This window comes from Paenibacillus sp. UNC217MF (assembly GCF_000686865.1).
Lineage (GTDB): Bacteria > Bacillota > Bacilli > Paenibacillales > Paenibacillaceae > Paenibacillus_B > Paenibacillus_B suaedae.
In genome coordinates this window covers 173,015-230,685 of the sequence record NZ_JMLT01000009.1, presented here as the reverse complement: position 1 = coordinate 230,685, position 57,671 = coordinate 173,015, and the positions used below count along the sequence as shown (strand labels likewise).

55 protein-coding genes, 1 pseudogene and 1 riboswitch (2 of these 57 running past the window's edge) are annotated in these 57,671 nt (G+C 48.5%); of the genes and pseudogenes, 9 read left to right on the top strand and 47 right to left on the bottom strand.

The window, feature by feature from the left end:
* From BP95_RS0106705 to cobD, 18 genes are all read right to left on the bottom strand, one after another.
* Positions 1–938, bottom strand: partial view of a hypothetical protein gene (locus BP95_RS0106705; protein ID WP_028531719.1) — the 5' portion only. 532 nt of this gene lie to the left of the window's left edge; the window shows 938 of its 1,470 coding nt (coding positions 1–938); it begins with the start codon at positions 936–938; its stop codon lies beyond the left edge, outside the window.
* Between the two features lie 128 nt (positions 939–1,066).
* Positions 1,067–1,627 carry an RNA polymerase sigma factor gene (locus BP95_RS0106700; protein WP_028531718.1) on the bottom strand — a complete coding sequence of 187 codons (561 nt, stop codon included), beginning with the start codon at positions 1,625–1,627 and terminating at the stop codon, positions 1,067–1,069.
* Positions 1,628–1,928: 301 nt separating this feature from the next.
* Entirely contained in the window at positions 1,929–2,624 is a 696-nt protein-coding gene (locus BP95_RS0106695) for an ABC transporter permease (RefSeq protein ID WP_028531717.1), read from the bottom strand.
* A gap of 13 nt (positions 2,625–2,637) precedes the next feature.
* A complete protein-coding gene (locus BP95_RS0106690; protein WP_021256338.1) occupies positions 2,638–3,543 on the bottom strand; it encodes a glycine betaine ABC transporter substrate-binding protein in 906 nt (301 codons plus the stop codon).
* 209 nt (positions 3,544–3,752) lie between these two features.
* The gene (locus tag BP95_RS0106685) at positions 3,753–4,412 is read right to left on the bottom strand and encodes an ABC transporter permease (protein ID WP_028531715.1); all 660 of its coding nucleotides are present in this window, start codon (positions 4,410–4,412) and stop codon (positions 3,753–3,755) included.
* Between the two features lie 6 nt (positions 4,413–4,418).
* Positions 4,419–5,582, bottom strand: a complete 1,164-nt coding sequence (locus BP95_RS0106680; RefSeq protein WP_021256340.1) for an ABC transporter ATP-binding protein — start codon at positions 5,580–5,582, stop codon at positions 4,419–4,421.
* Positions 5,583–5,907: 325 nt separating this feature from the next.
* Complete coding sequence (locus BP95_RS0106675) at positions 5,908–6,423, bottom strand: DUF2179 domain-containing protein (RefSeq protein WP_021256341.1); 516 nt, start codon at positions 6,421–6,423, stop codon at positions 5,908–5,910.
* A gap of 395 nt (positions 6,424–6,818) precedes the next feature.
* Positions 6,819–8,357 (bottom strand): cobyric acid synthase, encoded by a 1,539-nt coding sequence (locus BP95_RS0106670; protein ID WP_231515069.1) that lies wholly within the window; start codon positions 8,355–8,357, stop codon positions 6,819–6,821.
* A 160-nt stretch (positions 8,358–8,517) separates the two neighbouring features.
* Positions 8,518–9,351 (bottom strand): adenosylcobinamide-GDP ribazoletransferase, encoded by an 834-nt coding sequence (gene cobS / locus BP95_RS0106665; protein WP_021256343.1) that lies wholly within the window; start codon positions 9,349–9,351, stop codon positions 8,518–8,520.
* Positions 9,348–9,917: a bifunctional adenosylcobinamide kinase/adenosylcobinamide-phosphate guanylyltransferase gene (cobU, locus tag BP95_RS0106660; protein ID WP_028531713.1), complete on the bottom strand. Its 570-nt coding sequence runs from the start codon at positions 9,915–9,917 to the stop codon at positions 9,348–9,350. Before cobU ends, cobS begins: the two co-directional genes overlap by 4 nt.
* Positions 9,918–10,079: 162 nt before the next feature.
* A complete protein-coding gene (gene cobT, locus BP95_RS0106655) occupies positions 10,080–11,135 on the bottom strand; it encodes a nicotinate-nucleotide--dimethylbenzimidazole phosphoribosyltransferase (RefSeq protein WP_028531712.1) in 1,056 nt (351 codons plus the stop codon).
* A gap of 290 nt (positions 11,136–11,425) precedes the next feature.
* Positions 11,426–12,295 carry an ABC transporter ATP-binding protein gene (locus BP95_RS0106650; RefSeq protein ID WP_174808929.1) on the bottom strand — a complete coding sequence of 290 codons (870 nt, stop codon included), beginning with the start codon at positions 12,293–12,295 and terminating at the stop codon, positions 11,426–11,428.
* Positions 12,292–13,335: a FecCD family ABC transporter permease gene (locus tag BP95_RS0106645; RefSeq protein ID WP_028531710.1), complete on the bottom strand. Its 1,044-nt coding sequence runs from the start codon at positions 13,333–13,335 to the stop codon at positions 12,292–12,294. The genes BP95_RS0106650 and BP95_RS0106645 overlap by 4 nt, the downstream gene beginning before the upstream one ends.
* Before the next feature lie 17 nt (positions 13,336–13,352).
* A complete protein-coding gene (locus BP95_RS0106640) occupies positions 13,353–14,354 on the bottom strand; it encodes an ABC transporter substrate-binding protein (RefSeq protein ID WP_021256348.1) in 1,002 nt (333 codons plus the stop codon).
* 449 nt (positions 14,355–14,803) lie between these two features.
* Positions 14,804–15,015, bottom strand: a riboswitch (cobalamin riboswitch).
* Positions 15,016–15,211: 196 nt separating this feature from the next.
* Positions 15,212–16,003, bottom strand: coding sequence for a histidine phosphatase family protein (locus BP95_RS0106630; protein WP_021256349.1), 792 nt, complete (start codon positions 16,001–16,003; stop codon positions 15,212–15,214).
* 120 nt (positions 16,004–16,123) lie between these two features.
* Positions 16,124–17,089, bottom strand: coding sequence for an adenosylcobinamide-phosphate synthase CbiB (gene cbiB / locus BP95_RS0106625; RefSeq protein WP_021256350.1), 966 nt, complete (start codon positions 17,087–17,089; stop codon positions 16,124–16,126).
* A gap of 40 nt (positions 17,090–17,129) precedes the next feature.
* Positions 17,130–17,849: an adenosylcobinamide amidohydrolase gene (locus tag BP95_RS0106620; protein ID WP_028531708.1), complete on the bottom strand. Its 720-nt coding sequence runs from the start codon at positions 17,847–17,849 to the stop codon at positions 17,130–17,132.
* A 27-nt stretch (positions 17,850–17,876) separates the two neighbouring features.
* On the bottom strand, positions 17,877–18,971 hold the full coding sequence (cobD, locus tag BP95_RS0106615; RefSeq protein WP_021256352.1) for a threonine-phosphate decarboxylase CobD: 1,095 nt from the start codon (positions 18,969–18,971) through the stop codon (positions 17,877–17,879).
* 358 nt (positions 18,972–19,329) lie between these two features.
* Between cobD and BP95_RS0106610 the strand changes: the two genes are divergently transcribed.
* Positions 19,330–19,788, top strand: a complete 459-nt coding sequence (locus tag BP95_RS0106610; protein ID WP_021256353.1) for a hypothetical protein — start codon at positions 19,330–19,332, stop codon at positions 19,786–19,788.
* A gap of 126 nt (positions 19,789–19,914) precedes the next feature.
* Here the strand turns inward: BP95_RS0106610 and BP95_RS0106605 are convergent, their stop codons facing one another.
* A complete protein-coding gene (locus BP95_RS0106605) occupies positions 19,915–20,475 on the bottom strand; it encodes a nitroreductase family protein (RefSeq protein WP_021256354.1) in 561 nt (186 codons plus the stop codon).
* Positions 20,476–20,643: 168 nt separating this feature from the next.
* Here BP95_RS0106605 and BP95_RS0106600 point away from each other — a divergent pair, with 168 nt between their 5' ends.
* Positions 20,644–21,648: a lipoate--protein ligase gene (locus tag BP95_RS0106600; RefSeq protein WP_021256355.1), complete on the top strand. Its 1,005-nt coding sequence runs from the start codon at positions 20,644–20,646 to the stop codon at positions 21,646–21,648.
* A gap of 141 nt (positions 21,649–21,789) precedes the next feature.
* Here BP95_RS0106600 and BP95_RS0106595 read toward each other — a convergent pair whose 3' ends face one another.
* From BP95_RS0106595 to BP95_RS29795, 3 genes are all read right to left on the bottom strand, one after another.
* A complete protein-coding gene (locus BP95_RS0106595) occupies positions 21,790–22,647 on the bottom strand; it encodes a MurR/RpiR family transcriptional regulator (RefSeq protein ID WP_021256356.1) in 858 nt (285 codons plus the stop codon).
* A gap of 518 nt (positions 22,648–23,165) precedes the next feature.
* Positions 23,166–24,185: an ROK family protein gene (locus BP95_RS29800; RefSeq protein WP_021256357.1), complete on the bottom strand. Its 1,020-nt coding sequence runs from the start codon at positions 24,183–24,185 to the stop codon at positions 23,166–23,168.
* On the bottom strand, positions 24,182–24,991 hold the full coding sequence (locus tag BP95_RS29795) for an N-acetylmannosamine-6-phosphate 2-epimerase (protein WP_036666825.1): 810 nt from the start codon (positions 24,989–24,991) through the stop codon (positions 24,182–24,184). Before BP95_RS29795 ends, BP95_RS29800 begins: the two co-directional genes overlap by 4 nt.
* Positions 24,992–25,185: 194 nt before the next feature.
* Here BP95_RS29795 and BP95_RS0106580 point away from each other — a divergent pair, with 194 nt between their 5' ends.
* A complete protein-coding gene (locus tag BP95_RS0106580; protein WP_036666797.1) occupies positions 25,186–26,088 on the top strand; it encodes a DMT family transporter in 903 nt (300 codons plus the stop codon).
* Positions 26,089–26,189: 101 nt separating this feature from the next.
* A complete protein-coding gene (locus BP95_RS0106575) occupies positions 26,190–26,999 on the top strand; it encodes a Cof-type HAD-IIB family hydrolase (protein ID WP_028531705.1) in 810 nt (269 codons plus the stop codon).
* A 79-nt stretch (positions 27,000–27,078) separates the two neighbouring features.
* Here BP95_RS0106575 and BP95_RS0106570 read toward each other — a convergent pair whose 3' ends face one another.
* Positions 27,079–27,474, bottom strand: coding sequence for a MerR family transcriptional regulator (locus tag BP95_RS0106570; RefSeq protein WP_331281218.1), 396 nt, complete (start codon positions 27,472–27,474; stop codon positions 27,079–27,081).
* Between the two features lie 116 nt (positions 27,475–27,590).
* Between BP95_RS0106570 and BP95_RS32245 the strand changes: the two are divergent.
* Positions 27,591–27,770: pseudogene (locus BP95_RS32245) on the top strand (carboxymuconolactone decarboxylase family protein); the annotation flags it as partial.
* Between the two features lie 19 nt (positions 27,771–27,789).
* Here the strand turns inward: BP95_RS32245 and BP95_RS0106565 are convergent.
* Positions 27,790–28,668, bottom strand: a complete 879-nt coding sequence (locus BP95_RS0106565; RefSeq protein WP_021256362.1) for an MBL fold metallo-hydrolase — start codon at positions 28,666–28,668, stop codon at positions 27,790–27,792.
* A 204-nt stretch (positions 28,669–28,872) separates the two neighbouring features.
* Here BP95_RS0106565 and BP95_RS0106560 point away from each other — a divergent pair, with 204 nt between their 5' ends.
* Positions 28,873–29,598 carry a glycerophosphodiester phosphodiesterase gene (locus tag BP95_RS0106560; RefSeq protein ID WP_028531703.1) on the top strand — a complete coding sequence of 242 codons (726 nt, stop codon included), beginning with the start codon at positions 28,873–28,875 and terminating at the stop codon, positions 29,596–29,598.
* 136 nt (positions 29,599–29,734) lie between these two features.
* On the opposite strand, the gene BP95_RS0106555 is transcribed toward BP95_RS0106560, so the two are convergent.
* From BP95_RS0106555 to BP95_RS0106510, 9 genes are all read right to left on the bottom strand, one after another.
* The gene (locus tag BP95_RS0106555) at positions 29,735–30,802 is read right to left on the bottom strand and encodes a sulfate ABC transporter substrate-binding protein (RefSeq protein WP_051614018.1); all 1,068 of its coding nucleotides are present in this window, start codon (positions 30,800–30,802) and stop codon (positions 29,735–29,737) included.
* 68 nt (positions 30,803–30,870) lie between these two features.
* Positions 30,871–32,022 (bottom strand): sulfate/molybdate ABC transporter ATP-binding protein, encoded by a 1,152-nt coding sequence (locus BP95_RS0106550; RefSeq protein ID WP_021256365.1) that lies wholly within the window; start codon positions 32,020–32,022, stop codon positions 30,871–30,873.
* A gap of 2 nt (positions 32,023–32,024) precedes the next feature.
* The gene (locus BP95_RS0106545; protein WP_028531701.1) at positions 32,025–32,831 is read right to left on the bottom strand and encodes a sulfate ABC transporter permease subunit; all 807 of its coding nucleotides are present in this window, start codon (positions 32,829–32,831) and stop codon (positions 32,025–32,027) included.
* A 110-nt stretch (positions 32,832–32,941) separates the two neighbouring features.
* The gene (gene cysT / locus BP95_RS0106540; RefSeq protein WP_021256367.1) at positions 32,942–33,757 is read right to left on the bottom strand and encodes a sulfate ABC transporter permease subunit CysT; all 816 of its coding nucleotides are present in this window, start codon (positions 33,755–33,757) and stop codon (positions 32,942–32,944) included.
* 288 nt (positions 33,758–34,045) lie between these two features.
* A complete protein-coding gene (locus BP95_RS0106535; RefSeq protein WP_021256368.1) occupies positions 34,046–34,672 on the bottom strand; it encodes a hypothetical protein in 627 nt (208 codons plus the stop codon).
* A gap of 200 nt (positions 34,673–34,872) precedes the next feature.
* A complete protein-coding gene (locus BP95_RS29790) occupies positions 34,873–35,193 on the bottom strand; it encodes a LysM peptidoglycan-binding domain-containing protein (protein ID WP_021256369.1) in 321 nt (106 codons plus the stop codon).
* Between the two features lie 253 nt (positions 35,194–35,446).
* The gene (locus tag BP95_RS0106520) at positions 35,447–36,049 is read right to left on the bottom strand and encodes a TetR/AcrR family transcriptional regulator (RefSeq protein WP_021256370.1); all 603 of its coding nucleotides are present in this window, start codon (positions 36,047–36,049) and stop codon (positions 35,447–35,449) included.
* 14 nt (positions 36,050–36,063) lie between these two features.
* Positions 36,064–36,696: a YigZ family protein gene (locus BP95_RS0106515; protein WP_028531700.1), complete on the bottom strand. Its 633-nt coding sequence runs from the start codon at positions 36,694–36,696 to the stop codon at positions 36,064–36,066.
* A gap of 101 nt (positions 36,697–36,797) precedes the next feature.
* Positions 36,798–38,153 carry a glucose-6-phosphate isomerase gene (locus BP95_RS0106510; protein WP_021256372.1) on the bottom strand — a complete coding sequence of 452 codons (1,356 nt, stop codon included), beginning with the start codon at positions 38,151–38,153 and terminating at the stop codon, positions 36,798–36,800.
* Positions 38,154–38,443: 290 nt separating this feature from the next.
* Between BP95_RS0106510 and BP95_RS0106505 the strand changes: the two genes are divergently transcribed.
* The gene (locus BP95_RS0106505) at positions 38,444–39,343 is read left to right on the top strand and encodes an NAD(P)-dependent oxidoreductase (protein ID WP_028531699.1); all 900 of its coding nucleotides are present in this window, start codon (positions 38,444–38,446) and stop codon (positions 39,341–39,343) included.
* A 250-nt stretch (positions 39,344–39,593) separates the two neighbouring features.
* Here the strand turns inward: BP95_RS0106505 and rarD are convergent, their stop codons facing one another.
* From rarD to BP95_RS0106485, 4 genes are all read right to left on the bottom strand, one after another.
* The gene (gene rarD, locus BP95_RS0106500; protein WP_028531698.1) at positions 39,594–40,547 is read right to left on the bottom strand and encodes an EamA family transporter RarD; all 954 of its coding nucleotides are present in this window, start codon (positions 40,545–40,547) and stop codon (positions 39,594–39,596) included.
* Between the two features lie 281 nt (positions 40,548–40,828).
* Positions 40,829–42,847: a transketolase gene (gene tkt / locus BP95_RS0106495; RefSeq protein WP_028531697.1), complete on the bottom strand. Its 2,019-nt coding sequence runs from the start codon at positions 42,845–42,847 to the stop codon at positions 40,829–40,831.
* A 304-nt stretch (positions 42,848–43,151) separates the two neighbouring features.
* Positions 43,152–44,057, bottom strand: coding sequence for a formyltetrahydrofolate deformylase (gene purU / locus BP95_RS0106490; RefSeq protein WP_021256376.1), 906 nt, complete (start codon positions 44,055–44,057; stop codon positions 43,152–43,154).
* Positions 44,058–44,240: 183 nt separating this feature from the next.
* Entirely contained in the window at positions 44,241–45,362 is a 1,122-nt protein-coding gene (locus BP95_RS0106485; RefSeq protein WP_028531696.1) for a deoxyribonuclease IV, read from the bottom strand.
* Between the two features lie 126 nt (positions 45,363–45,488).
* On the opposite strand from BP95_RS0106485, the gene BP95_RS0106480 reads away from it, so the two are divergent.
* Positions 45,489–45,959 carry a DUF2621 domain-containing protein gene (locus tag BP95_RS0106480; protein WP_021256378.1) on the top strand — a complete coding sequence of 157 codons (471 nt, stop codon included), beginning with the start codon at positions 45,489–45,491 and terminating at the stop codon, positions 45,957–45,959.
* 112 nt (positions 45,960–46,071) lie between these two features.
* A complete protein-coding gene (locus BP95_RS0106475) occupies positions 46,072–46,998 on the top strand; it encodes a TIGR01777 family oxidoreductase (protein WP_028531695.1) in 927 nt (308 codons plus the stop codon).
* Positions 46,999–47,183: 185 nt separating this feature from the next.
* On the opposite strand, the gene BP95_RS0106470 is transcribed toward BP95_RS0106475, so the two are convergent.
* The 10 genes from BP95_RS0106470 to BP95_RS0106425 all read right to left on the bottom strand — a co-directional run.
* Positions 47,184–49,031: a DUF6382 domain-containing protein gene (locus tag BP95_RS0106470; protein WP_197035279.1), complete on the bottom strand. Its 1,848-nt coding sequence runs from the start codon at positions 49,029–49,031 to the stop codon at positions 47,184–47,186.
* A 61-nt stretch (positions 49,032–49,092) separates the two neighbouring features.
* A complete protein-coding gene (locus BP95_RS0106465; RefSeq protein ID WP_028531693.1) occupies positions 49,093–49,602 on the bottom strand; it encodes an A24 family peptidase in 510 nt (169 codons plus the stop codon).
* Positions 49,603–49,639: 37 nt separating this feature from the next.
* Positions 49,640–50,506 carry a peptidase associated/transthyretin-like domain-containing protein gene (locus BP95_RS0106460; RefSeq protein WP_231515060.1) on the bottom strand — a complete coding sequence of 289 codons (867 nt, stop codon included), beginning with the start codon at positions 50,504–50,506 and terminating at the stop codon, positions 49,640–49,642.
* 132 nt (positions 50,507–50,638) lie between these two features.
* The gene (locus tag BP95_RS0106455; protein ID WP_231515059.1) at positions 50,639–52,894 is read right to left on the bottom strand and encodes an acyl-CoA cholesterol acyltransferase; all 2,256 of its coding nucleotides are present in this window, start codon (positions 52,892–52,894) and stop codon (positions 50,639–50,641) included.
* Between the two features lie 47 nt (positions 52,895–52,941).
* Positions 52,942–53,646 (bottom strand): TadE/TadG family type IV pilus assembly protein, encoded by a 705-nt coding sequence (locus BP95_RS0106450; protein WP_231515058.1) that lies wholly within the window; start codon positions 53,644–53,646, stop codon positions 52,942–52,944.
* 16 nt (positions 53,647–53,662) lie between these two features.
* Positions 53,663–53,839 (bottom strand): Flp1 family type IVb pilin, encoded by a 177-nt coding sequence (locus BP95_RS0106445; RefSeq protein WP_021256385.1) that lies wholly within the window; start codon positions 53,837–53,839, stop codon positions 53,663–53,665.
* 51 nt (positions 53,840–53,890) lie between these two features.
* Complete coding sequence (locus tag BP95_RS0106440; protein WP_051614015.1) at positions 53,891–54,772, bottom strand: type II secretion system F family protein; 882 nt, start codon at positions 54,770–54,772, stop codon at positions 53,891–53,893.
* Positions 54,773–54,812: 40 nt separating this feature from the next.
* On the bottom strand, positions 54,813–55,586 hold the full coding sequence (locus BP95_RS0106435; RefSeq protein ID WP_028531687.1) for a type II secretion system F family protein: 774 nt from the start codon (positions 55,584–55,586) through the stop codon (positions 54,813–54,815).
* Complete coding sequence (locus tag BP95_RS29785) at positions 55,561–56,826, bottom strand: TadA family conjugal transfer-associated ATPase (protein ID WP_051614017.1); 1,266 nt, start codon at positions 56,824–56,826, stop codon at positions 55,561–55,563. The genes BP95_RS0106435 and BP95_RS29785 overlap by 26 nt, the downstream gene beginning before the upstream one ends.
* A gap of 68 nt (positions 56,827–56,894) precedes the next feature.
* On the bottom strand, positions 56,895–57,671 hold the 3' portion of the coding sequence (locus BP95_RS0106425) for a nucleotide-binding protein (protein WP_231515057.1). 396 nt of this gene lie beyond the right edge of the window; 777 of the gene's 1,173 nt are visible here — the last part of the coding sequence; its start codon lies beyond the right edge, outside the window; the stop codon is at positions 56,895–56,897.

The following is a 57,671-nucleotide window of genomic DNA, read 5'->3' as shown; positions in this document are numbered from 1 at the left end:
TCTGCCGGAGATGACAGCAGCCTCATTTGATTGCCTTCATAAGCCCCGTATACTTCAACCTTATATCCTTTGCTCATGGAGACGTTATCCAATGTTAAGTTCAATGCGTCATAATTGCGATTTTCCGGTACGTTTATTGCAAACCAATCATTATCGATCGAGGAACTGATTGAACGCGTGTTCAACGATGAACCAGATGTGTTTACCGTAAATCCGTAGGCGTGAAATGCATTTTCATCCGTCTCATAGGCGTCGTATTCTGAGCTGATGGCAAGTGTGACGTTAAACGGATCATTAATGCTTCCACCCTGCTTGGCATGAACCTCGATGAGATACGCTTTATCTCCAGACGTCGTGTTTTTGGTGCCGACGTTTTCTGATAACGTGCGCGTTCCGTTGGCGTAATTATTCATATATGTTCCGTAAATCGAGTGATCGATTGGTGTCGTATTGAGATTGCCTGTCGCCATATCGAATTCGTACAAATACAAATCGTAGTTCAACTGAGGAGACAATGGTGGATCCAGCTGTACCTGAAGTACGTCGCCAGGCTTCACGTATATCGGATATAAATGAACCGCTTCTCCTTCTTTCGGGATAACCCCGCTATATGTGGCGGTCGTTACCGTGTTGGATGGCTCCGCTAATGTGCGCAGGGCGCTTGTTTGAGGCAGTATTGCCTCGGCGTCATTCAAATTTATGGGAGCTGTAATCGTATGCTCCAAAGTTCCGTCCAAGCCTTCGGCAGGCGCGGCTTTCACCAGTTGTGTAACAGGCTCCGCATGATCCATTGTGGCTTGCAGAGATAATTCATTCTCTTGCATGGTTGCCGGCAGCGTCTCTGCGAATTTGTCTTCGGCTGCAGACACTACACTCATTTGAAAGACAAGCAGCAGGACGAGGCTTAGCACCATTACGATTGAAAACTTTTTCTTCATCGTGGACTTACCCCTTTCTCGTCATTGTATGAGACCTTGTAATTGGGAGGAACGGAAGGTCTTATTACTAAAGACGCATCCACGATGATTTTTCTAACGAAAAATATCATGACATCCCGAATGCAACCTTACGGCCATTTCTTTGAAAATTGCTGTCGCAGCTTATTCCGCGCTCTGGCCAGACGTTGGCTGATCACTTGCTCGGATAAGTGCAACTCCTTGGACATCTCCTTATACGATTTATTTTCAAAATAGTGCATATGAAGCAGGCCTCGGTAGTGGGACTTCAATTCCCATATCGCCTGATGCAGCAAGGAATCTCGCATTTTATTCTCTACTTCAATCGATATATCTGATTCCGTAGAAAGTGAGGTTGGGTTCGCCATGTGAATCATGGACTCAGTTGGTTGGATATAGTGGCTTTTATTTTTTCGAAGAACATCTAACGCAGCATGGCGCGCGACTTGTTTGACCCATGATCGTATAGCGGCAGGATGCTGCACACGATGGACATTAGCCAGCACCTTCATCGAGGCTTCTTGAATGACATCCTCCGTTAAAGAATGATCTTGAACGATGGAATAAATGTCCGCATATACAAGCTTGCGAAATTGATAATAAACATCTTCCTGCATCTCTAAATTCGCATTCTGTACATTGGAGTACAATTGAAGCAATGCTTGTCCCATTTTTGCTTTCCCCCGATCAAGTCATTGATATGGGGCGTTCTTGCTCCCGGTTGATCTGACTCGCTGCTGCTTACAAGCTCGCCCGTAAAAGCAACCCAGTTCATTTTGAGTATAACGCAAATATTCCAAAATGTAACAGTAATATAAAGATATTCATGTTATGTTCACATCCTAGTCTTCGTCATTACATTCGTCCTGTCAGTTGACCAATCCATAAAAAAGAAGCACCGATTCCCGGTGCTTCCTTCTCGATTATGCCTCGCAGCATGTAGCGTATAAATTTACTTTTCGTGCGTGTGCCTTACTTCGAAGACGCGGCACCTTGCTTGGATCCTGAATTCGAAGTCCGATGAGCGAAATTAAGCTTGCGCTGCAGCACACCGAATACAATATCAGCAACAATAGCGAGCAACGCCGCGGGGATCGCACCTGCGTACAGTCGGAGCGGGTTCTGTCCGTTCAAGCCGGAATAGATCTCTCTTCCTAGTCCGTCGCCACCAACAAGTGGAGCAATGGTGGCAACCCCGATTGCAATGACAGCCGCGATGCGAAGCCCAGAAATAACATAGGGCAGCGCAAGTGGAAATCTTACCTTGAACAGCAGCTGCAAAGAGCTCATCCCGAGCCCTCGTCCCGCTTCCACGTAGCTGCCGTTCACCTGCTTCAAGCCGACATACGTATTGCGTACGATCGGGTTCAAGGAATATAATAACAAGCCAACGACCACGGTCGTCGTTCCAAGTCCAAATACGAGCATTAACAGCACAAGCAGCGCCAGACTCGGTACGACCTGCAGCATGCTTGTCACGGCCAGAATGAACTTGGCCAGCTTCTCATTCTTGGAGCAGAGCACACCGAGAGGGATACCAATCGCGAGCGCCAGAACAATGCCGCCTATCACCATCATCACGTGCGTCACAAAATACTCCCACAGCATGCCGCTGTTCCTTCCCATGTAAGACAGTAAATCTGCAATTGACCATTCGTAGTTACTCATCCATATCCCCCTCTCATTCGCCTTGCAATAGGCCGACTTGTTTCAAATAATCAACCGCAACTTCCCGTTCGCTCTTCTTCTCAATATCCACCTGATAATTGAGGTCAATCATCGTCTTCTCATCGAGCGTTCCCAGAAGCAGTCCGATCACGCCATTCAGCTCCGGATGCTTCTCCAGCACATCCTTGCGAATCACTGGCGATGCATCATAAGGCGGGAAGAACTGTTTGTCATCCTGAATCGTGGTTAGATTGTATGCTTTCAAACGCGAATCTGTCGAATACGCAAGCACGATATCCACCTGATTGTTCGCCACCGCCTCATACACAAGGCTCATTTCCATCGGGAACTCCTTGCCGAAGGCGAAGCCGTAGGTTCGTTGAAATCCCTTGTATCCATCCGCATCGCGTTCCAGCCATGTCGTATCGACACCAAGCCGCAGCTTGTCAGCATCCTTCGCTACATCCGAAATTGCCTTATACCCCTTCTCATCCGCGAGCTTCTTCTGAATCGTGAAGGCATACGTATTTTCAAAGCCAAGCGGTTCATACCACTTGAAGTCAAAATATTTATCGAAGCCCTCTTGGGCCTGCTTCAACACTTCCCCGCGATCTTTCGTTTCCTTTACAGGGAAGTGGTTGTTGAAAATCTCTCCCGAATACAAGGTCGCCATCTGCACCTCGTTCTTCTTCATCGCATTAATGACAACGGGACTCGCCGCCAGATCCGGCAGCACTTTAACTTTAATATTTGTACGATCCTCAATAAGCGCCTTATACATTTCTGCAATAATCTTTGTTTCTGAAAATGTCTGGGTGCCGATAACTATCCGGTTATCGGCTCCGCACGCGGACAACAATAATGTCATCACCAGCATAAGTGCAGTACCGCCAGCAGCCCATTTGTGTCGCATTTTCATATGCGTGTCCTCCCTTATTCAGACGTTAGCACAGCTGTCCATGAAAATTTGACAACCATCTCCCGGAAGGTCGTCAGTCTACCATTTACAGCTAACTCTAAACTATCGGTAACTCTCATCTGTCTGACCGCGATTAGCAGCAGACAAACAATTAAACCAATTTCCCTAGTACATTTATCCGACTGTCCACCCCGTTCACGTACGGCAATTTATGCGGCCATGCTGCTCGTCCGTCCGAAACGGCGTGTCAGTGCTCGTTCAAGCCATCCCAGCAATGCGTCAATGACGAATGCCAGTACAATGGCCCCAACAGCTCCTGCAACGATCAATTCCGGCTTATTCACGCCAAGACCGGATACGATAAGCTGTCCAAGACCACCTGCACCGATCAGTGCTGCAAGCGTGGCCCAACTGATAATATATACGGTCGTAATTCGTATCCCCGACATGATATAAGGAAGTGCCAGAGGGAGCTGTATGCGAAGAATGCGCTGCATTGTGTCGTACCCCATACCTCGAGCAGATTCCAGCACACCGCGGTCGACCGACTCGAAGCCATCGTACGTATTGCGCAGAATCGGCATAATGGAGTACAAGAACAAGGCGATAATCGCAGGCTTCATCCCAATCCCCATCAGAGGGATCAGAATAGCAAGCAAGGCCAAGCTCGGAATCGTCTGCAACAAGTTCGCGCCGAAGAACACGATGCTGTTCACCCACTTCACGCGATTGTAGACGAGCAGGATTCCTAATGGAATTGCAACCAAGCAGCCAAGCAGCACGGAGGCTGCTGTAATCGTCAAATGTTCACGGAGTGCCGTAACGATGTCGGCACCGCGCTCCTGAAAGAATGCCCACCATTCATTCATCATCCGTTACGCCTCCTCCGCATATGCTTTGGCCAGCTTATCGACGACAGCTGGATATACCTCGGACAAGTGCTTGACGACGCTCCCCCGCGTAATGAGTCCTACAAGGGTTCCCGCATTGTCGATCACCGCTAAATTCGTCAAGCGATGATCATTCATGATGTTCAAGGCATCTGGCAGCGGCGTTCCCGCTGGTACCGAATAGCCAATTGGTTTCATGACATCCTTGACCGTCTTGCCTTCCTCGCCGTATTGATCGAGTACGTTGTAGATCGACACGATGCCTTGAAGCTTTTTGGCACGATCTACGATGAACAAGGAGTCTACCTTGCGATGCTCCATCATTTTAATCGCTTCAGCAAGACCGCGGTTCGGGAATGCCGTCGCTGGTGTTGTCACCATTACCTCATCTACAGTAGGAATCTCAATTGGGGACTCGCTCTCCAGACGCTTCTGTCCAATGAAGGTACGAACGAAATCATTCGCCGGATGCCGGAGAATCGCTTCCGGAGAGCCTGTTTGCACGACCACTCCATCTTTCATGAGTACGATGGTATCCGCGATTTTGATCGCTTCATCCATATCATGTGTAACGAAAATAATGGTCTTGTTGAAATCCTGCTGCAACCGAATCAATTCATCCTGCAATTGCTCACGACTGATCGGGTCAAGCGCACTGAACGGTTCATCCATCAGGATAACATCCGGATCTGCTGCAAAAGCGCGAGCCACACCTATACGCTGCTGCTGGCCGCCGCTCAACTCAGAAGGATACCGGTTGCGGTAAATTTCCGGATCTAGATTAACAAGACGCATCAGTTCGTCGACTCTAGGGTCGATCTTCTCTTTCTCCCACTTATTCAACCGTGGGACAACTGCAATGTTGTTCCCAATTGTCATATGGGGGAATAAACCAATATTTTGAATAACATAGCCAATATTGCGGCGGAGTTCTACGGGGTTCTGCGACGACACGTCTTTGCCGTCAATGAGAATGGTGCCGCTGGAAGGAGTCATGAGACGATTAATCATCTTCATTGTGGTCGACTTTCCGCAGCCGCTCGGTCCAATAAGAACGGTTAGCTCTCCCTTCTTGAACTCAAGATTGATGTCCTTCAACGCCTGAAAGCCATCCTCATACACCTTATTCACATGCTGGAATTGAATCATGCATCGCTCACCTCTTTTATAAGATTAGATAATATATTTCATAGCTATGAAAACGATGAAAACAATTATGTTTATTATTACATATATATTTTTTCATGTAAACTTTCATGCATTTTCCTGTTATGTAGACCTATGAAAAATCTATATATAAGTTAGACTTATAAGTATATATTAACCACTGCCACATAAGTAAAAACAACAAAAAAACCGCCCTCGCAAAAAGGACGGTTTTATTATCTTCATTAGTGTTAAGCGATATACCCAATATAGCCAATAAACAGCACTGTTAATACGTACCCAAAAAAAGACAAAGGCTCACTGCGCCTTAACGCCGTGTCACCTTTGTCCAGAAGCCGCCATGCAGCTGTGATGGTTCAGATGTAATAATAAAAGCCTTTGGCTCCATATCGAGGATTGAAGCCTGGAGCTTATTCCGATTTTTGCGCCGTGACAGCACTTCGAGCATTAAGCGTTCGCCGTCTCGGCCGCTGCCGATCCATGTCGTTACTCCATAGCCGTGATCGCGCAAATGATTCGGAAGCTCACTGTGCGGGTTGTTGACAATTACTTTCAGTACGACATAACCAAGCGCAATTTTATCCTCGATCCATGACCCAACGAGGACACCAATTCCATAACCAGCGGCATACACAATCAGACTAATTGGCTCGTTCAAGTACTTCAGCACCATATTCAAGCCGAGCACGTAAATAATAATTTCTACCGTACTGATCGTTGCAGCCAAGTAGCGCTGCCCCTTCAACGTCAGAATCATCCGCAGCGTAAAAAAGGAGACATATACGATTTGGATCGTGAAAATGGCAATCAGTATCGTAAGCATACACGCAAATCCTCTCTCGCCTGCTAAGCAGTTGTACAGCAGCAATGGACCATGCTTCCGATGTCCATCAGCAGTGCATCAAAGCAATGCAGCACCTGTACAGTACTTATAAAGCGCATCGTAATAAATTCAGTACCCTATCAAGGAAGCTTCGAAACGCCCTTCCCATGAATTGCTCCGTACAATGTCTCGAATCATTGTATGAACAAATCAACAGCCATCGTAGCCTTATGCAAAAAAAGAAGGACCTCGGTAACCATGTCCCGAACTCCCTTGATTGTAATGTCTTTAGTACGTCGAGGCAAGAGCAGAAGGCGATAGGGAAATCATTTCAAATTCGTGCTTTCCCATCCTTCTCCTGCTGCTGTGTCCGATTGCTCCTTCGAATCCCTCAGCTATACACTATCCTCTGGATTATCTACTTGAAGAATGCGATACAGCACATCCATCTGCAAGTTGCTCCGCACCAAGTCAGCTAGCCGATCAAATGCATCCTCACGCTTCGCATTATAATTCAGTATCGTCGGGATAGGGTTGAGCCCTTGCTTGAGACGCAGCCCGTTCAACCAGCCCCTGCGAAAGGCATCATTATGAAAAACACCGTGCATATACGTTCCAAATAGACGTCCTGATTCCGTTACACAGCCATCTGTTCCCCCATCGCCATCAAGCCTGAATAGGGGCTCAGCTTCAATGCCGGTGCCGGTATGTGTCGTGATCGTAGAACGCCCCATATGAATCTCATACCCTTCAACGGGAACTTGGTGCATGGGTGTTCCAACGAGCTGCGATGCGCTCACGACACCCGATACCCGCTCAGTTCGCTTCTCGGCGGCAAATTCCGTAGCCAGTGGGAGTAAGCCTAATCCCTCCATGGTCGCTCCTGCCTCCGCCTCAGCTCCTGCTGGATCAGATAAATGCTGGCCAAGCATCTGATAACCGCCGCAGATACCTGCGACTGCCCCTAGATGTTGTGCTGCGTAGTGCTGAACAGCTTCCGCCAATCCCGTGCTGCGCAGCCACTCTAGATCAGCCATTGTACTTTTGGTACCCGGAATGACGATTGCATCGGGATTGCCCAGCTCCTCCGGCTTTCTCACATATCGAACGCGAACATCAGGCTCAGCTATTATTGGATCAATATCGGTAAAGTTTGAGATATGGGGCAACGCCATTATGGCAATATCCAGATCATTTTCCGGTTCTGCCTTGCCTTTCCACTGTTCGAGAGCAACAGAGTCCTCTGCCTCAATATCGAGATCATTGGCGTAAGGAAGCACACCAAGTACCGGGATGCCTGTCCGTTCCTCTAGCCATTCGATTCCCGGCTGCAGAAGCGACACATCACCGCGGAATTTATTAATGATGATGCCGTGTACCCGTTCTCGTTCATGCGGCTCCAGCAGCTCCAATGTCCCGACGATGAACGCGAATACACCGCCGCGGTCAATATCCGCGACGAGGATAACTGGAGCATCTGCCCAGGTAGCCATGTTCATGTTCACAATATCATTATGCTTGAGATTAATTTCCGCTGGGCTTCCTGCCCCCTCCATGACGACAATATCATACTCATCGCGAAGCCTATTGACCGCGTCAACGACGATGCGCTTCGCCTCGGGTAGGAAGCTAGAGCGATAATCGCGAGCGCTCAAATTTTGATATGGCTTGCCGTGAACGACGACTTGGGAGCTCATCTCCTGCATGGGCTTCAGCAGCACTGGATTCATATCCGTCGTTGCCATAACCCCACATGCTTCGGCTTGCACACCTTGTGCACGCCCGATCTCCTTGCCGTCAGGCGTAACGTAAGAGTTCAACGCCATATTTTGCGACTTGAACGGCGCCACCTTATATCCATCCTGCTTCAAAATGCGGCACAGCGCCGTGGTCACAACACTTTTGCCCACATCAGAAGCCGTGCCCTGCAGCATGATCGTCCGTCCGCGCCCGGGCTTGCTTCGTTCATGCTCTACCTTCCCGATTTCCTTCTGTCCGGCTTCTTCTTGAGCCGAAACAGAGCCAAGCACTGTCAAGGACACCTTATCTCCTTGAGCAGGAACGTTGTTATTTAACTGTTCATCCATCTCACGTTCACCCTTTCATTCCACACAAGAGCACCAGCAGCAGCATGAACACCATTTCTGTACACTCATTCAACGCGCCGTAAGTATCACCTGTCAGGCCACCGAGCTTCTTAGACAAGTATCGAGATACCGCCCATGCCGCTGCAACTCCTAACAGCAGCGAAGCAATGAGCAGCCACCAAGGCCAACCCGAGATAATCCCCGCTGGCATCGTCATCAGATAGCTGATTCGAATCGGAAGCGCCATAGCTCCAACAGCCACTGCGGTCAGCAGCCAAGCACAGCCATATGCTGCAGCCACATGATTCCGGTTGAGCCCTTGAAAATAACTGCCCAACCCAGACTCGGCCCGTGCATACGGTTCATTGGTCATCGCCCATACCATAGCAGCACGGGACCAGATGAACGGAATGACGATCCAGACATTCCAGGCATTCGCGTCAAATAAGGCGGTAAGCAACGACCATTTCAGCAGCAGCATCAGGACGCATGCAATAACCCCCATCGCCCCAACACGGCTGTCCTTCATAATCTCCAGCATACGCTCACGGGATCGACTGCTGAATATGCCGTCCGCTGTATCCATCAGTCCGTCCATATGCAGTCCACCTGTAAGCATAAGCATAAGCGCCAACGTTACTGCCGCTGCCGGCCCTGTCGGAAGCAGCAATGTCAACCCAGCTCCTGCTCCCCACACAATCAATCCAATTACCCCGCCCGCGACAGGAAAGAACAAGGTGCTGCGCTTCAGCACCTCATTCGTGAATGGTACTTCCTTCGGGATTGGAATGCGGGTCAGGAACTGCATGGCAGCAATACACGCATGTACATATTGCTTCATAGCTCAACCATCCTGCTCTTGAGCTCTATCGGAATCCCAGCCGTAACCAAATACACTTCGTCTGCAAGTGCAGCTATTCGCTGATTTAGCCGGCCCGCTGCATCACGGAATACTCGTCCAAGCTTGTAGGCTGGTACAACGCCGCTGCCAACCTCATTCGTTACCATGACGACGACACCATCGCGCTGCTGAATACATTGAAGTGCATCCAAGATATCGCGAATACGGCACTCCAACTGTGCCTCCATCCGTCCCTCATCCTCCTGCTCTGCACGCAGAAGCTCATTGGACAGCCAGATTGTTAAGCAATCAACGAGCACTGTCGGCTGTTCTTCTTCACTCAGCCAACTCGGGAGTTCCAGCGACTGGTTCACTGTGCTCCACGCGTATCCAGATGCCTCACGACTCGCCTGATGCAGCCGGATGCGCTCCTTCATCTCCTCGTCATGAGCCTCAGCGGTCGCAACATAGGTACCGCCCTGCGGGGACAACTTCATAAATAGTCGCTCAGCGAACGTACTCTTCCCGCTTCTCGCTCCGCCTGTTACGAGTACAATTTTCCCCATGCTCACTCATCCTTGCTTCAAGATACTTGCATTGATTATCCTTGTGTTAACATCATACCTAAGTTGATCACACTCGTGTGACAACATACATACATGCAATCGTCATGCTTGTTTACGTTTCTTGTTCATTTGGAACCATAATCCCGACATGCCAATTCACGATTACTCCTTGTTAGTTACACCCGCCTCTGCGAATGTTGCCATCTCTCGCATAATTCGCACTGCAGCATCAATGAGCTGGAACATCAGCACACCGCCAGTCCCTTCGCCAAGACGCATCTGCACATGCAAGCATGGATTTAGCTTGAGCTCAGACAATAGCGCTGTATGCCCCCGCTCCTCTGACAAGTGCGAGCCAATAAGATAAGGCTGTACCGCCGGAGCTAATCGTACAGCAGCCAGAGCAGCCGCACTGGAGATAAACCCGTCTATCACAACCGGAACCTGATTCGCCGCCGCTGCTAGAATAACACCCGTAAGACCGGCAATTTCCAGCCCTCCTACCTTCGCCAATACATCCAATGCATCCTCACGATTCGGTGCATTGATTTCAAGCGCTTGCCGTACCACATTGCATTTATGCTTCCACTGCGCGTCGCCGATGCCTGTCCCATGGCCTACTGCCTCTTCAGGCTCCATCCCAGTAAATGCACACAGCATCGCAGCGCTCGCCGTTGTATTTCCAATGCCCATCTCCCCTGTCGAGAACAGGCGATATCCTTCGCGAACGTACTGCTCCACAATATCAACACCTACTAGAACCGCAGAGATTGCTTCCTCTCGCGACATAGCAGGCCCCTTCGCCATATTCGCCGTACCTTTGCGCACCTTGCGCGATACAAGCTTCAGATCATCCAAGTCCGCATTGACACCGATGTCGACACATACCACGTCTGCACCAGCTTCGCGCGACAAAACATTGACCGCAGCTCCGCCACGGAGGAAATTATACACCATCTGCGGCGTCACTTCGGATGGGAATGCGCTAACGCCTTCCTCACATACTCCATGATCGCCAGCCATGACAATAACGGCCTTCTTCTCAAATTGCGGTTTAACCTCTCCTGTAATACCTGCAACTTGAATCGCAACCTGCTCGAGTACTCCCAAGCTTCCCGGCGGCTTCGTCAATTGATTTTGATGCTCGATGGCAGATTGGATTGCCTGCTCATCCAAGAGCTTAATTTGTGCGATCAGTTGATTTAATCGTTCATTCATGCTGCTCATCTCCGTTGTCAAATTGATTTTCATGTGCACAAACTTGTGTTCATAGATGTGCACATAGTTGTATTCATTTCTTAGTTCTGTTCTTAAATGTGCAAATGATTGTTTTCAGTTCTTAGTTGTGATCTTAGATCCGTGCACAGATTGTGGTTCTTTCTGACTATGACTCATATCCACTCTTGTTCCATGCAACATTCACTATATTCATCGTTATCGATTTTCAAGCGGAATGCTATAAATTGCGTTATTGCAAAATGACAGCAATTTATGCTGTCCAGGGCCGTCTATAACCCTAGCTTCGGTCGAATAAGAATCTGAGGGCGGCCCGTATCGGGATGCGGCACAACTGTCGTCTCTGTGGCAAAAATACGCGACAGCAGCTCCGTAGTCATGATCTGCTCAGGTGTGCCTTGAGCAGCAATGCCGCCGCCATGAATGACAACAAGCCTATCGCAATATAAAGAAGCCAAATTCAAATCATGGAGCACGGATACGACCGTCAACCCGCAATCCTGCTGCCACTCCCGAACAATATCCATAAATTGCACCTGATAATGAATGTCCAAATACGTCGTCGGCTCATCCAGCAGTACAACAGAAGGGGATTGCACCATTAGCTTAGCCAATGCCGTCCGTTGGCGCTGCCCGCCGCTAATCCGATCAAGTGGATGGTCAGCCAGCTCCGTCAGTTGCAGCTTCTCCATAATCCGGTCTACAATCTCTCCACTATCCTCAGATTCTGATCCAAGCCAGGATTGAAATGGGAAACGTCCCATCTCAACCACTTCGCGCACCGTAAATCCAAGTGGTGGAAGCGCTTCCTGCTGCAGCACTGCCATCATCTGAGACAGTGCTCTGCGCTTATAGGTACCCAGCATTTGACCAGCAAGCTGTATAGAGCCAGAAGTAGGTCGATCAACTCCTGACAACAAAGACAGAAGCGTGGACTTGCCACTACCGTTCGGACCAATGATGCCAACCCACTCTCCAGACTTCACAGCGAAATCCACATCTTGCAGTACATGCTTCTCCCCATAATGCTTGCTCAGTCCTTGAACCTCAATGATGCTGCCCTTCTCCATGTGAAAGGCATGATTGCTGCTCTCTGCATGATCCAGATATGCTTTCGGTAGATGTTCTCTTCGCTGTGTCATGACCATTTCCCCCGTTTCGCTCGCTTATTTCGCATAAGCAAGTAGGCGAAGAATGGCGCACCTAGAAACGCGGTTACAACCCCAAGTGGGATTTCTGTCGGTGCGAATGCCGTACGGGCAATCGTATCTGCCCACATCACATATATCGCTCCCCCAATTGCTGAGAGCGGTATCAAATATCGATAATCGGGGCCTACAATTAAGCGCAGCAGATGCGGAACGACTAATCCGACAAAGCCGATGACGCCGGAGACAGATACGGCAGCTGCCGTAATCATCGTTGCCGTCAGCAGCACTACCCATTTCGTCCGCTCTACATGAAGTCCGAGATGCGAGGCCTGCCGCTCACCTAATGCAAGCAAATTAAGCGGTCTTGCATATGCAATAAGAATAACAATGCCAATTGCCAAATAAGGAGCGAGCACCACTGTATAAGACCAACCTCGCATCGCCAAACTGCCCATCACCCAAAACAAAATCTCATTGATCGTCTGATTTGTCATGGCTACAAGAAAGGAGACGATGGAGCCGAGAAAGGCTTGCATCACGACTCCAGATAAAATCAGTGTCTCGATTGGAATCTTCCCCTGCTCACTGGCCAGCTTAATGACGAACATTAGGGTCGCTACCCCTGTAGCGAATGCAACGACAGGAATCGTCCATTCGCCGAACAGCGAATACTGCAAACCGAAGTAAATAAGGAATGCGGCTCCAACAGAAGCCCCTGAAGATACCCCTAATGTATACGGATCTGCCAACGGGTTGCGCAGCACTCCTTGAAATGCAGTACCTGCGACCCCAAGCGCCGCCCCTACGAGCATTGCCAATAGAACTCGTGGGAAGCGTACCTTCATCATAATTTGCGCGGAAGCGTCATCCCATGTCACCGGTATGAACTGATCCAGCCCTGGAATATGATGAAGCAGAATTTGAGCAATTTCCCCCATTGGCATTTGTACAGAGCCTACAGCGAGGCATCCTACAACGGACAAAAGGAGAAGCGCAATACCCGCTCCTCCATACCAACCCATTTTATTCATCGATTTCTCCACGATGATTATTTTACCAAGTCCGGATGAATCGCCTTCGCAACTGCCTTCAATCCTTCAGCTACACGAGGTCCCGGACGGCTGATCAGGTTCTGATCCACACCGATTACTTGATTGTTCTTAATTGCATTAATGTTGTTCCAACCGCTGCGTCCACGAATAATTTCTTCCAAGGATTTGTTCGTCTCTTTGTCCACTACACCTTGCGTGAACATGATTACATCCGGATTGGATTTAATAATATTCTCTTCGTTAATTTGAATCCAGCCAGCTGAATCAGCCGCAACGTTCGTGCCGCCTGCCACTTCAATCAGTTCGTTCATGAACTCGCCGCTGCCTACTGTCCAGCCTGGGGAGAATTCAATATACACCTTTTTCTTCTCCGCACTTTGAACGGCCGACTTCACATCTTCACGCACTTGTTTCATGTTGTCAACAATCGTCTTCGCCTTAGCTTGCTGATCCGTAATTTGACCATACAATTCAATGTTCTTAATCACATCATCGTACGTTTTTGGCTCAACCTTGAATATTTTAATGCCCAGTTCACGGAACTTCTTCACGACGGGCTCCTTCATGGAGATACCTGTGAATACGATGTCCGGCTTAGCTTTAATGATTGCCTCTTCATTCGGCTTCGTAATGCCGCCCATTTTCTCTTTGGACTTCGCTGCCTCTGGATAGTCGTCAAAATCAGACACCCCAACGATTTGTGCATCCAATCCAAGCGCGAACAAGGACTCTGTCTCAGCTGGGGACACGGATATAATACGTTCTGGCGCTTTGTCGAATGTGAACTCCTCACCAGTCGCATCCTTAACAGTCAGTGGATACGTCGTTTTTAGATCATCCTGCTTCGGTTGTTCTGTAGCCCCATTGCCATTGGACTCTTGCTGTGCAGTATTATTCTCAGCAGGCTTAGCCGCATCTTTATTGCCGCAAGCCGCCAGTCCTACTGTAAGCATAAGCGCCAATAGCGCCGCTACCGATTTGTTCAGCCATTTGTTCATGTCAGAATCTCTCCCTCGCGTCATTCTTCCTAGTCTCTAACCATGTACTACCCGTGCAGGTGTAAAGCGGTTCCATCCTTCGCCATGCGAACGATAATGCACTGCAAGCTGCACTTGCCGTAAGAATGTATGTACATCCCCATTCGGTATCAGTTGTCAATGAGCACTTGCATATACCTGAGCTGTAAATCCTACTGTGACTGAATTTGTGATATACATTCGTGCTGTGCAATTGCATTGAACTGCAGTTTACCTTGTACAAACGAAGTGCTTGATGGGATGTGAAATCATTTCCAAATACAGCAAAAACCCCCGATCCTTCGATCCGGGGGAACACAAAGTCATCTATCGCAATATTCAACAGACACCTAGAAGCAGGAAGCAAGCAGCTGCGCTGCCATGTTGCCTGATGCATTACGCCAATGACGTGATCCTCTCCGCGAAGGATACAGCTCGTCCATCTTCAGGCAGGTTTCCTGACTTAGGAGAATACGTTGCAGCTCGCCTTCCCATCCATAGCGGTACATACAGCACACACTAATGAATCCGACAGTGGCATCATGAGCGCAACACTCCATTCACAGTGGCGGGACCGCGCCGGGTTTACACCGGCTTCCCTATTAACCTCGAATATGCATCGGCCATACAATACAACGGTGTCTCTTACCGAACAACGCGTATGGATCCGTACCGCATACATACCCAAGGACCTGAAGTATCACGATTATTCAATATGGAATACATTTCGTCATCCAAGTGCTAAACTCGATAATTGATTATAGGGGAAAAGCCCCTGCGTTGCAATAGATTACATCATTGCGCGTATCCAATGAACCTGCTTTGACACACAAACGTCATCATCTGCTGGGAAGCCGTTCTGCTCGCAAGAACTTCCATTTGCGGGCACATCGCTTCGCCGTAATCATAACACCGCCACCGATTGGCGCAGCGGCTTCCCAGAATGACTTCCTTGGGAAAGCCAGCGTGTATAAGCGACGAACGACGCCACCGTGTGTGACGATGACAACATCCGGCCGCGGAGTAGGCCCGCTTCCATATGACTGTCTCTGCATCCGGCTTGTCTTGCTGCGCAGCACACGTCCACGTGGCAGCGGCGAAGAATGGTACGGTCGACGACGGATAGCGCTCTCTTGCCGTTCCATGTGATTACCGCTGCTGATGAAGGAATCACGCGCATTGCGCAGCACTTCCCACCATACATGCGCCGTTCGCGTACAGAAGGTCTGCCACGGTTCCCCGCGCGGCGGCTGGATGGCTGATGAATCGTCAAGCCATCTTCGATACTGTGGATCTTCCTTCAAGTCATTGTAGGTTAACCCTTCCCACATACCGAAGTCATATTCTCGCAGCCTTGTGTCCTCCACAGCTTGGATGCTGTCACGCGGACGCAAATAGGCGAGCGTGTCGCGACAGCGGCGCATATCGCTCGTGTATAGCAGCGGCGATGGATGCGCCAATGTTCGGCGAAGCGCTCGGAGCTCTTCTGTTGAATCCGGCAATAGCGGCACATCCGAATAGCTAATATATCGCCGTTCCGTATTCTCTTGCGTCAAGCCATGACGAACAAGTGCGAAACGCACAATTTTGCCGCTTGCTTGACTCTTTTTTCGTAACATATGTCTTGTCATTAATAATCGTTTCCTGTTGTTTTTCGATGCTCCTGAACGACGCCGGTTCCGATGAATAGCGGGAGCATTCCATTTAGTTGTCCGTGTCATCCCATTTGTACTCCTTCATCCGCCATTCGTCTACAGAAGCCATCCTCCTCGCACATATAGGAGCAGGCCTGCCAGAATAACAAAGACTGTCGAGCTGCTTACGAGCAACCTGCATACCGCAGGCACATGCTCTGCTTGCAGAGGCTGCTTCATATCCCCCATATAAGCGCGGAACGAACGTATTCCTTTATACACATTATAACCACCAAGCCTGATGCCAAGCGCACCTGCTGCTGCTGCCTCGGCCCACCCGCTATTCGGGCTTGGATGCTTGCTTGCATCTCGAAGCGCCATTGACCAAGCCCTGCGTGCATCATACCGATGAATCCAAGCGCTCAGCGTGATGAGCACAGCAGTGATCCGTGCTGGTATCCAGTTGGCGATATCGTCGAGGCGGGCAGATGCCCAGCCCAAATTCTGATATTTCTCATTTTTATAGCCGACCATAGAATCGAGCGTATTCACCGCACGATATGCCATAGCCAGCGGAGCGCCTCCGATAAGTGCGAAGAATAGCGGCGAAATGACCGCATCAACTATGTTCTCCGCTACCGTCTCGACGGTAGCGCGCACGACTTCCGGTTCATCCAATTGCTCTGTATCGCGGCCGACAATCATGCCGACTTCTCGCCTTGCACCCTCTAAGTCCTGCTCCTTCAGCCTCCGATACACAGCCATCCCTGCATCCTTCAGTCCTTTTGCCGCAATTGTCGTTCCAATGAGCAATGCCTCGGCAATCCATCCTACATATTCATGAACATGATATAGTCCTGTTAATATAAGCCAAGTCGACGCATACGCCCCTCCTACCACGATAATCGGCAGCAGGATGCCTAGCGGCTTGAGCGCCTGCTCGGAAGGACTTATCCTGCGTATAACACGTTCTACTCTGCTTATTCCTTTGCCAATCCCAACGACTGGATGCGGGATAGCCCGAGGATCGCCTACAATCCGATCCCATATGTATGCTGCTATTATGATGAGCGCTGCTGTCATATGTCTACCACCCTAGTAGGTTGTTCTTCTCTGTTAGCGGTCATGCTTCATGCTGAGTCTTGACGGACTCATATACGGTAGAATACACGAGTTGTCCGACCGCATGACCCAATGTGGTCGCTGTCCCTGCATAGCAATGCACAGGTTCATATCGTCCACTGTCTATCACGGCAAATGCAATTGCATCTGTCGTCGTTCCTGTGGCAATGCGCCCCGTCTCTGAATCTAAGATGCCCAGATCAGACAGAGCCGCACATTTGGCCTCCGTTGCCGTCATGAACACATTCCATACCGCGGCATCAGACAATTTGCCATCCATAATAAGAATGGAATTAATCGTCCCCGGCTTCAATGGTTCATATGCTGAGAATACGCGTCGCGGCATCCCAGCACGAGCCGCATTAGACGTTCCGGCAGTCGTTACGCACAGAAGCGAACATTCATCCGCATCCTGCTCAGCAACAGATGCATGGCTCACTTTAGCAGCGGTCATAAGCCCAACGGTCTGTTCCGGAGCGTACCCCTTCTCTACACACGTCAGACGAAGGTACTCTATCGGATCTGCATAATTGAACTGATAATGAACCATCTGATTCAAGATGCGATTGCCCGCCCATTGCCCTCCATGAAATACAGCACTGCTCCATATCGGCGCTATCTGTGGAAGTTCAACAGCGATGAGAGCATCCTCCCAACGAATATGTACTCCTGCAATATGTCTAGATGTATAGGTACAGTTGCTCTCTCGATATGGCTGCATCCCACTTCTCCTTCATTCTGTGTTTGTCTACTGTAACACAGCTTCAAGGGCTGACGCTACAATTGCATTCGCAGCGCGATCCTTGACTGCCAATCGGAAGTCTCTCTCCGTCAGTCCAGCATACATATCGCAATTGCGAATGAGAATGCCGGATCGGCATAATTCGGCCTGAAGCGACTTCGCCGTCCACCCTTCTGGAGCTCTGCATAATAGGAAATTCGCTACACTTGGCCATGTTCGAATGCCTAACCTATGCAGCTGCTTACGTAGAGCAGCCCGTTCTTCATCGATGAGAGCTCGTGTTGAAGCCGCGTATTGATCCGATTGCTCGTCCGTCAGGAGGGCCTCCCCTGCCGCTAGTGCCAAGCCATTGACACTCCATGCCACCTGCATAGCCGACATCGCCGCAATATGCTGCGGCTGGGCGATTGCGTACCCGAGACGTAATCCAGGAATCGCATAGAACTTCGTAAGTGAACGAAGTACAATAAGATTCGGGCATCGATGAACGAATGGAATCAAGGAATGCTCCTCTTCATTCGCAAAGTCAATAAAAGCTTCATCGATTATGAGAATCGTAGAAGCAGCTTCTGCTAAGGCTGCAAGTCTTCCTAGCAGCATACGATCATATAATGCACCATTCGGGTTGTTCGGGTGGCCGATAAATACGACATCCGCCTGCTCAATAAGCTCTGTCAGCTGAGGCTCGGTAGCACGGAAGTCGTTATCCTCACTGCCAACCCTATGCATCACTTCTGCTCCGAACTTGCGCGACAGCGTCTCATATTCAGAGAAACAAGGGGCAATAACGCCAACCCGTTTAGGCCGAATCGCCAGCAACAACAGCGCCATGCATTCTGCAGCCCCGTTGCCAATGCTAATCAGTGCCTCGTCGACCCCTAACTTCGCAGCTAAGAGCTTCTTCATCTGCCGATGTCCAGGATCCGGATAATGAACGATTGACGGCATCATCTCGCGTCTCAGACGATCTATAACAGCCGAAGGCGGTCCAAGCGGATTAATATTCGCGCTGAAGTCCAGCAGTGCTTTACGATCGACGCCGAACGCGTCCGCAGCCGTCCACACATCCCCACCATGCCCGAATCGTTCAATTATGCCCATTGCTGTCTTCCTCCCAAAGATGTCAATTGGATTTGTCCAAAGGTTGAAAATATATATGTACTGCTAGCTCCACGAACCGGAGCTTTCCAATATGGAATCGTTTCTACTCGTCCATTATGCGTAACTGAGCAATGTTCGTCAAACGAATTTTCCTGTAAATATGTGTAGCTCCTTCGTTTACTACAGGCGTTGCAGCACGATTCGCAAACAATTATAGTAGAATTGCAAACGTTTTATTACGAAATGCCAAAAAACATTGGTCAATCGCACACTGTAACACTTCTGTTAATTGCTGTATAATCTTGTTGCACCACACATCTTAACAGGTGTGATATGTCATGGATGAGGAGGGATGATTATGTCGGTGCATCACAAGACATCATGGGCTACTCTCGGCGCCGCCATCATTGTCACCATCTATTACGCTGCAATTCTATTTCGACTCAAGGGAGACATTGGATTATACAGCACGGAAATGATGGCCCTTGCCCGGAACGTGTTCGGAATTGCCGTCGTCGTTCAAGTCGTTATGCACTTTATCAATTTTATGTCCAAGGATGAGGCCGAGGACAAGGAGCTTGCTCGTTCGGTATCCATACAGGCCAATCAGTTCAGCCTACTCTTTCTCGTCCTTGCTGTAGCTTGCTGTGCGGCCTATTTAATATATGTATCGGATACACGCACCCTATTGCTGTCTCCGCTCGTATGCGCTCATTTGCTTGTCTGTGTGCTGCTGGCTGCGTGGGTGATCAAGCACTCCTTGGAATTAATGCTGTACCATCGTTTTATCAAGGCGGATCCATTAGATCATCCTTGATCATGTAACCGTTTACTTCGTGTATATTACTATCCGTGATACAAAAGATAAGGAGTGCCCGATCAGCACACGCTGCGAGGCACTCCTTATTGTTAGGACAGAGCCAGTTGCACTGGCCATCCTCCTTTATTGATCGATTACAGTGAAGAGCTGATCCGCACTCGTACGCGGGCGAGCCTTCGGCGCATCGTCAAAGTAGCCGATGCGGATTACCCCGACAAGCTTCTCGCCTGGTTGTACGCCAACCATCTCACGATATTGCTTGTTGTAGATATAGTCGCCTGTATGCCACAGCATGCCAAGACCATGTTCCCATCCAAGCAGCTGGAAGTTCTGAATCAGAGCGCTCACCGCTTCCAAATCCTCTTGCCAAATATTCGGACGAGGGTCTTCAGGCATAACCACATGCAAATAAGCAGGGACATGCATCAAATGCTCCTCGAACTTCTGTCGTTGCTCTGGCGTTGCATCTCTTAGCTTAGTCTTATCTAGAATGGTAAGAAGTCCGTTCATAATACGCGCCTTTCCTTCTCCTTCCGCATATATGAAGCGCCAAGGCTCACGCAGTCCGTGGTTCGGTGCCCATACTGCGTCATTCAACAGCTGCAGCACCAAGCTGCGATCAACTGGCTTATCGTTGAATTCATGTATACTTCTACGTTCCCGAATAATTGAAGCAATTGACATCCTGAAGTTCCTCCTCAATAGGTTGCATTGTAACCGTCTTTGTTACTTCACATCATACCATCTATGATAACGATTATCAATATCAAATCTGTTTTGTATTCTCTTGCAAATCGTATACAATAGAACTATATGCACCAACAGCTTCTACATGAAGGAGACGGACGAGCTATGAAGTTTATTGATAATCAAGGCATAACAGACCCGCGGATCAATCTTGCAATCGAGGAATTCGTATTGAAGCATTTGCCGCTTGAGGAAGACAGCTATCTTCTATTCTATATCAACGAGCCATCGATCATTATAGGCAGAAATCAGAATACAATCGAAGAAATCAATGCCGAGTACGTGAAGGACAACAACATTCATGTTGTACGTCGCCTCTCTGGCGGTGGAGCTGTATATCATGATATAGGCAACCTGAACTTCAGCTTCATTACTAAGGATGACGGTGAGTCCTTCCATAACTTCCGCAAATTCACCCAGCCTGTTATCGACACCTTGCACGCTCTCGGTGTGAATGCCGATCTGACTGGACGCAATGATATCCAAGTTGGAGAGCGCAAAATTTCAGGAAACGCCCAATTCGCTACCCGTGGCCGCATGTTCAGCCATGGAACGCTGCTGTTCAATTCGGAAATGGAACATGTCGCATCTGCACTGAAGGTGCGCCAAATCAAAATCGAATCCAAGGGCACGAAATCTGTGCGCTCCCGTGTTGCCAATATAGCGGAATACTTGAAGGAGCCAATGACTATTGAAGAATTCAAGGCTTCGATTCTGCACCACATCTTCGGTATCGAAGCGGATCAAGTTCCGCAGTATGTGTTGACTGAGCAGGATTGGGAGGTTATTCATCGCATCTCCGAGGAACGCTACCAGAACTGGGATTGGAACTATGGTCACTCTCCGAAGTTCAATGTGGAGCATACGAAGAAATTCCCTGCCGGCATCGTCGATGTTCGATTGGATGTAGCGGACGGAGTGATTCAATCGATGAAAATATACGGAGACTTCTTCGGTATCGGCGAAGTAAGCGATATTGAGGAACGGCTCCAAGGTGTTCGCTATGAGGAACAAGCCATCTTCGAAGCCATTGGAGATATGGACATTAAGCACTACCTCGGCAACATTAGTAAGGATGACTTTGTCGGACTACTTATGCTGCAGGAATAGACCGTGAAGCAGATAGAGGCGTTCTCTCTTTGGAGAGAACGCCTCTTCTTTATGTAAAGCGAAATATACCGGGCGTCGCCTGATCCCATTCAGACTACTGGTATGTCATATCATAGTCATAAAGCACTGAAGCTCATAAGCTTAGTATAGCTTGTCCAATACGGACTTGGCCGTTTGTTGAATTGCCTTGTATGCCTTCTCCTTATCTTGTAAGGCAACAGCCGTCGACAGAATATCGAGGACATGGATTTGTGCAATTTTCGATGAAAAGGCCCCACCCTCAAGAGGTGTCTCCTTGGATTTGATCAGCAGAATGGAGTCTGCATATTTTGTAATAGGGGACTTCGCATGACTCGTCAAGCAAATGAAAAATACGCCATTCTCCTTCGCCAATCGAATCGTGTCCACCAAATCCTTCGTACTGCCTGATGTTGATATGCCGAATACGACATCTTGTTCGGTCATAAGTACCGCATTCATCGCCATCACGTGTGGATCTGTTATCGCTTCCCCAGTGTAGCCAAGCCGCATAAAGCGATACTGTGCATCCATCGCTGTCATAGCAGACGAGCCTACCCCCATGAAGAATAGGCGCTTCGCATTCACGATGGCTTCGACAGCCTTATTCAGTTCCTCCATATTCAGCAAGGACAGCGTATGCTCAAGCGACGCGACATTCTCCATTGTCATTTTCTTCGCCACAACAGCCAGGTCATCACTCTCATCAATCTCACTATCTTCATGTTTCAGTGGTGATACCAGATCTTTAGCCAAGGATAGCTTGAAATCTTGGTAGCTCTTAAAGCCCAGATTACGACAAAAACGCAGAACAGAAGTCTCGCCCGCACTTGCTCGCTCCGCTAAATCCGTAACTGTCGCATATAGCACCGATTCGGCATTTTTCAATACATAGTCTGCTATTTTTTTCTCCGTCTTCGTCAGTGACGGATAGAGACTTCTAATCAGCAGCAGTGTATTGGTATGTTCACCTGCGACCATCTCATGATTCCCCCTAACTTCTTTATGTATTTCAATCCGTATGATGCGGCACTCTATAGCGTATCTTGTGCCGGATTTGTTTATTTCCATGCCAGCTCACAACTACTGACACAATCCTAGTGTTCGGACTTCCCTCACTCATAGTTCATCGGTTTAATCGATGTATTGATCGTACTAGGCAAGATTCAACATGCCTCATTCACCATCCGATTAACAGCCATCCACGACGTCAGTGGTCGGTGCTTACACCAAAGTCATCATGCACAACCCATTCACAAGGAAATTCGAACTAGACTTATCATCTAATGGAACGATTAAAAAATCAACATGTTGATAACAAAATAATGAAAGCGCTCTTACTTAGAGATAGCTCAAACAGCGGCACTATACCATACAGTCCCCGACGTGAACTGCTTCGATTCATCGAAAAGAACACGATAAAAAAGCGGCAAACAGACAGTTCACGTCCTGCTATTGCCGCTTATTACGATCGATTTATTATGCAAATTATAAGTAGACTAGATTACAGATAAATGGTCGGAAGGTTGGGTCGAATGAAGCTCCGTCCAAATACAGTTGGCAGCTCCGACTACCCCAGCATGCTCACCCATTTCAGCAGCATGGAGTTCCACACCATCTCCCCAATATGCAGGCATGCACATCTTGCGCATCTCTTCCTTAATTGCCTCAAGCAGCCATGCCCCTTGTCCGATAACAGCTCCACCTAATACAAATCGACGACTATTGAGCACATGCTGCAGCGTCACAAGCCCAACTGCGATGTTTCGAATATATTGGGTAATGACCTCATTTGCTGCCAGATTGCCACTACGTGCCGCTGCGAACCAAGCCTCTGGCTTCTCCTCACATTGAGGCAATATTGATGCCGCAGAAGAACTGCCTTCAAGAGAAGTAATCTTCTCTCTCATCATCCGCTTCAAGGCATTTACAGAAGCATACTGCTCCCAACAACCGATCAATCCACAAGTACAAGGCTCGCCATCCATCTGCACGATGAAGTGCCCGAATCCACCCGCATGGCCATCAGCCCCGCCATAGAGTGCACCCTCTTCAATAATCGCACCTCCAATTCCTGTACCGAGCGCGACGCAGACAAATTGATCCATGCCTCTGCCTGCGCCCTTCCAGCTCTCCCCGAGGGCGATTGCATGCACATCGTTAATGACGCGAACCGGCACACCCGTCGCTTCATGAAGCAATTCTTGAACAGGAGTCCCGCTCCAACCCGGCAAATTATCCGTCGCATAAGCCACATGCCCATCGCGATGAATATAGCCTGCGGAACCTATACCAATGCCTTCTACTGCCCACTGGTTCTGTGCCGCCTCACTCCGATAATAATGAATAAGCTGCTTCAGCTTGTTCAGCAGTTCGTCTCGTCCAAGCATAGCCTCTGTAGGAATGGTACGGGAATGAAGTACATTTCCCTGTTTATCTACAATGCCGCTCTTTATATTCGTTCCACCAATATCAATAGCGATAACGACAGATTCATGACTGTTCACTGCGTCTGTCATGATAACGCCTCTCCCATGCTGGCAGGTTCATTCCCATCCTGGTTCTGAGCAATCACAGGAATGACCGAGCCCGACATCGCCGCTTGGACGGGGACTTGCCCCCCTTTTATCTTGGAAACAAATGAACTGGTAAGCGTATGCGGACGTGTAATGGCCGTGCCCACTACAACGGAGAATGCGCCATTTCTCAAGGCTTCCTCCGCCTGCTCCGGTGTATGGATGCGTCCTTCCGCGATGATCGGCGTTGACACTGCTGCGGCCAGCCGCTTGATCAGCTCCATATCCGGCTCCTTCTGCTGCACGCTATAGGGCGTATAACCTGATAATGTCGTAGAAATAAAATCAAAACCCAACTCCGCCGCGCGAATCCCTTCCTCATAAGTTGAAATATCCGCCATCAAGGGGATGTCATATTTTGTTTTGATAACGTTTACAATGTATTCAAGCATTTCACCCGATGGACGCGGCTGCATCGTGGCATCAAGCGCGACCATGTCAGCGCCGGCAGCAATCATCACTTCAACATCCGCAAGAGTCGGAGTTATATATACGTTAGAACCCGGATATTCCTTCTTCCATATTCCGATAACCGGAATGCGAATCGCTTCCTTAATCGCTGCAACATCTTGCGGCGAATTGCTGCGAATTCCGGCAGCACCGCCATTCACGGCTGCTAAGGCCATGCGCACCATCATATCGCTTCCATACAACGCTTCCCCTGGATACGCCTGACACGATACAATCAAATTTCCTTGTAGTTGTTCAGCAAGCTTCTCTGCTCTTTTGTTCGTTTCCTCTACCTTCATCGTTTCCAACTCCCATAGGTTAGAAATAATCATCCAATATTTCGACCACATTTCGGATTCTTACTCCAATTTAGCATGGAAAATGAAGGATGTAAAGGATAGATCATCGAAAACTGTGCTTTACAGCATGCGCTCTTTCTTACATGATAAGAGTAAAATATTTGAAAGTGGGAAGGGAGTCTATTTTACTCATCATGAAACGCACATGGTTGGCCGATGTATGTCTCTTGCTCGTTGCATTGATTTGGGGCAGTACGTTTCTTGTTGTTCAGCATGCTGTCCATACTTTGCCCCCTCTTGCCTTTAATGCAATTCGCTTTGCATGCGCTGGACTGCTGTTTTCAGTCGTTCTACTTCTTACAAGACGAACCTTGACTATCTTCCTGAACAAGCGACTGCTTCTTCACGGCGGGATACTTGGCTTATGGTTATTTTCCGCATATGCGTTTCAGACCATTGGACTGTTATACACAACGACAACCAACACCGGATTTCTAACGGGTCTATCGGTTGTGCTGGTTCCTTTCATTACCTTATGGCTGTCGAAGCAGCGGCTGACGATCCCAACTTGGATCTCCGCACTGCTTGCTCTTTGCGGGCTGTATTTGCTCGCCTTCAACGGTGGAACGGCTGAGTGGAATAAGGGAGACGGACTCGTGCTGCTCTGCGCTGTCGGCTTCGCCATGCATATCGCCCTGACAGGCCGTTTCGCATCGCAGCACGATACACTGCCGCTTGTTACCGTACAGCTTATGACTGTCGGCATTCTATCTGGTATTAGTTCGGCCATCTTCGAACCGCAGCTAACAATGAGATTGCTCGGGCAAGCCTTATCGGAACCGAAGGTGCTGTTCGCACTTGCTATATCCATTGGGCTCTCGACCGCGTTTGCCTTCTGGGCGCAGACTTGGTGTCAGAAATATACCTCCGCGACACGCGTTGCGATTTTATTTGCGATGGAACCGGTATTTGCCGCCATTACGGGCGTAACCTTTGCCGGAGAAGCGCTGGGAGGATGGGCGCTAGCGGGATGTGGGCTTATTTTTATTGGAATGATCGTTGCTGAATTGAAATGGAGCGGACATGCTGTACAATAGAAGTAGAGAGAAATACGGGTGTTCGTGGATAAAAATGTGACGAGCCCCTATTACCAGTACATGAATATGTGCTGCATAGATAGGAGAGAAACTCATAACCCATGTATAAACTTATCGCAATTGATGTAGACGACACGTTGATTAATGATGACAAGCAGGTAACTCCCGGCACGAAGCGTGCATTGGAGCTCGCCGTTCAACAAGGCGTTACCGTTACACTTGCAACAGGACGCATGTATGCTTCTGCTCATAACATTGCCTTGCAGACAGGTCTAAATGTGCCTCTCATTACGTATCAAGGCTCTCTGGTGAAGAACGTAATGGACGGTGAAGTACTCTACGAGCGTGCAGTGCCGCGCGATGCTGCGCTTAAGCTGCTTCGCTACTGTGACGAGCACAATATCCATCTGCAGTTGTACATTGATGACAAGCTGTACGCTCGCGAAGAAAATCAAAAGCTGATTGACTACGCGAACTTGAGCCGCATTCCTTATTTCATAGAACCTGACTTTGATCGTCTGCTCGCTTCCCCTTCCACGAAGATGCTCATGATCGACGAACCGGATCGACTGGATCGTGTCGCAGAAGAACTGAAGGAATTGCTGGGATCAGAGGTTCATATTACAAAGTCGAAGCCTCATTTCTTAGAGGTTACTCATTATGAGGGCACGAAGGGAAGCGCATTGCGCCATTTGGCGGAACACTTCGGCTGCAGCTTGGAAGAGACGATCGGTATCGGAGATTCATGGAATGACCATGATCTGATCGAGACGGCTGGGCTCGGTGTTGCGATGGGCAATGCCGTTGATTCACTTAAGACGATTGCCGATTATGTAACAGAGAGCAACAATGATGAAGGCGTACGTCATGTCATAGAGAAGTTCATCCTGAATCGTGACAGCGCGAACTAATCACACTTAAACGAAGCACCGCTTTCGACCAGACAAAACCGTCTGGGAAAGCGGTGCTTTTTTAATCAACCGCACAGTATTACTCCACTGGGTTCTCCTCTAGTCGTTTATAGTGCTCAATTTTGGATTCAATCTTCAGTAGATGCTCATGCAACTCCTTAACTTGTGCCATAACCTGCTCTTGATGTTCCTCCAATAACGCACGTCGTGCACGTATCGTGGAATCCCCTCTGCTTCGCAAATGAGAAAACTGCTGCATCTCCCTGATTGGCATGCCTGTCGCACGCAATCGGAGCAGGAAATGAATCCACGCCATGTCCGCTTCCGTATACTGCCGGTAGCCATTTGCATCGCGCTGCACTTCTGTCAGCAACTCAATCTTTTCGTAGTAGCGCAACGTATGTACGGACAGTCCTATCTTATCCGCAATTTGATGGATCGTAAAATAGGTTTTCATAATGGAACATGATATCACGCCACCCAACACCGAAAAAAAGGCTTGCTATAGAGTGCACTCTACTGTGTAGCATGTCATTCATGCAGTGCATTCCAATCCGATTGGATTATCTATCTTAAAGGAGGACTTCCCGATGCGAGCCGCAGTTACGTGTCCATATTCGAGCAGCACTTCATGTCGGTCTAACCCCTAACGAAATCATTGAAGCGATGATTCATTGTGCTCCATATACCGGATTCCCCCGCGTCCTCAATGCCACATTTACAGCCAAGCGTATATTTGAAGATCAGCAGATGAGCGTCGGACCTCTCTAGCACAAAAGGGTAACCTCGGTTACCCTTCCACTCGCATTCCTGTCCGAGCCAACGCCACATTCGCAGGCAGCTCATAGCTTGTACGGAAATCAATGTCGTGGGACATATGCGTAAATATGGTCCGCTTCGGGCAGATATCCTGAAGCAATTCCACAGCCTCGACCATGTCGTATACAGAACGGGTCTCATAGGCTGCCTGTTCGTGATAAAAATTCGTTCCCAATATAAGAAGATCGAGATCGCGGAAAAATTGACGTTCCTGAGCGCCTAGCCCAATTGCATCCGAAGCATATAACCAACTATTCAACGCAGCTGATTCCGCATTCGCGGAGTCTTCATTCCCTTCTAATTCCTGCCTCCTCGCTTCCGAATACGGTTCCTCCGTTCCCGAGACGGCTTGAAGCCGATCAAATCGATACGCGTAGGAATAGCCATTCTTGCCATGATTGACCCGGATCGGTTGAATGGACCAGTCCCGCCACTGCCATGTCTGCTCGATATCTTCGAATTGGATGAACCGCTCAAGCCATGGATACATCGTTCGAATCAATTGATTCACCTCTGCGGGAGCAATGACATGCCCTTGTCGATCCAGCCAGCGGCATGCATCCGCATATGCGGGGAGCCCTGCGATATGATCCTGATGCGCATGGGTGATGAGGATATCATCTATCCAGAACAAGCCTGCACGTTCCATCTGGCCTGTCCAATCCGGCCCGCAGTCGATGAGAAGCCGTTCGTCAGCTCGTTCAATCACAACAGAGGAACGATAACGGCGGTTCTGTCCTTCCTCACGCGCCTCTCTGCACACCTCACAGTCGCAATATACTCGTGGAACCCCCATGGAGTCTCCTGTCCCCCAAAAAGAAATTGACCAACTCTTTTCCTCACAATTCATGTCCATTTTTCTCCTTCAGCTGCGTATATATTTACAAGAACAACACGTAACCGTTATAAAATCTCCATTGTTCTTCCATCATGTATCAAGTATAATCGGAGTCAATTCCGCATGCACACATACTTACATACGGATCCTATGATACATGATAACGCAGTTATCATCACATTCGCTATCATGTTCGCTATAATGAGGAGGATTATCATGAGTTCCAACGCACTGTTCAATGATGTTGAAATTGTCGCTCACCGTGGCTATGCAGCGGTACATCCCGAGAATACGATGGTGGCATTCCGCCGTTCCATTCAAATGGGCGCCGATACGTTAGAAATCGATGTACATCATTCGAAAGACGGCATTCCCGTCGTTATCCACGACGATTCGCTGGATCGAACAACAACGGGCACAGGACGTATCCGGGAGAAGACGGTTGCTGAGCTTCAGCAGGTGGATGCAGGCAAGAAGTTCAGCCCAGAGTTCGCTGGATGCGGTGTTCCACTGCTGGAAGAAGTGCTTGAATTATGCGGGGGTAAAGTTGGACTTCAGCTGGAGTTGAAAGAACATAATACGGAAGAGGAACTTCGCGCCGTCCTTCATCTGTTGAATCAATATGATATGACAGAACGCACGATGTTTATCTCTTTTTACCCAGACAATCTGCGTATATTACGCAGCCTTAACAACGATATTGAGCTCGCTCTCCTGTCAAGCGAGCTTGTCGATTTGAAGGCAGTAGCCGAGCTTGGCAACGCCACACTTCTTATTCAGCTGTCGACAGTCCTGGAGCATCCGCAACTCGTCGCCGAGACGCAAGCAGCCGGTGTAGGCCTTGGTGTCTGGACCGTTCGCAGCCTAGAAGATGCGTATAAGCTCGTTGAGATTGGTGTTCGCAGACTGACAACGGACATTCCATTGTATCGCGAAGCTTAGTTACACTTGATCTAAGTTACACTTGATCTAAGTTACACTTGCTCTGCAAGAAACCATATGACTCTTACTTACTACGAAACCATACATAAGCGCAGACCTCTCGAATAATCGGGCAGTCTGCGCTTCATTTATTATTTCATTCTATTCCTGCTAACACCTGATACCAAACTCCCCGATTGCTGTACAATTTCTCCCTAACCTCATCCCATCCGCCCATATCATCGATATGAAACAAGCCATCTGGGACGGGATAGGCCTTGATGGTCTCTTTAGCAACCTGCTCATTCACAGGACGGAAGCCTGCTTCCGCGAACATTCGCTGCGCCTTCGGCTCACGCAAATAAGCGACGAGCGCTTCTGCAGCTTCCTCAACTTGGTGTTTCCTCGCATGTTTCCTCACAACAACAACTGGATTCTCGATTAGAATCGTATGCTTAGGAAGAACCATCTCATAAGGTACGCCTTCACGTTTGCGGGACAGGATCTCATTTTCGTAGGTCACGATTGCATCCCCAACACCATACTCAAATGCAGCCATCGACGCTCTGCCGCTCTTATCCATGGACAGCACATTATGATGGACGCGCATCAGCAGCTGCTTGGCAAAAGGTGGCCCATCCTTCCCTTGCTCAGCTGCCATCTTCAACCCTGCTCCGTATATGGCATTAATATCCCACTGTGCTCCACCTGATGTCTTCGGGTTCGGGTATAAGACATTAACCCCTTCACGGGTCAAATCCGTCCAATCCCGAATGCCGAGAGGATTGCCTTTCCGTGTACCTATGACAGCAACAGAACGAGTAACCATTCCCTGATAAGCATCCTGTTGCTTCCAATCTGAGTTAATCAGCTTCGCACGTTCGAGCTTATCTACATCCCCTTCCATGGCGAGAAGGGCTACATCCGCTTCCATCCCGCCGGCTATCGCTCTGGCCTGAGTACCGGAGGCTTCATAAGACTCCTGAAAGACAACCTTCTTGCCCGTCTTCGCCTCCCAATCGGCAGCGAATTGTGGGAGTATGCGCCCTAGCGCGTCCTTCACAACTGAGTAGGCACCGATTACGATGGTCACGGTATCCTTGTTAGAGGCAGAGATCTGCTTCATTGCTATGGCTCTCTCTGTCCCATTTCCGTCTTGATCGGCTGACTTACTGCTACAGCCCGGCAGTACCACAAGGAGTGAGAGTATGATCACCGCCATCATTGCTGTAAGCCTATCTCTGGTCTTAATTCGGCTCAAGGGCGTCCTAACCCCTCGACCACGATCCGTGTTCAAATATGAACCGGCATCGGGTCTTCTTTTAACGCATTTTCCACTACCCAACTCCGACCCCCCTCGAACACATAGATGCGATGAACAAGCACCTGCACCCAATCCCCCGCCTGCAGCATTGGCTTCTCCAATGAACGATATGTTTTCAATATCATGTCGCCAACTTCAATCGCCACCATCCATTCACTCCCACGAAATTGGAGCGACCTCACGGTGCCGTGTATGCAGGCAGATGCCATTTTCAATTCACCAGGCAAGCCCACCTCAATATATTCAGGGCGAATCAATGCCTTGAATGCATCTCCGAGTTCCTGAAGCGTCTCCCGAACAGCCTGCGTCTCTAGTACAGCTTCTACAGGATCAACTGAATAAGGAATAGCCGTCTGAAGTGACGACGAGAGAGTCTCGAATCCCCGCAGGGAGTCCAGATCCGAAATAATCGTCGATTCTCCAATAAATTCAGCCACGAATGGAGTGTTCGGTGATTGGTAAATATCCCATGGTGTCCCTTTTTGCTCCATACTTCCCTGATTAATAATCATGATCTCGTCTGCAACTTCAATCGCTTCATCCTGATCATGGGTAACAAAGATGGAGGTAATGCCAACCCGTTCAATCAGTTCCCTCAGCCAGCTTCGCAGCTCCTTGCGAATCTTGGCATCAATTGCAGCGAATGGCTCATCCAACAGCAGCAGCTGTGGCTCAGGGGCCAATGCACGCGCGAAAGCTACACGCTGGCGCTGGCCTCCGGACAGCTGGTGCGGATATCTTCGCTCTATCCCAGACAACCCAGTTAGCTCGAGCAGCTCTGTAACTCGCTCACGGATGCGATCCTTGGGCCATTTCTGAATTGTCAGCCCAAAGGCAATGTTGTCATAGACGGTCATATGCTTGAACAACGCATATTGCTGGAATACGAAGCCGATGCCGCGCTGCTGGGGCGGGATTTCATTGACCCGATTCCCTTGGAATCGAATTTCACCGCTGTCTGGCTGCTCTAGGCCAGCTAGCATGCGCAGTACAGAAGTCTTCCCGCCACCGCTCGGTCCGAGCAAGCCGATAAGCTGACCTGCTTCAATGGAGAAGCTGACGTCGCGCACTGCATGATAGGAACCGAACCATTTGTTGAGCTGATTTACCTCAATATGCATCGTCAATGCACTCCTTTGCGTCCTGCGTGACGCTTCGCCCATTCCATGACGAGCAGCAGGATGATCGAACTGAATACAAGTACTAGGGCCAAGCTGCTGGCCGCCGTAATGTTGAAGTTCTCCACGTCTTGGTATACAAGTGTCGTTGCGGTCTGCGTCTTGTTCATAATATTGCCGGATACGACAAGAATGGCGCCAAATTCACCAAGGGAACGAGCTATGGTTAGAACGATTCCATAGAGCACTCCCCATCGTATGGATGGCCATGTTACCTTCCAGAAGGTAGTCCAATCATAAGCGCCAAGCATCGACGCAGCTTCTTCCTGCTGTGTCCCAATTTCCTGCAGGACGGGCACGACTTCTCGGATAAGCAGCGGGAATGTCACAAATAAGGTGGCAAGCACCATACCCGGGAACGCATATACGATTTGGACGCCCATGTTCGCAAATAACGTCCCCATAATCGTCTGCGGCCCTAACAAGAGTACAATCATAAATCCGCCTATAATCGGGGATACCGCAAAAGGGAGATCGATAATCGCATTGAGTAATCGTCGAACAAAACCATTTAACCAGCCCCCTCTTACAAGGACGATCGATAACCATACACCAAACACAACATTAAGCAGCGTCACAACGCCTACAACAGCTGCTGTAACTCCAAGTGCATGAAGCGACTCAGGCCGAAGCAGGGAGGCGAGGGCTGAACCCCAACCACCTTGGAAAGCTCCCAACAGCATTTGCAGTAATGGAGCAATAAGTAATGTAATAAATACAGCGTAAGTCAGAATGATAAGCAGCAACTGCAGCTTAGAGCGTGAGTGTGGGTGTGGATCATGTACAGCTGCTGAGGATTGCGAGGCAGTTAGCACTTGATGCGGTTCTTCTGAAGAATTGGGCTGATGATAAGGAGTATGCTTCATGACGATTTCCTCCGGTTCTGTATCCAATGAATCGCCCATAAGACTATGAATGATAAGGTCAACAATAAGACAGAAACGACTGCTGCCGATTGAGGGTGGTCACTTTCAATTTCACCGAAAATGTATACAGATGCAACGAGCGTCTTCCCCGGTATGTTCCCAGCGACGAGCACTACTGCTCCGAATTCAGCCATTGCCCGGGAGAAGGCAAGCATTGCACCACTCACAATGCCTGGCCTCATACGCGGCAGCGTAACACGAGTGAACGTGTACATACGGGACGCGCCAAGCGTATAAGAGGCTTCTTCTTCAGACAAGTCGGCCTCTTCCAAGAGCGGCTGAACTGCCCGAATGACGAAGGGAAAAGTGACGAAGACCATAGCAGCTACAATAGCGGGCTCTGCAAAAACGATTCTCCACCCCATAGATTCTGCCAATCTCCCAACGAAGCTTCCTGGCCCGAGCAGCAGCAGGATCATCAACCCGCCTACCGCGGTGGGCAGAGCGAATGGCAAGTCTACCAAGCTATTCAGCCAAGTTCGCCCGACGAAACGATAGCGGTGGAGCACCCAAGCCGACAATGTTCCGATGACAACGTTGATCGCCGTTGCAATGATCGCCAGACGGAACGTCAGCGCCACTGATTGCCATGCAAGAGGTTCCATGAGACTGTCTACAAATGTGCTCCAACCGCCATAGAACGATTGAGCATATATGCCGCCAAGTGGTACCACAACCAGCAAAAATACGTATAGAAGCAGTGTGGTTCGAAACCCCCACAACGCTCCACGATAGCGCAGTACTGCGTTCACCTTCGTCCCTCCATCTACGTAAACTCAACTCTTTATATCCATTATTCCAACTTCTTTACTTGGTAATGGTTTTCACCACTTTACCAAAAAATAGATGACACCGTCAATACAAAGATTGATTTATAACGCCCAATCTGTAAGTGAACCTTATGCAACTTATTCGAAACCCTTATGATAGGTGATAACCCAATTTCATGTGATATGGACGATGAAGCCGCCGTTTCGATTCGCCAGATGGAAGCACAAAAAAATCCGCCGATTGCATTTCCTGCATCAGACGGACTTTTTTTACATGTATTTCCACTTTTTGAATAAGGTGACTTTCTGTTGTTCGACATGCATCTGAATCCAATACCGCATCCCGCTATCTGAATCTTGAAATAGAAAGACTCCACGATCCTGGCCCTTCTCCGAAAGGATTCGAAGTGTTCGTTCATTCGCTTGCAATCGGTCTACAATAAAAGCTCGCGCCTTCACCTGAAGCTCTCCTGTACCGTCACCCCGTACATTCCCTTCTGCAGACGGCCTCAGAATGCCGAGCTTGTATAGCTCCCCCGTCTTCAGGTTCACTTCCCCATAGAAACCGCTTATGCCGCCCCGCCGCTGCTCCATTCCATTGATCGTACCAATAAAGGCAACATGTCCTTCATCCGACTTGGTATCCTCTTGGTTCGGAAAATATTTTGAAAACCCACATATCAGGTTCCATTCCTGATCATTGATCTGAACATCATACAGCTTGTACAGTCCTTCTTTCACAATAAGAAGAACCTTCTCTTTATTAATCGATTTCTCTTTGCCATAATCGGTTACGACTTGATTCACCTTGTCGTATGTATGCTGAACGGCTTGTCCGCATCCTGCCAACAGCCAGCTGATCGCCACGACCGCCAGCAGCAGTGCTGCCTTCTTCATCCTTCATCTACCCCGCTTCATCCCATCGGTATGGTTGGATTCTGCCTCTCTATTCCCCATACCTACTACTTTACATGAAGTTTGTAGAATGAGCATCTGAATCTGGTCACAATTCAGCTTACAATATTGTCATCTTCACCGTCTATTGGCAAGAGGAAGGGCGCCCAACACATTGGACACCCTGTCATCGAGCAGGCCATTCAACTGCTCGTCACTTCTCTGCCTTGCAATTGCGCGACTTCCCGCTGAAGGCGGCGAACTTGTTGTTCAAGAATCGCAACACGCTGTTCCAAATTGATCCCTCCTGGAAAAGGAGGAAATGGTTGCGTTGGCGGGAGAGGCGGTGGCGGCGGAAATGGAAATGTCCCCCCTCCACCCACAGGGAATCGAAGCACTTGCCCCACATATACAACATCCATATTCGTTAATTGATTCGCTTGAATGAGGGAAGACACCGGAACCCCATTCCGATTTGCAATCGTGAACAAGGAATCTCCAGGCTGTACTATATACTCAATCATGAAGACACACTCCTATCGAAGTATTGGCATGAGTGTACACCATAAGATGGAGATGTTTTATCCTAATGACCTGTGCATGTAAGTACAAGTCACTGTATTGCTTTAACATAAAAAAGCCCCCTTACGTCTAATCGCCTTTCACACACATGCCGATAACCCGAAGCTGGGCTATCGTCACTATATGTGCAGGAGAACAGAAACGTGAGAAGAGCTTTTTTATATCGATTTATCATTGAAATAAGAATGCAAGTGACTATGCCGTCTGTGCTGACTCCAGCGTTCTGCGGCATAAGAAGCGAACGTGAGCTAGCGCCGCCGGCTTCACCTCATCAAAGGTGACTTGATCTTGAATGTAAAAGGAGATGAATCCATGCATGGCAAGAAAAATGCTTCGTGGGATATTATGTCGTTCCTGCTCGGTATGAATGCTGCTCACGAGCGTCTGTCTCACAATCGTCGAGAACAATTCCAAGCAACGACCTTGTTCTGAGCGGGCATACGCGAGCAATTCTTCATCCCGCGTCATAAACATAATTTCATAGTGGTGCGGCTGCTCGAGACCGAAGCGGATGAATTCTAGCATCACCTGCTCCATCTTGGACAACCCATCGGAAGGAGCCTGAACCATAACACGTTCGAACAGCCGTCCCAAACGCTTGAAATCTTCCTGTACGAGCGCGTAGAACAGTTCCGCTTTGTCTTTGAAATGATAATAAAGCGATCCGTGGCTATACCCTAATTGTTGGCCGATACTTCGCATGGAGATAGCGCGGTATCCTTTCGTGACAAACAAGTGGCGCGCCACTTCCAAGATTCGCTCTCGCGATAGCTCTTGATCCACTGCTTTTCTTGGCATAGAGGTTGTTCTCCTTATTCCCCTTCGATATAGTAAATAGAATCTCCCTTCCGAATAACGGCTTGACCTTGCGTCAAATCCGTAATCCACGCCATAAACCGCTCTGTTTCCGACACAACAGGCAAACACGTCAATGTCACTTTGTCGGTAAATTGCGTTTCTCCCATCCTCGTCTCTCTATTTCGCAATTCATTCTCAAGCTTGCCAAGCCAAGTATAATCGATTTCTACAAAAACCTCTTGATGCAGCACCTTCACAATCGCATCTGCCGCTTCAATCGCTGCAACAGCTCCATCTGTATAGGCCCGAATCAAGCCACCTGCCCCAAGCAGAATACCCCCGAAATAGCGTGTAACGACAATGGCGGTATTTTTCAGCCCTTGATTCTTCATCACTTCCAGAATGGGTTTGCCTGCCGTGCCGCTTGGCTCTCCGTCGTCAGATGCCTTCTGAATCTCATCCCGCTCGCCAATGACGTAGGCGGAACAATTGTGTGTAGCGTTCCAGTGCTGTTTCTTGATTTCTTCTATAAAAGCAATCGCTTCTTCCTCGTTGGCAACTGGCTTGCCATAACCGATAAAGCGCGACTTCTTGATGACGATCTCCTTGCTGCCAAATTGGCGCAACGTCTTATATTGTTCTAGCATGAAGATTCACCTTCCGAGATTGCCAAGAAAGCAGCCCCCCATGTTGGAGAACTGCTTTCACGGCTTGTTGCCTATCTAAGCTGTTAACTCTTGCCGCCCGCTTATTCGGACAATCTTGCTTCCAATTCCGCTTTTTGGACTTCGAATCCTGGTTTGCCGAGCAAGGCGAACATATTTTTCTTGTATGCTTCCACACCAGGCTGATCGAACGGATTCACTCCGAGCAGATAGCCGCTGATGCCGCATGCTTTTTCAAAGAAGTATACCAAATATCCGAACGAATATGGCGTCATGTCTGGAATCGTCACGACCAAGTTCGGTACATTACCGTCTGTATGTGCCAGCAAAGTGCCTTGGAATGCCTTCTTATTCACGAAGTCGACTGTCTTGCCTGCGAGGAAATTCAAGCCGTCCAAATCATCAGCATCTTCTTCAATCGTGATGTGATGCTTCACTTCTTCTACTTGAATAACCGTCTCGAACAGGTTGCGAGTTCCTTCTTGAATGAACTGCCCCATCGAGTGAAGGTCAGTCGAGAAGTCAACGGAGGATGGATAGATCCCTTTGTTGTCTTTCCCTTCGCTCTCGCCGAACAACTGCTTCCACCATTCCGACACATAGTGAAGGGATGGCTCGTAGTTCACGAGAATTTCTGTTGTCTTGCCCTTACGATACAGCGCATTGCGTGCTGCTGCGTATTGATAGCTGAGGTTCTCTTCGACGTTCGGATTGCTGAACTCTTCCGAAGCATCTCGAGCACCTTGCATCATCTCGTCAATATCAATGCCAGCGACTGCGATTGGCAATAGACCAACCGGCGTCAATACGGAGTAGCGGCCGCCTACATCATCTGGAATGATGAATGTCTCGTAGCCTTCTGCCGTTGCCAGCGTCTTCAGTGCGCCCTTCTCACGATCCGTAGTAGCAAAGATACGATTCTTCGCTTCTTCCTTGCCATATTTCTTCTCGAGCAGGTCTTTGAAGATACGGAATGCGATTGCTGGCTCCGTTGTTGTACCCGACTTGGAGATAACATTGATTGAGAAGTCCTTGCCTTCAATCAATTGCATCAGATGCGTCATATAAGTCGAGCTGATGTTGTTGCCTGCGAAGTAAATCTCAGGCGTGTTGCGCTTGTCCTTCGGAAGCATGTTGTAGAAGGAATGGCTCAACATTTCAATCGCTGCACGAGCGCCCAAATAGGAGCCGCCAATCCCGATAACAATAAGCACTTCAGAATTCGATTGAATGCGCTTAGCTGCTGCTTGAATGCGCGCAAATTCTTCTTTATCGTAAGCGGAAGGTAGATCAATCCAGCCTAGGTAATCGGAACCTGCTCCTGACTTATTATGTAATTGCTCATGCGCTAAGCGAATGGGCTCTTTAAAATAATCAATTTCATGCTGACTTACGAACGTCAACGCCTTGCTGTAATCAAAGTGCACTTTTTTTGCCATCGTACACCCTCCTCGAGTATTGGTTGACTTTGCCACTTTAACCCACGAAAATCAATATAGTCATAGGATACTGGATTTTGGACGGAAACACAAGGGAACGCGTTTCATTGAACTGGATTCCACGATAAAATAAATTTATAACATTGCATAAATTTGCATATGAATACGCTATCACCATCTTTCTCTGCTGCTTTGTTTGCTTGATTGCTTGTCTCCGCCACTGACAAATATGGTACACTAACATCATCGAAATCATGCGAATCATTCACAGTGCGAGAGGATGAGAGACAATGAAGGCAGCAGTACTTGGATTAGGCACGATGGGCGCGCCAATGGCAGCCAATCTGCTTAGCAAAGGATTCGAAGTAGCCGTATACAATCGTTCCACAGATAAGACCGTTCCATTAGTTGAGCAAGGTGCGACTGCCGTACATCTACCGCGTGAGGCCGCAGCACAATCCGATGTCGTAATTACCATGGTTAGTGATGATTCCTCCATAGAAGCGATCTATTACGGAGAAGACGGGGTGCTCGCAGCCGTTCGCTCTGGTCATATCGTAATTGACTGCAGCACCATATCTCCTTCTCTGGTTCAACAGCTCGCAGCAGCCTGCGCCGAGCGGGGAGCCCAGTTCCTTGATGCTCCTGTAACGGGCAGCAAGCCTGCAGCCGTCGATGGAACACTTGTCTTTATGGTCGGCGGTGAAGAGACCGCCCTGCAACAAGCTATGCCCGTGTTGGAAGCAATGGGACGAATGATCGTTCATATGGGCCCTAATGGCAGCGGCTCCATCACGAAGCTGGCCCACAATACAATTGTCGGTATTAACAATGCCGCTCTGGCAGAAGGGTTTGCAATGGTATCCAAGGCAGGCGTAAATCCCGAGGCATTCCTTCAGGTTGTGCGCAACGGCAGTGCAGGCAGTAAGGCAGCTGAACTGAAAGGTGAGAAGATTATTGCAGGCAACTTCGACAATCAATTCTCCCTGCAGTTAATGTTGAAGGACTTGAAGCTCGCTTCCGTGCTGACTGACACGATACAGTCTCCGACACCTATGCTGGAGGTTGCCAAGAGTTTGTTCCAAATGGGCCAAACGGCAGGCTTTGGGGAAGAGGATTTATGTTCACTTGTGAAAATCTACGAGCAATGGATTGGTCACCCGATCGGACAAAGCAAGAACAACGAGTAGGATAAGCCTAATTCTAAGATGATTTATATACCAAGGGAGTGCACGGAATACACCGACACTCCCTTTCATTATTCGTTTCAATTTCAATACTCACGATAAAGCCCAATAAAATTATTCACTAATAAGCTTTTCATCTTCACTACTGCATTTTCTGTATTGTCAGACGGTCTCTTTCTACGAAACCTGCAGACCTTGTATGATAAGCTTTTTTTGTGAAAACAGAGCGTTCACTTGCATAATGAGCTTTTCTCTATGAAGCTGTATATGAGCTATCCGAAGGATTCTGAGCTTGGGAAGCTTGCTTGGACGCTTTGGCATTCCTTACGATTCGAGAGAGCGAAAATACAGCTAATGCAATCCATATCAAGGCGAATGCAAGAAACTGTGGAGCCGTAAATTCTTCCCCGAACACAAACAAGCCAAGCAGCAACATGATCGTAGGTGCAATATATTGCAGGAAGCCTACAAGGGTAAATGATATTCGCTTCGCACCTGTAGCGAATAATAGCAGCGGTATTGCCGTTACAATTCCCGCTCCCATTAGCAGCATGATTATAGACGCTTCTTTATCCCACAGCGGGATCCCATTAGGATTGAAGAAGAAAAGAAATACGAGCGCAAACGGCGTCATGATTAAAGTTTCCACCGTTAACCCTGTCCATGGGCCTACAGATACCTTCTTCTTAATGAGTCCATAACAACTGAATGTTGTCGCGAGCGTCAACGCTGCCCAAGGAAAGCTGCCGTAATATACGGTCAGGCATATAACCCCTGCTGCTGCGATGCCAACTGCTGACCACTCCGTCTTCGTCAACCGCTCCTTCAGGAAAAATGTCGCGAGAAAGACATTAAGCAAAGGGTTGATATAATATCCAAGGCTTGCTTCCACTACATGCGCACTTTCCACAGCAAAAATATAAACGAGCCAGTTGATGCTAATTACAACGGAAGCCACAATGATACTTATAGCTTGTTTCTTATGGGTGAGCAGCTGCTTGATTTCTGCCATAGTGGACTTCCACTTCCCCAGCAATGCCAACAGGACAATCATGAATACTAATGACCAAATAATCCGATGAGCCAATACCTCTGCTGCTGGCACAGAGCCGAGCAGCTTCCAATAGATCGGAAGGAAGCCCCAAATAATATAGGACAGCCCGGCGGCTGCAATACCGGTCGCATAATGATTTTGCTTCTGTTTCACTCGTTTACTCCTCGCCCTATCCTAAATGATTTAATATATAAATTTTATTATATCAGTTCAGACCCAATATTAGGATGATATTTACAGATAAAATAGATCACAACACGAACAAGGCCGCTACAACAGGGGACTTCCATCTCTGGTACCCGTTAAGCGGCCTTGTTCATTGCCGAGCCCCCTCGCCTGAATCGGCTAGAGAACGCACTTATTCTTATTTGCACCTAAATAGGAGTGAATCGAATCTTCCCCTATTCAGTGATTTGCTGCATTCGTTTCGTGTATTACAGCAATGCCTTTACACGACTCACTACGTTTTCAACGGTGAAGCCGTACTCGCTGATGACACGGTCTCCAGGAGCGGAAGCGCCAAATGTGGAGATACCAATGATGTCGCCTTGGTCTCCTACATAACGTTCCCAACCAAATGGTGAAGCCATCTCGATTGCAAGACGAGCCTTCACATCTGGAAGCAATACGGAGTCTTTATACTCCTTCGATTGCTTCTCGAACAGATCCCAGCTTGGCATGCTGACAACACGTACTTGAATGCCCTCTTCAGCCAATGCTTCTTGAGCGCGAATCGCCAATTGAACTTCAGAGCCTGTCGCAATGATTTGCGCTTGAGGCTTGCCGTCTTTCGCATCGGACACAACATAAGCTCCGCGAGCAACACCTTCGCGGGAAGCTGCTACGCCGCCTTCCAAGATAGGCAGGTTCTGACGTGTAAGCACAAGCACGACTGGGTTAGATTGGTTCTGTAATGTGTATGCCCATGCAGCGGATGTCTCATTCGCATCTGCTGGACGGATTACTGTTACGTTCGGGATGATACGTACAGACGCAAGCTGTTCGATAGGCTCATGAGTAGGGCCGTCTTCCCCAACTGCAATACTGTCATGCGTCAATACATATGTGACTGGTAATCCCATCAATGCAGACAAGCGAACAGCAGGCCGCAGGTAATCCGTAAATACGAAGAACGTACCACCGAACACCTTCACACCACTATGCAATGCCATACCGTTCATTGCCGCCGCCATTGCAAATTCACGCACACCGAAGTAAATGTTGCGGCCGTCGTATTGACCCGGACGGAACGCAGTCAGATCATTCAGGTGTGTCATTGTGGAGCTTTCCAAGTCAGCAGAACCGCCTGTCAGGTTCGGAACGTTCTTCGCAAGACCGTTCAAGGCATTTCCAGATGCGACGCGGGTGGACAATGCTTTGTCTCCTGCTGCATATGCCGGAAGATCCTTATCCCATCCCTCAGGAAGCTGTCCGCTAATTGCAGTTTCGAATTGCTTCGCAAGCTCAGGGTAAGCAGCTTGATAAGCTTGGAACATCTTATTCCACTCTTCGTTCGCCTGAATGCCCTTCTGCTTCACATTTGTATCGAAGTGGTTGTATACCTCTTCAGGTACGAAGAAGTCCTCGTGTCCCCACTTATAGAATTCCTTCGTCAGCTTCGCCTCATCAGCGCCGAGTGGAGAACCGTGTGTACCTCCATGTCCGCCCTTGCCTTGCTTGTTCGGGCTTCCGTATCCGATTACGGTCTTCACTTCGATCAATGTCGGCTTGCTGGAATCCTGCTTCGACTTCTCAACCGCTTGCGCAATTGCAGCAAGATCGTTGCCGTCTTCAACAAGCAGCGTGTTCCAGCCATAAGCCTCGTAGCGCTGACGCACGTTCTCGCTGAAGGACAGACCGGATTCGCCATCCAACGTAATATCGTTCGAATCGTATAATACGACTAATTTACCTAATTTCAAGTGACCTGCAAGCGATGCTGCTTCACTAGCAACACCTTCCATCATATCTCCATCACCACAAATAACAAACGTATGATGATCGACAACGGAATAGCCGTCACGATTATATGTTGCACCCAGTTGTGCTTCTGCCATAGCCATACCTACAGCCATTGCAATCCCTTGTCCGAGTGGACCTGTCGTTGCATCTACACCAGCTGTATGCCCGAACTCCGGATGACCTGGAGTTTTGCTTCCCCATTGGCGGAAATTCTTGATTTCTTCCATAGGAAGGTCATATCCGCTGAGGTGAAGAAGGCTGTACAGCAGCATGGAACCATGTCCAGCGGAAAGAACGAAACGGTCGCGGTTAATCCATGTTGGATTGGTCGGATTGTGCGTCATCGCCTTCGCAAACAGATGGTATCCCATTGGAGCAGCACCCATTGGCATGCCCGGGTGACCGGATTTCGCTTTTTCAATCGCATCAATGGCAAGTGTTCGAATCGCTGCCACCGATAGCGCGTCAATATTCATTTGGTTTGCAGTCATTGCTGATTTCCTCCTTGTCCCTACTCATCACAAGCTGAAAGCTATACAGAACAAATGAAATTGCGTAACTACCAAGCTTGTACGCTGTGCTCTATTTTGCATTCATTGTACCATTACTAGCCCATTCGATGCTACTTTAACGTGTGAAAAGCTATGGATATCAAGATCTAGTATAACCGAACTTCATGCTCAACTTAACAGCGGGATTATATAGTGATGTTCATTCCCTAACCAGAGCAATTAAATAAAGCTGTTCCAGCCGCAGATTCAACTGCAAGCCGGAGACAGCCAGTATACCATCATTTTAATTAAACACAACCGTTTTGTTCTGATAAACGAGGATTCGATCCTCAATATGCCAATGCACAGCACGAGCAAGGACGACACGCTCAATCGTTCTGCCGATACGCTTCAGTTCATCCACATCCGCACGATGCGTTACGCGCTGAACGTCTTGTTCGATGATCGGCCCGCCATCAAGCTCCTCCGTTACATAATGGCCTGTTGCTCCAATCAGCTTCACGCCGCGGGTGTAAGCCTGTTGATACGGCTTGCCGCCAACAAATGCCGGTAGGAACGAATGATGAATATTAATAATTCGATTCGGATATTTCTCAATAAACTTCGGCGAAATAATTTGCATATAGCGAGCTAATACGATCAGGTCAGCCTTGCCTTCAACTGCTTCAAGCTGTTGGCGTTCAGCCTCTGACTTGTTGCCTGATGTTACTGGAATATGAACATACGGAATTCCGAAGGACTCTACATATTCACGCATATCCGGGTGATTGCTCACCACCATCGCGATTTCAGCATCGAGATCGCCTGCTTGCCATTGCCACAGCAACTCAACTAGACAATGATCCTCTTTCGAGACAAAGATTGCAATTCGCTTCTTCTTGCTCACGCAAGAAATTCTCCACTGCATCTTGAATTCCGAGCCAATAGACTCGAATTCAACCTGCAGCTGCGGCAGCTTCTCATCAAGCTGCTCCATGTCGAATTCAATGCGCATGAAGAACATGCCGCCCTCTGGATCCATTGTATATTGATCGGACTGGACAATATTCGCTCCATGTTCATATAGAAATTTAGATACAGCAGAGACGATACCAGCTCGGTCCGGGCAAGAAATTAACATCCGTGCGCGATTGCGGGCTTGTTCCCCAGCCTGCTGAAGGGCATGAACCATCGTGTGTTGGTGCGTCATCTTTGTTTCTCCTCCATGAATTAGCGTTGCTTTCTGCAAATCTTACATAGATTCCCCATTATGATTCCAACTGTATCCCATGCTATCTTCATTCATTCCTAAATTACACGTACAACCTACTTGTATCCTTCGGATGCTTGGCTTCTGCAGCGACTTAATCTCGCGTACAAGTTAAATAGCAGCTTATTTCCAAGCAGCTTGTCCAGCCAAGCAAACAGTCAGACGCTGATTAATCTCTTCCTCATTCAATTCAGGGAACAGGTTGGCTTCAGCAACCATATCATAGAGACGTTCCATCGGCTCGCGCGGATCTGCCTTTCTTGCTTTTGCATCCTTCTTGATAACATCCCATGTCGTCAATACGTAATCACGAGGGGATACATCCTGCTCTTTGAAGAAATGCTCAAGGCGCTCCACATCAGGGATAAAGCTTGCACCGAAACGCTTGTCTACATCACCGCGTAGAAGGGCGATTTCCGCTTCATACATCGGACGCTGCTTCTTCGCGTCCTTCCCGATCCACGGTGTCTCCAGAATAAATGGACGGCCAGCAACCCCTTCATGATGCACGAGGCGTTGAATCGCTTCAAAGCCAAGCATTCCTGCACCGATTGGTGCATGGCGGTCTTTACCGGCTCCAAGTGGATTTTTGCTATCATTAATATGAACAACGGCGATACGATTCAGTCCAACAGTACGATCGAAATGCTCTAATACACCATCAAGATCATTGATGAGATCGTAACCCGCATCATGAGTATGGCATGTGTCAAAACATACAGTTAGGCGATGATTATCCTCAACCTTCTCAATAATCGAGGCAATTTCCTCGAAGCTCCGGCCAATCTCTGTCCCTTTACCGGCCATCGTCTCCAGAGCGATATTGACGTCCGTATCTTTCGTATTGCTCAGTACCTCGTTCAAGCCCTCTGCGATCCGGTTGATGCCGAACTCAGCATCTTTGTCGGTATAAGCACCTGGGTGAAGAACGATATTTTTCACACCGATGCAGTCTGTGCGGCGAATTTCTTCCTGGAGGAAATTAACGGCCAGCTCAAACGTATCCGGCTTGTACGATCCAAGGTTAATAATATACGGCGCATGCACCACAATTTCACCGATGCCGTGCTTCTCCATCAATTCCTTGCCCTCTTCAATATATAGCGATTCAATCGGCTTACGACGCGTATTCTGCGGCGCCCCAGTATATATCATGAATGAGCTTGACCCGTAAGACAAAGCTTCCTTTGTAGCAGTCAACAGCCCTTTATCGGAAAACGAAACGTGTGATCCAATTTTCAACATGTAATTGCTCCTTTCAAAATCATTTCCCCTTATTCTACAAGGATTATCGAAATAATGCTAGGAATGGGGTATAATTCGATGTAAGCATCTTAGTAAAAAGTACCAAAACACATGAGGTGAGAAATTATGCTTAGCTCGTCCACCCTTTTCCCAATGGCTGTCGATGGCCCCGGCCGTTGGTTTATGAATTCCATCGCATTTTGGACATTCGTCCTCTTAGGCTTCATGGCGATTGGCGGCTACTTCATGTTCCGCAAGTTTATGAAAGTACTTCCGATGAATGACGGGAAATCGAAGCTCGATTGGCAAAATTACTGGGTTGAGCAAAGCCGGAGCCTATGGACTGATGACTCCAAAGCATTTCTTGAAAAGCTTGTTGAGCCAGTTCCAACCCCCTTCCGTGATATTGCACGTCATTCGATCGCAGCCAAGATCGGGCAGGTAGCCTGTGAGAGCGGTGCGGCAGAAGTAACGCAAGATCATTGCATTCAAGGCTACATCATGGCCACACCCAAGCGAGACTATCGAAGCCTCGTTAAATTTCTCGACAATAATGGAATCGATTATACGCCATATAAGCATTTGCTTAACAAATAATCCAAGCCCTTTTCCCAACAGCAGAAATGAATGCGCCTACACAAAAATCATAATCAAGTACAATCACATCTTAGTTCTATCCATTCCATTAACGTGTTAGGAGGGATAAGACGTGAAAGTGATGATTTGCGGCGGGACAGGATTAATCGGCAGAGCTCTGGTTGACTTCTGGCTTCAAGAAGGACATGAGCTCATTGTTGTTACCCGCTCTCCAGCGAAGTTACATGCCTATAAGGGACGAAGTTCCATTCAAGCTATTAGCTGGTCAGAGCTTGCCCATTGCCCTGAGCATTGCCATAACGTGGACGCCGTTGTAAATCTGGCGGGCGAGACGATTAATCAGCGATGGACGAATATCGCAAGGAATCGCATCCTCTCGTCACGGATCGTTCCTGCAAGAAGAATTGCGATATGGGCGGGCAAGCTGTCCCGCAAGCTCCCCATCTATATTAGCGCCTCAGGCATCTCTATTTATGGGCCTTCCGAGACAGGGACATTCGATGAGATGAGCAATGCGGGTGGAGATGACTTCTTGACCGATGTCATCTACCAATGGGAGGATGCTGCAGATCATGTTCCAGCCGCGCGCTGCGTCAAGTTGCGGATTGCGCCAGTGCTCGCCAATGAAGGTGGGGCATATCCAATGATGAAGCTGCCGTATTTACTGGGCGTTGGAGGACGAATAGGCTCTGGGAAGCAGCCTTTATCTTGGATACATATTGCGGACATGGTTCGGCTTATTGATTTTGTCCTGCAAGACTCGATTGAGGGAGTTGTCAACGCCTCTTCCCCCGAATCCGTAACGAACGACGACTTCGGCAGAACGCTTGCTCGAGTATATCATCGTCGCCATTGGATGCCCGTTCCTGCTATAGCCTTCAAATTTCTATTCGGGGAAATGTCCTCACTATTGCTGGAAGGGCAGCGTGTCTATCCCGCTAAAGCTCTGGAGCATGGCTTCACCTTCCATTATGGAACGCTGGAGAAGGCGCTAACTGAGCTGCGTAATTCGGGGAGAAATCGCACTACATCCCGATGATCAGAAAGCATCTGATTATCATTTCGAATGGGAGTGCGACTGTACTTACATGAAACGCAATGTTGTAGATGTAAATCTTAGATTTAACTGATGTATATATTTGAATCCTTCACATGATTGACCTTAGTTACTCAGTAAGAACGGCATGACATAACAAAGAGGGTCAGACACACTATCTGACCCTTCTAACCAGCTCGGAAGATATACTGCGAACGAGCAACTGCGAGCTTATCCCCATCCTTCAACGGGTACAGCTTGTAGGGAATCAACAGTTCACCCTGCAGCTCCGTTCCATTTCTCGATCCCAAATCCCGAAGCTCTAAGTTGCCCTCTGACGTGCGAATCAATTCACAATGGTGCTTGGATACCCCCATGCTATCATTTCGATGACTCACCCCTTGCTCAGCACGCCCTATTATGAATGGAAATCCACGGAGTGGATGAGTTCCCACCACAGTTATTCCCGCTTCATCGAGCTGCTGCAGATATGGTTCCTGCTGCAAACCTTCCCCTTGCTCTTCCATTTCTCCAAGCATTACCGTTGCATCAGTGCTCGAAGGGTTTAGCATTACCGTATGTTCGGTTAAAGCAGCATAATAGCGCTCAGCCGTTGACATAATCGGAGCTTGACTCGTCCCATCTACCGACCGTGATCGCAGCTTATTGTCGAAGGATTGTGGCCCCAATTGAGAAGCACTAGCCGGCATGCCAATCCCCTGTTGCTGCCCTATTCCCGCGATATCGGAACTTGAGACTGTTGCTTGAGGGGCTATTTGCCCATTCATATAACCTCCTGATGACTCCCTAGTCCATGTCGGGGAAGAGGGAACGAATTCCTTATGCTGCTGGCCCCCTTTTGCATGACTGCTGTGTGCATCCCTCGCATCTGCAGGATGAGGGAGATGTGACAACTCCATAGACAAAAAGTCGGGAAGCCTATTCGGATTATTCCACCCATGGCTGGAGCTTGGTTGGAAATCCTGTTCATCAGCACTAACTCGGCTGTCCTTCTTCCGAGAGAATCGTTTGCTCCACCACATGCTGGGAATCCCTGTTAAATACATCGCTCCCAGTGCTATGACAGCAATGTTCCAAATGACAGTGTAAGTGAATACCTCCGATGTAGGTTGAGACATATATCCGAACTTCCAGCCTAATCCGGCTGCTGCAATTACGACAACCGAGGTTACCAAGGTATACTTCTTGGGTATCGGTGTTATTGCTTCGTTAGCCGTATCTGTGCCCGAATGGGTGCTATGCTCTCGATCATATCCACCCATGGCAGGATTCGAAATTGATGCAGCAGATGTAACAGGTATTTGCTCTTGCCCATCTGCAAAAGGCTTCGCCGTCGAATTCCAACTGTTCTTCCCCTGCTCATTGTGCAAGCCAGCTTGTCCATAAGCAACCTGCTGCTTAGGTTCACGCTCATCCCTTTCACCGCTCCCCGGGAAAAACTGCCCTCGTCCAGATTGATTTCGGTTCGCAGAAGCGCCGCTTGCCGTGCCCACAATTAAGGATTGCAGCAAGCCTCGTACATCTGCCAGGGTCGTCCCTTCCTGTGACAACAACTGAACAAGACGCTGAAAGCCATCCCCATCCCAATGGCTCACATGGGAGGAGAGCAAAATGCCTAATCGCTTCAATCCCTCTAACCCCGCTTGCGGGTGCAATGGTTCTTCTGTTGGAATGTACGCTGTATAAAGGCCGCTATTCCAAGAGTGCCCATCTACATAAATAAAACGCTCATGTAGCAGAATCTGATTCGGATGCAGCATATATGCACGGCATCCTTCCAACACATTGACCAGTTGGATCATCCATTCAAAATATTGAATTGCAGTAATCTGTAATGAACGCAGAACCTGCTCCAGCATTTTTTTACCACTAATATCGTACAAAAACGTGACCTCAAAATCGATTTCCCTAATTCCTATTGGAAGCAAATGAGGAACTTCGTTAAATCGCAGCATATTCACTTGATAGGTATCCAAGTCATTGGAATGAACCGCTGGTTCTCTCGTAAGGAGCATCCTCATCTTACCCTCGTGGATGAAATCCGACCGGTAACCATACATCGCTCCTCATCACCCCCTATATGCATATTTGAGTCCAATAAACGGTTGCCGCTGCAGGCAGTACTGCCCACATAAATGGAAAGGTCGCTTGGTTCAAGGTTAGCTGTTTCAAGGGTGTTACGGAGCGAAGCCAAAAAAATTGAATGATTGCGATCCCGATGCGCCTCCACCTTCCCCCATGCCCGAACAGCATAATCCCTGCTGCAATCAGTCCCCCATAGATAATGGCATAGATAAACGTCTCCCATGCAAAATTAGCTCCCATGCTGGCGCCAATCGCTGCAAACAACTTCACATCCCCTGCCCCGACCGCACGCAGCAAGAATAGAACAAGCATGATCCCAAACCCACAGCCCGCTCCGAATAGACTGAACAGCAATCCGTCCCATCCACTTACAGCGCAATATCCAGTTAGAGCAGCAAGTACTATTGAGACCGTTAAATAATTTGGTATTTTACGAGTACGCAAATCCGTGGTGAACGCAGCCACTAGCAATATCCCACATAGCCAACTCGACCACATCATTTGGCAGCCCCCTTCTCCCATGTGGTATGACTCCAGATCACTTTACGATAAATTGCCTTTCCGCACTTCTTCCGTCTCCCGTATTCATAACTAATCTCCACGTACCTGAGGTTGTATTGCCTGAGACATGCCATAGCCAGCTTATATTCCCATCGGCATCCGCTTCTGCCCAACCGATGTGCCTCGCTTGGCTCTTGCCGCTTTTATAGAAGATTACGAGTTCGACTTTTTCATGCGGCTTAGCCTTCGCTGTTAACTTGGCCTTGCGGCCTGGCAATAGCGGTTCCGGTTCCAAACTAACAAAAGCGGGTGGCGCACCTTTCTCTTCCGTGCCTTTATTGGCTGAGCCGGGCTGCGGACCATCCCCAATCCAAACTCTCTCAGATGCTCTTGCAGCGATCCTGATCGTCTTATATAAGAACGGCACACGCATCGGCAGATCATATTCCACTTCAATTGCGATATATGGGTCTTCCTTCTCCACAATATCCGGCAGCTTCACATGTGTGATCCGGATCCGATCTTCTCTAAGTGTCCCTTGAATCCCGTAACGGACGAACAAAGGCTTTATCAAGACTTCTCCGACTCGCGCTTGGCCCCATTCCCCCGCCGCTTCCGCTCGCTTCTCCGCCCAGTCCACCACATGTTCGGATGCCCATTGATTCAATGGAGGTGGCAAAGTATTGCTGAAGCGCTCGGCGAAATGACGTGCTGTCATTTTCAGAGCGATTGCCGGCGGCTTGCGGAGCCAAGGACTGTTGTTGTCCCCTGCTTCCGCTCCAACCTTCTTCGTCATCAGTTCGATGGGATACATATGAGCGGCAATCTGCTTCACCGTATTCGTCGCAGCAGATTGCAAGGATGTCGTAATGACAGAAGCGTAAATCATATATACAAAAAACAAAAACAAAGCAGCACCATAGGCAGCATTAGCGCAGCTTCGACTGTGATGCTGGCTCTACCGTCCCCCATATAGCGACGGAGCCAATTGCCGCATCGTATGAACCAGCCCCTTGCCCGAGCTAGTAACTTGCCACTAGTAGGAGAACACGGATGTCTTTGTTGCATAGTATCTTCCATTCTCGACTTCACCGCCCAATATGCCGGTTTGTCCAATCCACTTCATAACCCCGGGTAGAAACCACAACGGTGTGCTTATTCGCAGCTCCGTCTCGCCATAGGTACCTCTTGTCGTGGGGTCGACACCTGTATTTTGATGAATGAGTGCGAGCATTCGCTTCAACATTCCTTCCCGACTGCCATGGACGAGCATAAATAATCGCAAGTGATCCGAGTAAGACAATGTGACGGAAGGCAAGTATTTCGAAATTGGCACTTTGTCTTGCGTAGCAAGAAGAACCAAATCCTGAACTGCCTGTTCAATCCCATAAATAATAGCTGCTACTAATATAAGCAGCGGATGTCTCAAGTTCGCACATTCGATAAAGCCCTCCATTGTACGAATGGCAAGCCGCATAGCAAAGATCTCCCCCAACGCTGCAGCCACATTGCCTGCTGGATTATGAAGACCATACAATAGGTACTCCACTTCTTGATTTTGTATGGATAAGGAGTTTATCAGTTCTTCCGCAGACTGCTCTGAAGTAAGTATCGATTTCAATTTCGTAGGGTCATAGGTGTTGAAATAGAGAAACGCATACTCATCACGGTATAAACGATCTCTTAACATGCTAAATCCGTTAGCAATGCTATCATAGATAGAGGTAACAGCGTCCATAGACTCCTTCCCCTCTTCTACCGCATCGTCACGTTCTTGGTCAACTGCCGACTCCTCACTGGATTCATGTTCATTAAATGCAGCAATTACATTAGCCTTCTCTTTCACTTCTTGAAACAGCTGTTCATGCTCCTTCAATTGATCATTCAGCTTCTTCAATGAGGACAATAAGTCTGCCGCTTTCCCGAGCTTTCTATTCGCTTCCTTCTCTTTCTGCTTGCGTTCCTTCTCTGTAGATCGGCCCTGTTCAAATCGCTGTTCTCTAGCATCTATCACATTCGAGCTGCCAATATAATCTTTTGCATATTGCTCCCACTGCCTCCACAGACTGAGGATCGAAGTTTTCAAGTTATAAGCGGATATGCTTCTCCCGACGATTTGACTGACCATCGATTGAACGCGGTTTGCTGCATCATTTACTTGTTCCATACTCCGATGCTGTTCTTCCATTTCCTGCTTCCATTCGGTAAGGAAGTCGTCTGGCAGCACTATGTCATCAGCAGCTTCATTAATGCGCTTAATCGAATCTGACATCTGGTCCGATTCATCCATTGTCCCTTCACTCTGCTCGCTAGATTGTCCAACTCGGTCATAACCGTTATAGTTCGAGCTTGCGCGTACCTCTTGAATGACACGCTTCATATCCTCATTAAATTGACGGGCTTTCTCTATATGCGACAGAGCTGTGTTCAATCCGATGCGATGTTTATCCAGCAAACTAGATGTTGTAGATGTCAGCCTATGCGATATATCCCATGAATCGGATTCATAGTCATCCGTTTCATTCTCATACTGCTTGTCCTCATCCTTACCGCGATTCGAATCCAGACGAATCTTATGTACATAGTCTGCATATTGAGCTCCCACATCCGCTGCACTTCCAATTGAACCAAGCGAGCTGTCGCGCATAATATCACTTTCTCCCGTTGCAATCCGACTAGAAAGATCAGAACGCGCCGCATAATTGCGAAGCGACTTCTGGAGCTTGAAGGCAGAGGCTATTTCCTTATCGCGCTTATCAACTAGCTTCTGCAGCTTGGATAACAGTTCTGTCGTCTGCGCTGCCTCCTTCATCACTTTGGACATCGGCTTCAACTTGCTGGACAAATCGAAGGCAAATTGAACAGGAGCTTTATACTTCATCTCCTCTAAGATTTGCCGCTCGAGTTCGTCATATCGACCAAGTTCCCTAGTGATCGAGGTAGTATGACTATCAAGCAGCACAGGCACCCAGGGAAAGACCCCCGTCGCCTTAAGCTCAGCCTGATCCCGCATCACTTCATCCATTATGAAAGCAGGATCGCTCTTCCCATAAGCAAACAATTGATACCGTTGCTGCAGTGCCGGTTCATAGGAGGACATGACGGAGCGAATTCCAGTCTGAGCGAGTACCTCTGCCCTCCATTCAGCAGCAGCAATTCGTGCGTAGTCAATCAGTACACTTGTAAATAAAAAGATTGCAGCTACTATGAAAATGAGCAGGACGGACACGGAACCTCGAATTTCTTTCCACAAATTCCGCCGTATTCGGGCATTACTCTCGTCCCCCATCATTTCCAGCACCTCCGCATGTATGAGACATCGCTACATCATTGGCTTTGCTATTTCGCCGCACGCTTGATTGTATCTGCAGCTTGTTCATTCGATATCCCCTTCTTATTCCATTGAGCCAGCTTCGTTGACATGTACCTCGCAAATTCTACGGAACGAATAAATTCTACAGGCTCTACGACTGCAGCAGATGCTCCTCCTTCTCCAGATACACGACGTCTAGTTAAACGTTCGAATGCCGTTTGATACAATGGCCGTTCGAGTGAGACGGTCACCTTCCGTTCAATTGCAATATTGTCGAATTTCATCTCTCCATGGAATACCGGAGGCAGCAGTCTTCCTGCCCGTATCAGCTTCTTCTCCGGCAGAGACTCAGAGTCACTACTGACCGGCAGTGATACTTCGTTGGTCACACTGCCTGTCACAACACCAAGCAAACGATCCAGCATATAATCATCCAGCATCCGCCAGTACAGACCATCATGTTTTCCTACAGGGTAAGATCCCCTGGTTGCATCTTTATAGCTGTTGTCCCAGAACGCCGCCCCCCGTTCCGCCGCTAACGTAGCAGCATGTGATGACATAACATACTGGAACATCAGCATGGCGAAGAAGAGCATTGCTAAGCAGCAATAGAAAACAACCGGAAAGATTATACTCGCTTCAACGGTGTAGGCCCCATCTTCGGAGGCAAGCCGTTTCCACCATTTACGTAGCTTTTTATGCAGCTTGTAGCCCTCCTCTATTACCTCCAATTATTACTTACAAATACTATTTAAAAATTTCATCCGTCTGTTTATCTACTTTCGTGAACAGCCTTGTCAGAAATCCTTTGATTTGCTCCCTAAAAGCAATCGCTAAAACTACAATAACTGCAATGATAATGACCAGTTCTACCATGCCAAGCCCATCTTCTTCCGTCCATAACCGTTTCCAAAGTGAATTCATATCTTGATCCTCCTTCAATTGAATTACATCATAAGTGAAATTGCTTATTCCTCACCCTTGCATCATTAACAATGCAGGAGCTCCTACGACAACTAGTACAACGAGGAACATAAGCATCATCGGAAACACCAGCTTGGTAGATACCTCTTCGCCTCGCTTGCGAGCCACCGCCTTGCGCTTATCCCACAGCTGTCGGCTCAAATCCGCCATCGCAAGCACAAATGTCTCTCCTCCACGCCGCTGATTAATCAGCACCGTCGTGACGAACATCGAAACTTCCTGCATCGTGCAGCGCTTCGCCAGCAGCTCCATGGCCTGAGCAAAAGAATAACCATTCTGTACATCTGACATCATTCGGAATAGCTCGATGTATAATGGGTGCTCGTTCTCCGACTTCTTCCGCTCAATGCAAGTTGCAAGAGCCTTGGGAACTGTCTCTCCCGCTTGTACGAGCAGATTCAGCTTATTAATCAATTCGGGGAGCTCCAGCTGAATATCCTGACGTCTGCGTTCCGCTTTACCGACAACCTCCTTCCCGCGTACTAGCGGCAGAACGATACCGAGCATCATCCCTCCAGCCATGTTGGCGAAACTTCCGTCCGTCACAGCAGGGAGAATACATCCAGCTACGACGCCCGCAAATACATACAATCCCATCTCCGCCAGAAGTGCGCGATACATCGTATGGGACAGGGCTGGACCGTGCATTTGCATAAGCGACTGCCTCAACTGAACCAGTGCAGGATGCGTATCAAGTGTTGGTTGTAATCGTTCCAGCCACATCAGAGGTGCTGGAAGCCATTTCGCTGTCTTTACTTCCGACTGGATCGAGGCAAGTAATTCCGCATAGCGGGCCTTTCCTACTTGATTCATCACAGCATAAATCACTATTACAAGCAGGCATGCCAATCCCCACATCCATGAGGGCAGCATTTACCAACCTCCTCCCTGCTATAATGCATAAACGATATTACTACACTCTAATATCCATTAATTTGCGAATTAGCAAGATCCCAATGGACAACACAATCAAGGCAGCTGTTGCAATCACTCTGCCGACTCCTTCATATAACGGCGTCATAAAATCAGGCGAGGTCATATTGAGAAAAGCTAGAAACAAAAATGGAGCAGCCATCATCGCTTTCATCTCCAGCTTCTTCTGTGCGACTAATACTTCTATCTCCTGCATAATATCCATCTTCTCTCCAATAACGGAGGAAGTTCTGCGCACCACTTCAATGAAATCCCCGCCTGTCCGCTTGCAAGTAACAAACACATCTGCAAAATTCGCGATATCGTCCTGCTGGGCCCGCTCACTGAAGTCCATCATGGCTCGTTCCACTGGCTCGCCATTCTCCATTCGCAACGACAAAATACGAAGCTCCCGAATCATATCCACATCAGTTCCGGGATAGAGCAGCCTCAAATCCTGTGCAGCCTCACGGAAAGCATTCTCCATTGATCGCCCTGCACCTAGTGCAGAAGACAAAGAATACAAGGTCTGCTTGAACTGCTGGGTCAATTGTGACCGCTTTCGTTCCAGCAGTGTCCGCTGCCGAATCTGGGTAAATCGAACCCCAATGACTGACAGCAGGAACATCCCGATCCAATGCTGGTAGAATAGATATCCGATTCCTGCCATTACAGAACATCCAACAAAGATCGCCAATAGCTGCTCCTTGTGGTTCAATTGATATACATCGTAGCGAGGCAGTCCAGCTTCAGTCTTGATCTTCGATCCCTTCATCGTCCGCGCCCCCTTCTGCTTGAGGCAGCGTCAGCCCCGCCATTCGCAGTTTGTCCACATGCTGCAACGTATCGCGCTTATCAAGGCCTCCTAGAATTTTGCCGCCTTCCTGCCCGTGTTCCACGAATTGATACAGGCTCGACAGCTTCACTTCACCTTCTGCAAATCCAATTACTTCTGCAATCTCCTGCACTTTGCGGGATCCATCTCGCATCCTTGCCAAATGAACAATGACATCAATTGCGGAGGCAATCTGCTGTCTAACGACGACAACCGGCAGCGAAGCCCCACTCAATACCATCGTTTCCAAGCGACTCACCATATCTTTGGGCCCATTGGAATGACCCGTAGATAAAGAACCATCATGGCCCGTATTCATTGCCTGAAGCATATCCAAAGCCTCAGCACCACGCACCTCTCCCACTATAATGCGGTTTGGCCGCATCCGAAGCGAAGCTCGAATAAGGTCACGCATGGCTATGGCTCCCTTTCCTTCCGAATTCGCATTGCGCGTTTCCAATGACACCAGATTCGGCACTGAATGAATTTGCAGCTCTGCTGCATCCTCAATTGTAATCACCCGTTCATCAGATGGAATGAACTGAGACAAAGCGTTCAAGAACGTCGTCTTGCCCGATCCAGTTCCACCACTGATGAACAAATTGTACTTCGCCCTTACCAGCGTCTGCAGAATTTGTGCCGCCTCTTCACTCATCGCGCCGTATCGTATGAGATCCTCCAAATGAAGCGGCTTAGAAGGAAACTTCCGAATCGTTACCGTGGGTCCCTTAAGCGCAATTGGGGGCAGAACAACATGAACCCTTGATCCATCTCGCAATCTCGCATCGACGATTGGTGAAGACTCATTCACCGTACGATTTACTTGAGAGACGATCGCCTGAATAATGTCCTCCAGCTTCTCCTCGCTTTCGAAGGTATGATTTAATTTCTCCATATGTCCTTGACGTTCAACGAACAATTCCCGATGACTGTTCACCATAATCTCCGTAATTTCGGGATCATCAACGAGCGGCTGAAGCGCATCAAGACCACGGAAAGAATAAAAAACTCTCCGTACTACCATTCGAAGATCTGCCGAGGTCAATTTCATCGCCTTCGAAAACGCAAACAACGCTTGTTCGATCCTCTCTGTTAATGCTTCATCAGATAACGGTTCCCCCCATTCCATACTCTCGCGCACCTGCTGCCGAATTGTAAGATACAATTCATCAAGCGACATCAGATTAGACTCTGTCCCAGAAGGCTTCAGCTGGAACCCCTCGTCCTCATGTACCATCGACTCACCCCTTACCGCGCTCCGCTGAATAATCCCAACTCTGAACCTGCCCATTCCTCCAAGGTTGAGCGGAATACACTCGATTGAAGCCATTGATCAAATCGATAAATTTGCTTCCAGGCCGGTATGTAAGGCAGATATCCTGAGATCGGAGCATCACGCTGCTGCCATGAATTGAGCATCGTCCCCATATAACGATTCACACCCATCCGAATGAGCTTGCTTCGATGACGCACAACAGACTCTTCCGCAAGCGCCCACTGCTGCAGCAACAGCTTCGTCTTCTGTATATAGGCCATATCATCTAGGAGCAGCCACATTACCTGATCTGCCACATCCCATACCGCTTCGAATGGAGAGTGAAAATGCGCGCCCTCCACAATAATCAAGTCGTACTGCCCACTGCTCCGAAGCGTATTCAACAATAATCGCAGCATACTGGCATCCATCCACTTCCATTCCTCTGCTAACTGCTTCGGATGGAGCATTCGCGCTCCTATTGCAGGAACACTCAGCATATATGGCTCTAAGGACAGCAGCTCACTCCCCGGCCCTCCCTGAGCCTTCTTCAAGTAGTAAAATAATTGTGCTAAGTTGCTCTGATTTTCGTTCTGTTCGATCGCTTCTTGTAGCAGCAAACTGTATTCTTGGATCGGATCTACATTCAGAAGGAAGGGTCGAAGACCTGATTGAGCAGCCGCAGCTGATAAATGAAATGCCGTTGTTGACTTCCCTGCTCCGCCTGAGGTTGAAGTAATGCCAACGATACGGCACGCTGTGTTGCTCCG

Coding starts and splice junctions, on each gene's coding strand:
- BP95_RS0106550 (WP_021256365.1), bottom strand. CDS start 32,022: ATGCATATTGAGGTAAATCAGCTCAACAAATGGTTCGGTTCCTATCAT.
- BP95_RS0106535 (WP_021256368.1), bottom strand. CDS start 34,672: ATGAAGAAGGCAGCACTGCTGCTGGCGGTCGTGGCGATCAGCTGGCTG.
- BP95_RS0106505 (WP_028531699.1), top strand. CDS start 38,444: ATGAAGGCAGCAGTACTTGGATTAGGCACGATGGGCGCGCCAATGGCA.
- BP95_RS0106630 (WP_021256349.1), bottom strand. CDS start 16,003: ATGACAAGACATATGTTACGAAAAAAGAGTCAAGCAAGCGGCAAAATT.
- BP95_RS29800 (WP_021256357.1), bottom strand. CDS start 24,185: ATGACAGACGCAGTGAACAGTCATGAATCTGTCGTTATCGCTATTGAT.
- BP95_RS0106510 (WP_021256372.1), bottom strand. CDS start 38,153: ATGGCAAAAAAAGTGCACTTTGATTACAGCAAGGCGTTGACGTTCGTA.
- BP95_RS0106695 (WP_028531717.1), bottom strand. CDS start 2,624: ATGAGTAACTACGAATGGTCAATTGCAGATTTACTGTCTTACATGGGA.
- BP95_RS0106580 (WP_036666797.1), top strand. CDS start 25,186: ATGAAACGCACATGGTTGGCCGATGTATGTCTCTTGCTCGTTGCATTG.
- BP95_RS0106560 (WP_028531703.1), top strand. CDS start 28,873: ATGAGTTCCAACGCACTGTTCAATGATGTTGAAATTGTCGCTCACCGT.
- BP95_RS0106575 (WP_028531705.1), top strand. CDS start 26,190: ATGTATAAACTTATCGCAATTGATGTAGACGACACGTTGATTAATGAT.
- purU (WP_021256376.1), bottom strand. CDS start 44,057: ATGACGCACCAACACACGATGGTTCATGCCCTTCAGCAGGCTGGGGAA.
- BP95_RS0106565 (WP_021256362.1), bottom strand. CDS start 28,668: ATGAATTGTGAGGAAAAGAGTTGGTCAATTTCTTTTTGGGGGACAGGA.
- BP95_RS0106680 (WP_021256340.1), bottom strand. CDS start 5,582: ATGATTCAATTCCAGCATGTGAATAAGGTGTATGAGGATGGCTTTCAG.
- BP95_RS0106435 (WP_028531687.1), bottom strand. CDS start 55,586: ATGAAGGGATCGAAGATCAAGACTGAAGCTGGACTGCCTCGCTACGAT.
- BP95_RS0106465 (WP_028531693.1), bottom strand. CDS start 49,602: ATGATGTGGTCGAGTTGGCTATGTGGGATATTGCTAGTGGCTGCGTTC.
- BP95_RS0106605 (WP_021256354.1), bottom strand. CDS start 20,475: ATGTCAATTGCTTCAATTATTCGGGAACGTAGAAGTATACATGAATTC.
- BP95_RS0106645 (WP_028531710.1), bottom strand. CDS start 13,335: ATGAATAAAATGGGTTGGTATGGAGGAGCGGGTATTGCGCTTCTCCTT.
- BP95_RS0106485 (WP_028531696.1), bottom strand. CDS start 45,362: ATGTTGAAAATTGGATCACACGTTTCGTTTTCCGATAAAGGGCTGTTG.
- BP95_RS0106515 (WP_028531700.1), bottom strand. CDS start 36,696: ATGCTAGAACAATATAAGACGTTGCGCCAATTTGGCAGCAAGGAGATC.
- BP95_RS0106600 (WP_021256355.1), top strand. CDS start 20,644: ATGAAGTTTATTGATAATCAAGGCATAACAGACCCGCGGATCAATCTT.
- BP95_RS0106685 (WP_028531715.1), bottom strand. CDS start 4,412: ATGAATGAATGGTGGGCATTCTTTCAGGAGCGCGGTGCCGACATCGTT.
- BP95_RS0106700 (WP_028531718.1), bottom strand. CDS start 1,627: ATGGGACAAGCATTGCTTCAATTGTACTCCAATGTACAGAATGCGAAT.
- BP95_RS0106650 (WP_174808929.1), bottom strand. CDS start 12,295: ATGACACAGCGAAGAGAACATCTACCGAAAGCATATCTGGATCATGCA.
- BP95_RS0106595 (WP_021256356.1), bottom strand. CDS start 22,647: ATGGTCGCAGGTGAACATACCAATACACTGCTGCTGATTAGAAGTCTC.
- BP95_RS0106440 (WP_051614015.1), bottom strand. CDS start 54,772: ATGCTGCCCTCATGGATGTGGGGATTGGCATGCCTGCTTGTAATAGTG.
- BP95_RS29785 (WP_051614017.1), bottom strand. CDS start 56,826: ATGTCGCTTGATGAATTGTATCTTACAATTCGGCAGCAGGTGCGCGAG.
- tkt (WP_028531697.1), bottom strand. CDS start 42,847: ATGACTGCAAACCAAATGAATATTGACGCGCTATCGGTGGCAGCGATT.
- cobS (WP_021256343.1), bottom strand. CDS start 9,351: ATGAAGCAATATGTACATGCGTGTATTGCTGCCATGCAGTTCCTGACC.
- BP95_RS0106470 (WP_197035279.1), bottom strand. CDS start 49,031: ATGCTCCTTACGAGAGAACCAGCGGTTCATTCCAATGACTTGGATACC.
- BP95_RS0106480 (WP_021256378.1), top strand. CDS start 45,489: ATGCTTAGCTCGTCCACCCTTTTCCCAATGGCTGTCGATGGCCCCGGC.
- BP95_RS0106690 (WP_021256338.1), bottom strand. CDS start 3,543: ATGAAAATGCGACACAAATGGGCTGCTGGCGGTACTGCACTTATGCTG.
- BP95_RS29795 (WP_036666825.1), bottom strand. CDS start 24,991: ATGAAGGTAGAGGAAACGAACAAAAGAGCAGAGAAGCTTGCTGAACAA.
- BP95_RS0106520 (WP_021256370.1), bottom strand. CDS start 36,049: ATGCCAAGAAAAGCAGTGGATCAAGAGCTATCGCGAGAGCGAATCTTG.
- BP95_RS0106445 (WP_021256385.1), bottom strand. CDS start 53,839: ATGAATTCACTTTGGAAACGGTTATGGACGGAAGAAGATGGGCTTGGC.
- BP95_RS0106670 (WP_231515069.1), bottom strand. CDS start 8,357: ATGCTGCAGGGCACGGCTTCTGATGTGGGCAAAAGTGTTGTGACCACG.
- BP95_RS0106675 (WP_021256341.1), bottom strand. CDS start 6,423: ATGCTTACGATACTGATTGCCATTTTCACGATCCAAATCGTATATGTC.
- BP95_RS0106610 (WP_021256353.1), top strand. CDS start 19,330: ATGTCGGTGCATCACAAGACATCATGGGCTACTCTCGGCGCCGCCATC.
- BP95_RS0106555 (WP_051614018.1), bottom strand. CDS start 30,802: ATGATGGCGGTGATCATACTCTCACTCCTTGTGGTACTGCCGGGCTGT.
- cobT (WP_028531712.1), bottom strand. CDS start 11,135: ATGAATGAACGATTAAATCAACTGATCGCACAAATTAAGCTCTTGGAT.
- cobD (WP_021256352.1), bottom strand. CDS start 18,971: ATGGGCATAATTGAACGATTCGGGCATGGTGGGGATGTGTGGACGGCT.
- cobU (WP_028531713.1), bottom strand. CDS start 9,917: ATGGGGAAAATTGTACTCGTAACAGGCGGAGCGAGAAGCGGGAAGAGT.
- BP95_RS29790 (WP_021256369.1), bottom strand. CDS start 35,193: ATGATTGAGTATATAGTACAGCCTGGAGATTCCTTGTTCACGATTGCA.
- cbiB (WP_021256350.1), bottom strand. CDS start 17,089: ATGACAGCAGCGCTCATCATAATAGCAGCATACATATGGGATCGGATT.
- BP95_RS0106640 (WP_021256348.1), bottom strand. CDS start 14,354: ATGAACAAATGGCTGAACAAATCGGTAGCGGCGCTATTGGCGCTTATG.
- BP95_RS0106620 (WP_028531708.1), bottom strand. CDS start 17,849: ATGCAGCCATATCGAGAGAGCAACTGTACCTATACATCTAGACATATT.
- BP95_RS0106455 (WP_231515059.1), bottom strand. CDS start 52,894: ATGATGGGGGACGAGAGTAATGCCCGAATACGGCGGAATTTGTGGAAA.